This window comes from Methylopila henanensis, from assembly GCF_042681025.1.
Lineage (GTDB): Bacteria > Pseudomonadota > Alphaproteobacteria > Rhizobiales > Methylopilaceae > Methylopila > Methylopila henanensis.
Genome location: NZ_JBHUER010000013.1, coordinates 64,432 through 120,385 on the forward strand (window position 1 = coordinate 64,432; position 55,954 = coordinate 120,385).

Here is a 55,954-nt window from a genome sequence, read left to right on the forward strand (position 1 = left end):
CGGACGCCGCCTTTTTGTTTTGCGCGAGAGGGTCTGTCGCCACGCCTACCGTCTATGCGTCGCCCTATCCGCTCGTCGTCCTCCGGCTGGACCGGAGGACCCATCGCGGGCGCCGAACTCCGCGCCGGACATGGATGGTCCGGTCAAGCCGGACCATGACGGCGAAACCGTCGTCGCGACGCCGCCACGACGTTCGCTCGCTTACCGCCCCTCGCGACGCATCATGAAGGCGAGACGTTCGAAAAGCTGCACGTCCTGCTCGTTCTTCAGCAGCGCGCCGTGCAGCGGCGGCACGAGCTTGCGCGGGTTCTTCTCCCGCAGCGTCTCGGGCGCGATGTCCTCGACCAGCAGCAGCTTCAGCCAGTCCAGCAGCTCGCTGGTGGACGGCTTCTTGCGAAGGCCCGGCGCCTCGCGCACCTCGTAGAACAGCGTCAGCGCCTCGCTCAGCAGCCGCTTCTTGAGGCCCGGGAAATGGCTCTCGACGATCGCCGCCATGGTCTCGGGATCGGGGAAGCGGATGTAGTGGAAGAAGCAGCGCCGCAGGAAGGCGTCCGGCAGCTCCTTCTCGTTGTTCGAGGTGATGATCACCACCGGCCGCTCGCGCGCCTTCACGGTCTCGCCGGTCTCGTGGACGTGGAACTCCATCCGGTCGAGCTCCTGCAGCAGGTCGTTCGGGAACTCGATGTCGGCCTTGTCGATCTCGTCGATCAGCAGGACCGGCCGGACGTCGGCGGTGAACGCCCGCCACAGCGGCCCCTTGCGGATGTAGTTCGCGATGTCGGAGACGCGCGGGTCGCCGAGCTGGCCGTCGCGCAGCCGCGCCACTGCGTCGTATTCGTAGAGGCCCTGCACCGCCTTGGTGGTCGACTTCACGTGCCATTCGAGCAGGGGAGCGCCGAGCGCGCGGGCGACTTCCTGCGCCAGCACCGTCTTGCCGGTGCCGGGCTCGCCCTTCACCAGCAGCGGGCGTTCGAGCGTCACCGCGGCGTTGACCGCGATCTTCAGGTCGTCGGTCGCGACATATCCGCTGGTGCCTTCGAAGGTCATCGCCTGACGGATCTCCTCAAGGGGGGCGCTGACGCGCCGGAGCGATCAGCCATAAGGCGTCCGGCGCGCCGACAGAAGGCCGCCGATCGCCGCGCAGGCTTGCGGGCGCGCAGGACAGCGCGATCAGATTAGACGAATTCTATATTTCGCGACGTCGCGCCAAATCTGCGCAGGCGGGCGCAAAGGACTTACCAACCATGGCGCGATTGGTGTAGAGCGGCGCTCACGCGCCCAGCCTCATCTCACGAAGAGCGTTCAGTCATGGTTCCGTTCCGCGCCGCCGTCCTTCTCGCCGCCGCCGTGGCCTTCGCCGGGGGCGCGCTCGCCCAGCAGCCGACGGCCGAGGAGATGAAGGCCGCGACCGATCGGCTGCGCCAGAACGACAAGCCGCGCCCGTCCGCCCCCGCGGCGAACGGTCCGAAGGCCGAGACCCCGGCGCCCGCCGGCGCCGCCGCGACCCTGCCGAACGGCGCCGCCTCGATCAACGAGGTCTATGGCGACTGGACCGTGGACTGCCGGGTCGCGGAGAATCGCAAGACCTGCCTGCTGTCGCAGGCCCAGGGCGACAACCAGACCGGCCGGCGGACCTTCGCGATCGAGCTGCGCGCGCCCGCGAACGGCGCGTCCGAGGGCGCCGTGCTGATGCCGTTCGGCCTCCGGCTCGACAACGGCGCGGTGCTCACCCTCGACGACAAGGATTTCGGCGCCGGGCTGCGCTTCTCCACCTGCGTGCCGCAGGGCTGCATCCTGCCGGTGTCGTTCCCGACCGCCGCGACCGACGCTCTCAAGAAGGGCACGCGGCTCGTGGTCGCCTCGCTGAACCAGTCGGACGGTCGGGTGACGAGCTTCAACGTGTCGCTGAACGGCTTCGCCGCGGCGCTCGACCGCATGTCGCAGCTCGCGAACTGAACGCCTGACGCTCCGCTTCAGTCGCGAATCGGGATCTCGCGGTCGAGCGTGACGCCTTCCATGGTGACGACGCTCGTCCAGCAATGCGCCTCGACGCCGGCCGCGCGGGCGAGGTCGAAGGCCGCGCCGTAGGCCGGGTCGATGTCGCGCGCGATCGAGAAGGCCGCTCCCGGCCCCTGCACGATGAACAGCATCGCCGCACGGTCGCCGGCGCGGACCTGATCTGCGAGCTCCACGAGGTGTTTCGCGCCGCGGGCGGTCACCGCGTCCGGAAACTCGGCGCGGTCGCCGTCGCGCCAGAGATGGACGTTCTTGATCTCCACGAAGGCGCGCGGCCGGGACGCTGATTCCAGCAGCAGGTCGATGCGGCTGTTGCGGCCGTACTTCACCTCGCGCCGCACGCTGTCGTAGCCCGCGAAGGCCGGAAGCAGGCCGGCCGCGACCGCTTCGAGCCCGAGCACGTTCGGCACGCCGGTGTCGACGCCGACGAGCCGGGGTGCGCCCGCGATCTCGACCTCGACGACCGCCCAGGACCAGGCGAGCAGTCCGCTGGTCTTCGGCCGCAACCAGACCCGCGCGCCGGGCGTGGACAAGCCCAGCATGGAGCCGGAGTTCGCCACATGGGCGACCACCTCGCGGCCGTCGTCCAGCACGACGTCGGCGAGGAAGCGCTTGTAGCGGCGCACGAGGCGGCCGGGCGTGAGCGGCGCGGAAAACCGCATGGGTCGAGCTTCTCCGGGATGAGGCCGCCGGGCCGGCTTGCCCAGGCGCAGCGGCTCTTCTAAATCGGGCGGAGCCTTCATGTCCCCATCCCCTATGTTGTCCTTGGAGTTTCCGCCGTGCCGGAGTCCACGCCCCCGTCCACCGCCGCCGTGCTCGTGATCGGCGACGAGGTGCTGTCGGGGCGCACCAAGGACACCAACAGCGGCTACATCGCCGACTACCTGACCGAGATCGGGATCGACCTGAAGGAGATCCGCGTCGTCGCCGACGACGAGGACGCGATCGTGAGCGCGGTCAACGCGCTGCGCGCGTCCTGGACCTATGTCTTCACCACCGGGGGCATCGGCCCGACCCATGACGACATCACCGCCGATTCGATCGCGAAGGCGTTCGGCGTCGGGATCGATGTCGATCCGCGCGCGGTCGCCATGCTGCGCGAGCGGTTTCCGAACCCCGCCGATCTCAACGAGGGCCGGATGCGGATGACGCGCATCCCGTTCGGCGCCGACCTGATCGCGAACGTGGTCTCCAAAGCGCCCGGCTTCCGGCTCGGCAACGTGTTCGTCATGGCGGGCGTGCCCTCGATCATGCGCGCCATGATGGACGTGGTGGGGCCGCAGCTCGCGCCGGGCGTCCGCATGCTGAGCGAGAGCGTGCGCGCCGACGCCAAGGAAGGCGACATCGCGACCCCGCTCGCCGCCGTCCAGAAGGCGCATCCGGGCGTCGCGATCGGCAGCTACCCGTTCATGGACGACCAGGGCTTCAACACCAATGTGGTGCTGCGCTCGCGCGACTCGGAGGCGCTCGCCGCCGCGAAAGCCGCGGTCGAAGAGATGCTCGCGGGCCTGCGCTGATCGCGGCCCGACCGTTTTTTCCCCGGAGGTTCGAATGATGGCCGACGCCCGCGCCGACAAGGCGTTTCCCGTGTCGTGGGACCAGTTTCACCGCGACGCGCGGGCGCTCGCCTGGCGGCTCGCCGGCGAGGCGCGCGCGACCGGCGGCTTCGACGCCATCGTCGCCATCACCCGCGGCGGGCTGGTGCCGGCCGCGATCGTCGCCCGCGAGCTCGACATCCGCCTGATCGAGACGGTCTGCGTCGCGAGCTACCACGACTACAAGACGCAGGGCGGGCTGCAGGTGCTGAAGGGCGTCGAGGAGCGCGTCGCGAACATCCGCGGCGGAGAGGGCGCCGGCGTGCTGATCGTCGACGACCTCGTCGACACCGGCGGCACCGCCAAGGTGGTGCGCGCCATGCTGCCCAAGGCGCATTTCGCCACCGTCTACGCCAAGCCGATGGGGCGGCCGCTGGTCGACACCTTCGTCACCGAGGTGAGCCAGGACACCTGGATCTACTTCCCCTGGGACATGGGCCTGAGCTTCCAGCCGCCGATCCGCGACGGCGCGCCGGGCTGAGATCGCGACCGACGAGGATATCCGTCAATTGTGAAGGACTGGTTTCGGAGTTATGCGAAAGTCGCATGCCTCCGGCGACCAGATCGCGCATTGTGCAGCGCGGCATCGGGACTACATTCATCTCGTGAACCCAAGGGGTTCCAAACGAACTGGAGATGAACGTGGCTCGCAATCTGTCCGTCGCGATGGGCCGTCCCCTGCCGGCTTTTCGCATCCGCAACATCGTTCGCGACGTGGTCGAGACCATTGGTCTCGTGGTCGCCGCCGGACGCGTCGCCTCCGCCATGGAGTCGCGCCGCACCCCGGAGCAGAACGATCTCGAGCGGCTCGGCCTTGGCGACGTCGCCGAAATGAAGTCGCCCTACCGGGCCTGACGAAGCCACGAGGCTTCGCCGACCTGAACGAGACGAGCGCGTCGCTTGTGCGGCGCGCTTTTTTCGTGCCATGCCTCCGGCGCCGCGTGCGGACGTGGCGAAACCGGTAGACGCACGAGACTTAAAATCTTGCGCCGCAAGGCATGCGGGTTCGAGTCCCGCCGTCCGCACCAGCTGTTTTCCGATCGTCCCCGTCAGCGCGCTCCGGCGGCCGGATCGACCACGTCGCCGTCTTCCTTGACGAAGGCGCCGGGCAGGGGCGCCGGCAGGATCTCCAGCACGCGCTCCGACGGCCGGCACAGCCGCGCGCCCCGCGCGGTGAAGACGAAGGGGCGGTTGATCAGGATTGGGTGCGCCAGCATCGCGTCCAGCAACTCGGCGTCGGAGCGGTCGGGTGCGCCGAGGCCGAGCTCGTCGAAGATCCCCTGTTTCGAGCGGATCGCCTCGCGGACCGTCAGGCCGGCGTCGGCGATCGCGCGTTCGAGTTCGGACCGCGTCGGCGGCGTCCGAAGGTATTCCACGACGACCGGCTCGACGCCCGACGCCCGGATCATCGCGAGCGTGTTGCGCGAGGTCCCGCAGGCGGGATTATGCCAGATCGTGACGGTTTCGTTCATGGGCGCGTTCCCTTGGATGGGGCGCGACCTTACGCGGCCTGTCTCTGCGCGACGAGAGGAGTTGCGCCTGAGGTGACGCGGGCGCTTGTCATGGGTCGCGGGCGGGCCCAGCCTTTTCCGGCGCCGGGGAGGGCGGACGAATGAGCAAGGATGTGGGGGCCGTCTATGCCCTCGTCGTCGTCATGGCGTTGGCGATCGGTTTCATCGGCTTCATGGCGGTCTCGATGATCCGGCAGTTTCTGGGCACGGGGTCGATGATGCGGGGGCCGATCACGGAGCGGGGCGCCGGCGAGTCCGAGGATCCGATCGGCATGCGCGGCTATGACGCCGACGGCGAGGCAGGGCGCCACGACTGAACGGCGTGCACGAAGTTCTGTGCGGAAAATCGTCAGCGCCTCCCTATGTTGCCGTCGAGACCGTCGCTCACGCTGTCCCGGGCCCGTATGCCGAAATCTCTCCTCGCCCTCTTTCTTGGCCTTCTCGTCGCGTTGTCCGGCGTCGCCTCGGCACAGGAGCTGCCGGGCGGCGTGGTGGAGCGCAACCAGACCGCGCCGAGCCCCGCGCTCGGGCGCGACCTCGTCTACAATCTCTATCGCCCGGCGTTTCCGCCCCAGCACGGCGAGGCGTGGCCGACGCTCTACCTGCTCGAAGGGCGTCCGAGCGAGTCGGACTGGCTCGACATGGGCGGCATCGCGAGCCTGCTCGACCGCGCCATCGCCGAGGGGCGGATTCCCCCGATGCTCGTGGTGATGCCGGTCGCTCCCTACAGCTGGTATGTCGACAATCCCGACGCCGGCGGGCGCGGCCTGATGAAGACCGCGATCACGCGCGACCTGCGCGCGGCGCTGGAGGCGCGCTTCCCCGTGGCGGCCTGCCGCGAGGCGAGGGCGGTGGCGGGGCTCTCCATGGGCGGCTACGGCGCGCTGCTGTTCGGGCTCGACGAGCCGGACCTGTTCGCCTCCGCCATCAGCCTGTCCGGCGCCATAGCGCCGCCGATCGCGGAGAAGGACCGGGCGCGCGTGGTCCGCGCCGACCAGTTCTACGACGGCGCCTTCGGCGCGCCGCTCGAGCGCGAGCGCTTCAACGCGCTCACCGCGTTCGGCCGGCTCGACGCGCTGAAGGACCGGCTCGGGCCGAAGCCCGCGATCTATCTCGCCATCGGCGACCGCGACCGCGGCGGCCTGCTGCAGAGCACGACGCTGCTGCACAGCCGGCTGCTGCGCGCGGGCGTGGAGAGCACGCTCCGGATCGGCGCCGGCGCGCATGACTGGGAGACCTGGTCGCGCGACATGGACCAGGCGTTCGGGTGGCTCGGGCCCCGGCTCGACGCGAGCTGCGGCGCGGCCGTCGCAGCCCGCGAGGGCGTCTCGACGCGCTGACCCGCGGCGGTGCGCGCCGGCGCGGGGCATGCCGGAGCTGCGCGTCCGGGGCGCACCCCGCGCACAGGTTTTGGGCGTGACGCGCGAGGGGGCGCGGGCCTAATCTCCAGGCGAAAACGAAGGACGCCGCGCGCGGCGGCGTCGTCCCGGAGCGTCGCCATGGCGTCTTGGCGTGTCCTCTGCCTGATTGCGGCCGCGGCGTTCGCCGCCCCCGCCGCCGCCTCTCCCGCCGTCGGCGTCGTCGAACGCGACCTGACGGCGCCGAGTCCCGCGCTCGGCAAGCCGATCCGCTACAGCCTCTACCGCCCCGCGGCGCCGCCTGCGCGCGGCGAGCGCTGGCCGGTGCTCTATCTGCTCCATGGCGGCGGACCGGGCGAGGCGGACTGGCTCGACGCCGGCGGCCTCGCGGCGACCATGGACCGCGCCATCGCCGAGGGGCGGATGCCGCCGACCGTGGTGGTGATGCCCTACGCCGGCAACAGCTGGTACGTCGACAATCCCGACGCGCAGGGCGAAGGGACGATGGAGACCGCGCTGACGCGCGACCTCGTCGCCGCGGTCGACGCGCGGCTGCCCACCGCGAACTGCCGTCAGGCGCGGGCGGTGGCGGGGCTCTCCATGGGCGGCTACGGCGCGCTGCTGTTCGCCTTCGACAAGCCGACCCGCTACGGCTTCGCCATCAGCCTGTCCGGCTCGATCGCGCAGCCGCTCGGGCCGCAGATGACGACGCGGCTGAAGCGGGCCAGGACCTTCTACGACGGCGCCTTCGGAACGCCGTTCAAGCGCGCGCGGTTCAACGCCTGGAACCTGTTCCCGAAGGCGCAGAAGCTGGCGCTGAGGCGCTACAAGCCGGCGGTCTATCTCAACGCCGGCGACAAGGACCCCGGCGGGATCGTGCAGGGGACGACCGAGATGCATCTCGCGCTGCTGCGCTCGCAGGTGCCGAGCAAGCTGACGATCGTGTCGGGGGAGCACGACTGGGCGCTGTGGCGCCGGGAGCTCGGGCCGGCGCTCGACTGGCTCGGACCGCAGCTCGATCCGACCTGCGGCGCGGCGGTGGCCGGCGCGCCCTCCGCGCCCGCCCGTCACGCGGCCGTCGACGGGACGACGGACGGCGAGGCGGACGCGGCGTCGCGCTGAGCGCGCACCCACGAAAACGCCGGTGAAGCGGGGGCTTCACCGGCGGCGTTCACGCGGAACATGAGCTTCGGTCCCGCCGCGCGGCCTCAAGGGCCGTGAGCGGGACCGAAGGAGGCTTGGCTGTCGGATCAGCCCTGGCGGCGTTCGCCGCTGGGGGCTCCCCCGCCGCCGCGACGGCGGCGGTTGGGACGGCCGCCGGACGGCTTCATGAAGCCGACCGAGGCCATGTCGCCGCTGGGGCCGCCGCCCGAGCCCTGACGGGCGGAGTCCGCGCGGGCGCCGTGATGGCCCTGACCGTGGCCATGGCTGCGGCGGCCCTGCTCGGAGCGGCCGGCGTCGCCATGACCGCGGCCCGGCTGCTGGCGCTGGCCGGCGCCCTGCGCGGGACGCTGGCTCTGCGGACGGCCCTGGCGCGGCGGCCGCGCCTTCTGCGACGCGGCGCCGTCGCCCTCGGGCTCGGCCTTGCCGGCCTCGGAGCGGCGGTCGGTCGCCGGGATCGATTGCTTGATGAGACGCTCGATGTCGCGCAGGTACATGCGCTCGTCATTGGCGACGAGCGAGACCGCGAGCCCGGCGGCCCCGGCGCGCGCTGTGCGGCCGATGCGGTGGACGTAGGATTCCGGCACGTTCGGGATGTCGTGGTTCACCACATGCGTGACGCCGTCGACGTCGATGCCGCGTGCGGCGATGTCGGTCGCGATCAGCGTCTTGATGTGGCCGGTCTTGAACGAGCCGAGCGCCCGCTCGCGCTGGGCCTGGCTCTTGTTGCCGTGAATCGCCGCGGACGCGATGCCGGCTTCCTCGAGCTGGCGCACGACCTTGTCGGCGCCGTGCTTGGTGCGGGTGAACACCAGGGCGCGGCCGACGTCGGGGCTGCGCAGAACCTCGGCGAGGATAGCCTTCTTGCCGCTCTGCTCGACGAAGATGACCTTCTGCTCCACCCGGTCGGCGGTCTTGGCGACAGGCGTCACCTGAACCATGGCCGGATCGGTCAGCATGGCGTCGGCCAGATCCTTGATCGTCTTCGGCATGGTGGCCGAGAAGAACATCGTCTGCCGGCGATGCGGCAGCATCGGCAGGATGCGGCGGATCGAGTGGATGAAGCCGAGGTCCAGCATCTGGTCGGCCTCGTCGAGCACGAAGAACTCGACCTGGTCGAGCCGCAGCATCTTGCCGTCGATGTGGTCGAGCAGGCGGCCGGGGGTCGCGACCAGGATGTCGACGCCGTTTGAGAGCTTGCGCACCTGCGGGCCGGCGGCGACGCCGCCGAAGACGACGGCGATCGAGAGCTTCAGGTTCTTGGCGTAGGAGCGGAACGAATCCGCGATCTGGCTGGCGAGCTCGCGGGTCGGCGACAGCACCAGCACGCGGCAGCCGCGGCGCGGCGCCATGCGCGGGTTGGCGATCAGCTTCTCGATGATCGGCAGCGCGAAGGCCGCGGTCTTGCCGGTGCCGGTCTGGGCGATGCCCATGAGGTCGCGGCCGGCGAGCAGCGACGGGATCGCCTGCGCCTGGATGGGGGTGGGGGTTTCGTAGCCGTCGGCCGCGAGCGCCTTGAGGATGGGCTCCGAGAGGCCGAGGTCGGTGAATTTGGTCAAGTCTTGGATCTTCCGTGCAGCCGTGCGACCGCGCAGAGCCTGACGGCGCGCGGCGACGGCGGGTGCGTTGAGACGCGCCCCGCGTGATCTGGGCTGTCGATGGTGTTCGTGGGCGTCCGGCAGGTTCGGGCGAGGGGCCCGACTCACGCGGCCTGGACGCGAGGGATCGCATCGTGTGCGATGCGCCTTATGTGCATGTGCGAAGAGCGGAAGTCAAGTTTCGAACGAAAGCGCGGGCGAAAGCCGCGCGGGGCTGCTTCAGTCATCGCTTTCGAAATAGGAGAGCACATCGCGCTGCCCCTGCAGCACAGTGATCACACGTAATATGTCGCCCTCGTAACAAAAAAAGATGACGTAGCCTTTGAAGGCGTAGCTTCGTAAGTCGTCGGCCAGCTCCGGACGCGATGCGCCGATCGTGCCCGGCAACGCAGCGAGATCATCGCATTTCTCCTGCAGCCGGCGGACGAAACTACGCGCGGTGGTGGCGCTTCCGCTTTCGTTGGCGATGTATCCAAGGATGTTGCTTAAGTCCCGCCGAGCCGCAGCGCTAAAGCGGGCGCGCGCCACCCTAGAAGCCGGCTTTCGCCAGTTCCGCCGCTTTAGCGTCAAGCGCCGCCGCCACCTCGTTCGAGGAGAAGTCGCCGCCCTCGGCGATCGAGTCCTCGATCGTGGCTTTCAGCTTGGCGAGCTTCGCCTCCCGCTCCTCGACCAGCCGCAGACCCTCGCGCACCACCTCGCTCGCGGAGCCATAGCGGCCCTGCGCCACGACCGAGGCGACGAACTCTTCCCACCGGGCGCCTACAGAGACGTTCAAGGGCGATCTCCCGCTTTTGATCAACGGGCAGAATAACATGAATTGCGCCATTCATGTTATCGGCCGTCGTCCTCAGCCTCGCAGCTTCTGCAGATGGGCCACCAGCCCGCGGGTCGATGCGTCGAGGTTTTCGGCGCCGGCCTCGCCCTTGACGATCGGGATCAGCCGGTTCGCGAGCTCCTTGCCGAGCTCCACGCCCCACTGGTCGAACGAGTTGATCCCCCAGATCGCGCCTTGCGTGAACACCTTGTGCTCGTAGAGCGCGATCAGGCGGCCGAGCGTGCGCGGGTCGAGGGTGCGGTAGGCGAGCGTGCATGTGGGCCGCCCGCCGGGAAAGGTCTTGTGCGGGCTAAGCGCGGCGATCTCATCCTCGTTCCTGCCGGCTGTCCGGAGGATGGCGGCGGCCTCCTCGGTGGTGCGGCCGGTCATGAAGGCTTCGCCCTGGGCGAGCCCGTTCGCGATCAGCATGGCGTGCTGGTCGCCCACATGCTCGTGGGGAACGGCGCCGAGCAGGATGTCGGTCGGAACCACGTTCGTCCCCTGATGCAGGAGCTGGTAGAAGGCGTGCTGGCCGTTGGTGCCGGGTTCGCCCCACACGATCGGTCCGGTCTTGCGCTTAACCGGCGCTCCGTCGAGCGTCACCGACTTGCCGTTCGACTCCATGTCGAGCTGCTGGAGATAGGCCGGGAAGCGGGCGAGCCGCTGGTCGTAGGGCAGCACGGCGTGGGTGTCGTAGCCGCAGACGTTGCGGTGCCAGATCCCGATCAGGCCCATCAGCGCGGGGATGTTCTCCTCGAGCGGGGCGGTCCGGAAATGCTCGTCGATCTCGCGGGCGCCGCCGAGGAAGGCCTCGTAGTTCTTCGGGCCGATCAGGATCATCAGCGACAGGCCGATCGCGGACCAGATCGAGTACCGGCCGCCGACCCAGTCCCAGAAGCGGAACATGCGCTCCGCGCTCACGCCGAAGGCCTCGACCGCCTCCACATTGGTGGAGATGGCGGCGAAATGGGCTCCGACGGCGGCCTCGCCCAGCCCGCCGACCAGCCAGCGCCGGGCCGCGCCGGCGTTCGCCATGGTCTCTTGGGTGGTGAAGGTCTTGGAGGCGACGAGGAACAGCGTGCGGGTGGGGTCGAGCCCGCGCAGCGTATCGTTGATGTGCGCGCCGTCGACATTCGAGACGAAGTGGCCGCGCAGGCCCTTCTGGACGTAGGGCGCGAGCGCGAGCGCCGCCATCGCCGGGCCGAGGTCGGAGCCGCCGATGCCGATGTTCACGACGTCGGTGAAGCGTTCGCCGGTCGCCCCCAGCAGCGCGCCGGAGCGGACGCCGTCGGCGAAGCGGGCGGCCCTGGCGCGCTCGGCGCGCACCTCCGGCATAACGTCCTCACCGTCGACGCGGATGACGGCGTCGGCGTCCGCCCGGAGCGCCGTGTGCAGCACGGCGCGATCCTCGGTGACGTTGATCTTCTCGCCCGCGAACATGGCGTCGCGCCGGCCCTCGACGTCGGCCGCGCGCGCGAGCGCCGCCAGCAGCTCGATCGTCTCCGGCGTCACATGGGTCTTGGAGTAGTCGAACAGCAGGTCGTCGAGCGTGACGGAGAAGCGCGCGAACCGCTGGGGATCGTTCTCGAACAGCGTCCTCAGGGACATGGCCTCGGTCTCGCGCCGGTGCTCGGCGAGGCGTTCGAACAGGACGTCGGTCGAGGTCATGGCGACAAAATCTCCGGACGCTGCGCTCTGCGCGCAGGAACGCGGGCGGAAGATACCGTTCCGCGGCGGCTTGGCCATCGCGGAAACGCTCACGCTGCGGATCAGATCGCGCTGGCGCCCTGCTCGGCGGGGCCGACCGCGGCGCGGAAGGCGGCGAACAGGTTGCGGCCCATGCCGAACTGGGGCTCGGTCTCCTCGAAGGCGGGCTCGCGGCCCTCGAACTCGGCGGCGTCGACGAGCACCTCCAGCCGGCCGCTCTCGGCGTCGAGGCGCATCAGGTCGCCGTCGCGAATCTTGCCGATCGCCCCGCCATGGGCGGCCTCCGGCGTGACGTGGATCGCCGCCGGGACCTTGCCGGAGGCGCCCGACATCCGCCCGTCGGTCACGAGCGCGACCTTGTGGCCGCGTTTCTGCAGCACGCCGAGCGCGGGGGTGAGCCGGTGCAGCTCCGGCATGCCGTTAGCCTTCGGACCCTGGAAGCGGACGACCGCGATCACGTCGCGGTCGAGCTCGCCGGCGCGGAAGGCGGCTTCGAGGCCGTCCTGGGTCGAGAACACACGCGCCGGCGCCTCGATGACCCAGCGATCGCGGTCGACCGCGGAGACCTTGATCACCGCGCGCCCGATGTTGCCGTCGAGCACCCGGAGCCCGCCGTCCGACTGGAACGGGGCGGCGACCGGGCGCAGCACCGAGGCGTCGCCGCTCTCGGCCTCGCCGTCCCGCCACACGATCTCGTCGCCGACGAGCGCCGGCTCCTTTTCATATTCGGAGAGGCCCGGGCCCATCACGGTCAGCACGTCGTCGTGCAGCAGGCCGGCGCGACGGAGCTCGCGGATCAGGAAGCCCATGCCGCCGGCCGCGTGGAAGTGGTTCACGTCGGCGGAGCCGTTCGGGTAGATGCGGCAGAGCAGGGGCGTCGCGGCCGAGAGCCGGTCGAAATCGTCCCAGGTCAGCGTGATGCCCGCGGCCTTCGCCATCGCGACGAGGTGGATCGCGTGGTTGGTGGAGCCGCCGGTGGCGTTGAGGCCGACGATGCCGTTCACGAAGGCCTTCTCGTCGAGGATCTGGCCGATCGGCGCGTAGCCGTTGCCCGAGCGCGTGATCGCGAGCGCCTGGGAGACCGCGGCGCGGGTGAGGGCGTCGCGCAGGGGCGTGTTCGGCTGCACGAAGCTCGCGCCCGGCAGGTGCAGGCCCATGATCTCCATGAGCATCTGGTTCGAGTTCGCGGTGCCGTAGAAGGTGCAGGTGCCGGGCGAGTGGTAGCTCGCGCTCTCCGCCTCCAGCAGCTCGGCGCGGCCGATCTTGCCTTCGGCGTAGAGCCCGCGGATGCGGCCCTTCTCGTCGTTGGTCATGCCGGAGGGCATTGGCCCGGAGGGCACGAACACCGCCGGCAGATGCCCGAACGACAGCGCGCCGATGACGAGCCCCGGCACGATCTTGTCGCAGATGCCGAGATAGAGCGCGGCGTCGAACATGTCGTGGCTGAGCGCGACCGCGGTCGAGAGCGCGATGACGTCGCGCGAGAACAGCGACAGCTCCATGCCGAGCCGCCCTTGCGTGACGCCGTCGCACATGGCGGGCACGCCGCCGGCCACCTGCGCCACCGCGCCGGCGTCCCGGGCCGCGGCGCGGAGAATGTCGGGGAAACGCTCGTAGGGCTGATGCGCCGAAAGCATGTCGTTGTAGGCGGTGACGATGCCGATGTTCGGGACCGTCTGGCCCTTGAGCGCGGCCTTGTCGTTGCCGCCGCAGCCGGCGAAGCCGTGGGCGAGGTTGCCGCAGGACAGCGCCGCCCGGTGAGGGCCGTCCGCGGCCGCCTTCGCGATGCCGTCGAGGTAGCGCGCGCGGGTGTCGCGCGACCGCTTGACGATCGCTTCCGTGACGTCTGCGATGCGGGCGTCGAGGGTCATGAGGACCTCCTGAATTGAGCGCCGCCGGTTTATCGAGCGCCGGGATTCTGTCCAGGCCTTGAGCCGGACCCTCAGCCCGTCGCGTCCCGATAAGCCGTCGCTGTTGTCGAAAACCCTCTGCGTTTCCGGGTCCCGGCTCAAGGCCGGAACACGGCGCTTTCGTTCATTTCGCCCACACCACCTCGAGTGGCCGCGGGCTGTGGGCGATCACGGCGCGGATCGGCATCTCCAGCGCGTCCTCGCCCCGCAGCGCCTTATCGAGCACGCGCTTCTTGTCGTCGCCCTCGATGTGCAGCACCAGCATGCCGGCCGCGACCAGCGTCGGCAGCGTCAGCGTGATCCGCGGCTCGGGCGCAGCCGGCGCGCGCATCGGAACCACGAGCGCCTTGCCGGTCGGGTCGATCGCGTCCTCCAGCCGGTCGCCCTCGGGAAAAAACGAGGCGGTGTGGCCGTCGCCGCCCATGCCCAGGATCGCGACGGTCAGCGGGCCGGAGAGATCGGCCACCCGCTCCTGAACCTCCGGCAGCCCGCCTTCGGGGGATCCGGCGTCGGTCACCAGCGGCACGAAGATCGCGGCGGCGGCGTTGTTCTGGAGCAGGTTCTCCTTCACCAGCCGGGCGTTGGAGCGCTCCTCGGTTTCCGGCACCCAGCGCTCGTCAATGAGCGTGATGGTGACGGATTCCCAGTCCAGCTCGGCCTTCGACAGCTCCTGGAAGAACAGCTTCGGCGTGGAGCCGCCGGAGACCGCGAGGGTCGCGGCGCCGCCGTCGGCGATTTCGGAGCGCAGCGCGTCCGCCGTGCGCGCCGCGAGATCGGCGGCGAGCTCGGCGCGGCTCGGGAACTCCCGGAAGTCGATGTGGCGTTCCGTGGTCATGACGGGTCCTCGTGCCAGGTGCGGCCGTCGCGTTCGATCAGGGCGACCGCGGCGGAGGGGCCCCAGGTGCCGGCGGTGTAGGACGCCGGCGGCTGGCCTAGCCGCGACCACGCCTCGAGGATCGGATCGGCCCACATCCAGGCCGCCTCCACCTCGTCGCGCCGCATGAACAGCGCCTGGCTGCCGCGGATGACGTCCATCAGCAGCCGCTCATAGGCGTCCGGGTTGCGCACCTTGAAGGTGTCGGCGAAGGACAGGTTCAGGGGCACCTCGCGGAACCTCAGCCCGCCGGGGCCGGGGTCCTTGATCATGAGGTAGAGCTTCACGCCCTCGTCCGGCTGCAGGCGGATGACGAGGCGGTTCGGCGCCAGGAAACCGCCGGCGGCCCCGAAGATCGACAGCGGCACCTCGCGGAACTGGATGACGATCTCGGAGACCTGGGTCGGCAGCCGCTTGCCGGTGCGGAGGTAGAACGGCACGCCGGCCCAGCGCCAGGTCTGCACCTCCGCCTTCAGCGCCACGAAGGTCTCGGTGTTGCTCGCGGCGCCGTCGCCGAGCTCCTCAATGTAGCCGGGCACCGACTTGGCGTCGACGGCGCCGCCGCGGTACTGGCCGCGCACGGTCAGGGTCCGGACGGTCGCGTCGCCGATCGGCTTCAGCGCGCGCAGCACCTTCAGCTTCTCGTCGCGCAAGGAGTCCGCGTCGAGCTCGCCGGGCGGCTCCATCGCGACGAGGCAGAGAAGCTGCAGGATGTGGTTCTGCACCATGTCGCGCAGCGCGCCGGAAGTGTCGTAGTAGCCGCCGCGGGCGCCGACGCCGATCTTCTCCGCGACGGTGATCTGCACGTGGTCCACATGGGCGGAATCCCAGACCGGTTCGAACAGAACGTTGGCGAAGCGCAGCGCCAGCAGGTTCTGGACCGTCTCCTTCCCGAGATAATGGTCGATGCGGTAGATCTGGCTCTCGTCGAGCACGTCGCCGACGGCGGCGTTGATCTCCCGGGCCGACTCGAGGTCCTTGCCCAGCGGCTTCTCCAGCACGACGCGGGTCTTCGGCGTGATCAGGCTGTGGTCGCGCAGGTTGTGGACGATGGCGTCGAACAGGTCGGGCGAGGTCGCGAGGTAGAACGCCCGCACCCGGTCGAGTCCGTCCGCGAGCCTGTCCTTGAGGTCGCTCCAGCCCGCTTCGCCGGTCGCGTCGAGCGTGACGTAGTCGAGACGCGCGAGGAAGCGGGTCACCGCGGCCTTGTCGAGCTCCTCCGCCGACACGAAGGTCTCGAGCGCCTCCTTAACCTCGGCCTTGAACGCCTTCTTGTCCATCTCCTTGCGGGAGACGCCGATGATCCGGGTCGGCTCGGTCATCTGGCCGTCGTGGTCGCGACGGAACAGCGCCGGGAACAGCTTGCGGTGCGCGAGGTCGCCCGTTCCGCCGAACACGACGAGGTCGAAGGGATCGACGGCTACGATGCGGCTCGTCATCGGCGATGGGGCTCCTCGGGGAGGGGGCGGGACGCGTTTGTGCGGCTGCGAGATGATGGCGCGTCGGGGGGTGGTGTCAAATGCCCCGGCGTCATGCCGGCGGCGCGTGGGCCGCGAGGGTCGGGCCTCGAAGTCTCCTCACGGCCGCCAGGAGAACCGCGGCGCGCGCTTCTCGAGAAAGGCCGCGGCGCCCTCCTTGAGGTCCTCGCCCGAGAACCCGCCGCGCCACAGAAGGTCGAGCGCGTCGAGGTCGGGATCCGGCGCGGACAGGGCGTCGATGGCGCGCTTCGCGGCGACCAGCGAATAGCGCGAATTGGCGGCGAGGGGGGCTGCGAGCGCCGCGACCGCGCCGTCGAGTTCCGCCGGGGGCGTGACGCGGCCGATAAGCCCGATCGCCAGCGCCTCCTCCGCGCCGATCAGCTTGCCGGTGAAGATCAGCTCCTTGGCGCGCGCGGGCCCGACCGCGGCGACCAGCCGCCGGGTGCTCGCGACGGGATAGACGATGCCGAGCTTCGCGGGCGTCACGCCGAAGCGCGCCCCTTCCGCCGCGATCCGGATGTCGCAGGCGAGCGCGAGCTGGCAGCCGCCGCCGACGCAGGGGCCCTCGATTGCGGCGATGGTCGGCTGCGGGATCGCCGCCAGCGCCTCCTCGCCGTCGCGGACGGCGTCGGCGTAGGCGCGCCGCCGCGCCTCGTCGGCCGAGGCCAGCGCGACGAACTCCGCGATGTCGGCGCCGGCCGAGAACACGCCGCCCGCGCCGCGCACCACGACGACCGCGACGTCGGGATCGGCGGCGAGCGCGGCCGCCGCGCGCGGCAGCGCGCGCCACGTCGCCTCATCGATCGCGTTCTTCTTCGCCGGCCGGTTCACCGCGAGCGTCGCCACGGCGCCGGTCTTCGTCACGGTCACGGTTTCGGGCGGCGCGGCGTCGGTCATCGGGGGCTCCTCGAAGGCGAGGCCGACCCTTAGCACCGACGCGCGGCGCGATGTGACCCGGCCGATCGGCGCAGACGGGCGTTCCGTGCAATCATGCAAGCGAACAGTCGCGCGGCGTGCGCTTGTGCGAACGGCGCGGCGGCCGCACCTTCTGCCGCGACGAACACGGGCGCCCGATGCGCCCCCAGCGACAGGAGCGTTCGGTGACCAAGGTTCTCGTTCTCTACTACTCCACCTACGGCCATATCGAGACGATGGCGAACGCCGTCGCCGAGGGCGCGCGCGAAGCCGGCGCCGAGGCGGTGGTGAAGCGCGTGCCGGAGACCGTGCCGGAAGAGATCGCCAGGCAGAGCCACTTCAAGCTCGACCAAGCCGCGCCGGTCGCGACCGTCGACGAGCTTCCCGAATACGACGCCATCGTTTTCGGCGCGCCGACCCGCTTCGGCACCGTCGCCTCGCAGATGCGCAGCTTCATCGACCAGACCGGCGGCCTGTGGTTCGCCGGCAAGCTGGTCGGCAAGGTCGGTTCGGCCTTCACCTCGTCCGCGACCCAGCACGGCGGGCAGGAGAGCACGATCCTCGGCTTCCTTCCGACCCTGCTCCACCACGGAATGGTGGTCGTCGGGCTGCCCTACAGCTTCGCCGGCCAGATGAACATGGACGAGATCACCGGCGGCTCGCCCTACGGCGCGACGACGCTCGCCAAGGGCGACGGCTCCCGCCAGCCGAGCGAGAACGAACTCGCCGGCGCGCGCTTCCAGGGCAAGCACGTCGCCGAGATCGCCGCCAAGCTCGCGAAATGACCCTTTTGCGCGCAATGTAGAATTCACAACCTCATAGGTTGTACGCAATCCGGATTCATGCACCCTAGCGAGCATCGTGTCATGATGCGCGTTGGGGTTGCATGGCGTCGGACGAGGCCGTAGAGGCCTTCATCGAGCGGTGGCGGGGCCGCGTCGGCGGGCAGGAGCGGGCGAACTACGCCATGTTCCTGAGCGAGCTCGCCGACGCGCTCGGCGTGGCGCGGCCGGAGCCGGCCTCCGCCCACGCCGAAACCAACGACTACGTGTTCGAGCGGGTGGTGGAGGAGCGGGGCCGGGCGGGCGAGACCACGCGCCGCCGGATCGACCTCTACCGGCGTGGCTCTTTCGTGCTGGAGGCCAAGCAGTCGCGCTGGAGCGGCGGCGGCAAGGAGCTTTACGGGCGCGCCGACCTGCGCGGGCCGGAGCCCGCCGCGCGGGGCCGTCGCGGCGCCGAGCGCGCCTGGGACGTGCTGATGATGAACGCGCGCCGGCAGGCCGAGGACTATGTCCGGCTGCTGCCGGCGGGCCATGAGCCGCCGCCCTTCGTCATCGTCTGCGACGTCGGGCACTGCCTCGAGCTCTACGCCAACTTCCGCGGCGACGGCAAAGCCTACGACCAGTTTCCCGACCGGGCCGGCTTCCGGATCTATCTCGAGGACATCCGCCGGCCGGAAACCCGCGCTCTGCTCCGTGCGATCTGGGCCGACCCACGCGCGCTCGATCCCGCGCGCAAGGCGGCCCGCGTCACCCGCCGGATCGCCGAGCGGCTCGCCGCGGTCACGCGCGCCATGGAGCGGGCCGGGCGCGAGCCGGAAGAAGCGGCGCAGTTCCTGATGCGCCTGCTTCTCACCATGTTCGCCCAGAGCGTGGAGCTGCTCCCGCCGGGGTCGTTCAGCCGTCTGCTGGCGGAGTGCGAGGACGATCCCGCGAGCTTCCCGCCGCTCGTCGGGCAACTCTGGGAGGTGATGGACACCGGCGGCTTCGCCTTCGGGCTCAAGGTCTCCGTCCGCCGCTTCAACGGTTCGTTCTTCAAGGACCGCAGCGTGTTCGCGCTCGGCCGCGAGGAGATCGCCGAACTGCGCGCCGCCGCGGCGCATGACTGGCGCGACGTCGAGCCCGCGATCTTTGGCGCGCTGCTGGAGCGGGCGCTCGATCCGGACGAGCGCCGCAGGCTTGGCGCGCACTACACCCCGCGCGGCTATGTGGAGCGGCTGGTGACGGCGACCGTGATGGAGCCGCTGCGCGCGGACTGGTCGGCGGCGCTCGCGACCGCCGAGCGCCAGCGCGCCGAGGGCCGGGCGAAGGACGCGCTGAAGACGGTGCGCGGCTTCCACGACCGGCTCTGCGCCGTCCGCGTGCTCGACCCCGCCTGCGGCACCGGCAACTTCCTCTACGTCACGCTCGAACTGATGAAGCGGCTGGAAGGCGACGTGCTGGAGGGGCTCGCCGATCTCGGCGGCCAGGAGGCGCTGTCCGGCCTCGAAGGCCATACGGTGGACCCGCACCAGCTCATCGGGCTGGAGAAGAATCCGCGCGCGGCGGCGATCGCAGAGCTGGTGCTGTGGATCGGCTACCTGCAGTGGCACGCGCGCACCCGCGGCGGCCCGCCCAACGAGCCGATCCTGCGCGCCTTCCGCAACATCCGGGTGGCGGACGCCGTGCTCGCCGCGGAGACGTCGCTCGCCCGCGACGAGCACGGCCGGCCGCTGGCGGGCCCGGACGGCGGCGAGCGCCTGCGCTACGCCCGTCCGCGCCGGCCGGACTGGCCGGAGGCCGAGTTCATCGTCGGCAACCCGCCCTTTATCGGCGGCAAGGACCTGCGCGAGCGGCTCGGCTCATCTTACGCCGAGGCGCTGTGGGCCGCGCATCCGCACATGAACGAAAGCGCCGACTTCGTCATGTACTGGTGGGACCACGCCGCGGAGCTGCTGACGCGGGATGGCTCGCCGCTGCGCCGCTTCGGCCTCGTGACCACCAACTCGATCAGCCAGGTGTTCCAGCGCCGCGCAGTGGAGCGGCGGCTGGCGGGACGCCCGCCCGTGTCGCTGGTGATGGCGATCCCCGACCATCCCTGGACCAAGGCCGCCCCCGACAGCGCCGCCGTGCGCATCGCCATGACGGTGGTGGAGGCCGGGACGAGGGACGGGCTGCTGCGCGAGGTCGTGCGGGAGGAGGAGCTCGACACCGACACGCCCACGGTCGAGACGACCGAGCGGCGCGGCCGGATCAACGCCGACCTGACGGTGGGCGCCGACGTCACGACGGCGAAGGCGTTGCGCGCGAACGAGGGATTGGCCTCGCCGGGCGTGAAGCTGCATGGCCGCGGCTTCGTGCTTCGGCCGGACGAGGCGGAGTCCCTGGGCCTTGGGCGGCGCGAGGGCCTCGACCGTCATGTCCGGCCATACCGCAACGGCCGCGACCTGACGGGGCGGCCGCGTGGCGTGATGGTGGTCGATCTGTTCGGCCTAGACGACGCTGAGGTTCGGAGACGCTATCCTGAGCTGTATCAGCATCTGCTGCGGACGGTGCGACCCGAGCGGCAGCGCAACAACCGCGAAAGCTATCGGCGGAACTGGTGGACGTTCGGCGAACCCCGCGCCGATCTTCGCCCGGCGCTCGAAGGCCTCCCTCGCTACATCGCGACGGTCGAGACGTCGAAGCATCGGGCGTTCCAGTTCCTCGACGCGGACATCCTGCCCGACAACATGCTCGTCGCGATCGCGAGCGACGACGCCTTCCATCTCGGCGTGCTGTCGTCCCGCTTCCATGAGGCCTGGGCGCTGGCTTCCGGGGGATGGCTCGGAATCGGAAACGACCCGCGCTACTCCAAATCCCGCTGCTTCGATCCGTTTCCCTTCCCCGAGGCGTCCCGGGCGCTCGTGGCCGAGATCGCGGCGGTCGCGGAGGAGCTCGACGCCCACCGCAAGCGGGTGCTGGCGGAGCGCCCGCGGCTGACTCTCACCGGGCTCTACAACGTGTTGGAGCGCTTGAGGCAAGGCGTCCGCCCGGCCGAGCTCGCGCCGCCCGAGCGGCGGATCTTCGACGAAGGGCTCGTCCTGATCCTGCAGGAGTTGCACGACCGGCTCGACGTCGCGGTCGCCGCCGCCTACGGCTTCGCGGCCGATCTGCCCGCCGAGGAGGTCGTCGCGCGGCTCGCGGCCCTGAACGCCGCCCGCGCCGCGGAGGAGGCGCGGGGCGACGTGCGCTGGCTGCGGCCGGCCTATCAGGCCACGCGCTTCGGCCGGGCGCCGGACCGGCGGGCGTCGTCCGCGCCGGGGCTGGGGATCGACGCCCCGCTCGCGGCGGCGCGCGCCGCCAAGCCGTCCTTTCCCCGCGACGACGTCGCCCAGACCGCGACCGTCATGCTCGCGCTGCTGGAGGCCCCGGGCCCGATCGACGCGGAGGGGCTCGCGCTGAGGTTCCGCGAGGGCCGCCGCGCCGCGCCGCGCATCGAGGCGACCCTCGCGGCGCTGGCGCGCCTCGGCGCGATCTCCGCTCCGGCGGAGGCCGGGGGCTTCGCGCTCCGCCGCGGCGCGTGAGGCGGCCCGCCTATTTCCGGAGTCACGCACGGAAATACCGGCGGCGTCGCGTGTAATCTATGCGCCAACGTCCGATTGAGGCCGCCGAGCGCAAATGGCGTCGCCGACGAGCCGCGCGAAGAGCAATACGTCAAAAGACGTTTTTCACGGGAACCTTCGCAGGACACGTCCGTTATTGCGGCGAGGGGAATGATGGAGACGTACCGATGCGAAATCATCTCACTGCTCTTGCCGTCATCCTCGGCGCCGCCATGCCCGTCAGCGCCATGGCGCAGGAAGGCACGGTGTCGGGCGCCGCTGGCGGAGCCGCGACCGGCGCCGTGATCGGCGGCCCGGTCGGCGCAGCCGTCGGAGGCGTCGCAGGCGCCGTCGTCGGCACCGTGGTCGCGCCCCCCCGCGAGGTGCGCACCTATGTCGTGAAGGAGCAGCGCCCGTCCGTCGCCTATGAGGGCGAGGTCGTGGTCGGCAAGCCTCTGCCGGAGACTGTGGAAGTCTACAGGGTGCCGGACAGCGACTACAGCTACACCGTCGTCAACGAGAAGCGGTACATCGTCGACGACGAGCGCCGCGTGGTCGAAGTGGTCGAGTGATCTTTCGACGACCTCGGTTGACGAAAGCCCCGCGGCGAGGCCGCGGGGCTTTTCTTTTGCGCGCATGCGCCGAAACCGGACAGAAAAAGTCGCCCGGCCGCTCCCCATGCGGCCGGGCGTCCTCGTGCGTGTCGGAGCGGAGAGGGGCGGGAATCCGTTCCGTCGCCGTTTCTCGCGGCGGGGGTCAGCGCCCGAGGGGGCTTGTGTCGAGGGGAGCGGGACGTTCGCCGCGCGGCCAGCCGCGGTCGACGGGAGCGGCGGTGGCCAGCACAGCCAGGGCGGCTGCGGCGCACAGCACGGCGATGGCTGCGGCCATTGCCCGTCCGGCGGTGAAGCCCATCGTCGGTCCGGCGTTCATCACGTCCTCCTCGATGTTTCGAGGCGACCTTGGCGCCGGGCGACTGAACGGACTCTGGACCGGTCGTTCATCGGGCGTTCACGACCTCCCGCACTTGCGGGGCGGGGCGCGCGCGCGGTAGAGACGGCGGCCGAACGGTTCTGGAGCTCGTCGCCTCCGTCATGGGTGCAGACACCACGTCAAGCGCGAAGGCGCGCGCCGCCTTCTACGCAGGCTCGTTCGATCCCGTCACGAACGGTCATCTCGACGTCGTCCGCCGCGCCTGCGCGCTCGCGGACCGGCTGGTCGTCGGCGTCGGGGTCCATCCCGGCAAGACGCCGCTGTTCTCCGCCGAGGAGCGCATCGCGATGCTCGCCGAGACCTGCGCGCCGATCGCCGAGGCGCGCGGCGTCGCGTTCGAGGTCGTGACCTTCGACAGGCTGGTGGTGACGGCGGCGGCTTCGGCCGGCGCGACCATCCTCGTGCGAGGATTGCGCGACGCGACCGACTTCGACTACGAGATGCAGATGGCCGGCATGAACGGCGCGATGGCGCCCGAGATCGAGACCGTCTTCCTGCCGTCGAGCCCGGGCGTGCGCGCGCTGACCGCCACGCTCGTCCGCCAGATCGCCGCCATGGGCGGCGATGTCTCCTCTTTCGTGCCCGCGGCGGTCGCCGAACGGCTCGCGCGCCGTTTCCGCGGCTGACGCCGGCCCTCGCCCGATCCCGTCGCCAAAGGTCGCCCCATGAAGCTCCTGCTCGCGCTCTCCCTCGCTCTCGGCCTCGTGGCGGCGCCCGCGCTCGCGCAGTCTCCCGCCAAGACGCCCGCCGCCGGGCCGACGCTCGCGATCGAGACCACCAAGGGCCCGATCACCGTTCGCTTGCGGCCGGATCTCGCGCCGCGCCACGTGGAGCGCATCGTCCGGCTCGCGAACGAGAAGTTCTATGACGGCGTGCCGTTCCATCGGGTGATCGCGGGCTTCATGGCGCAGACGGGCGATCCGACCGGCACCGGGACCGGCGGCTCCAGCTATCCCGACGTGGCCGCCGAGTTCTCTAAGGAGAGCTTCAAGCGCGGCACGCTCGGCATGGCGCGCGCGGCCTCGCCCGACAGCGCCAACAGCCAGTTCTTCATCTGCTTCGGCGCCGCGCCCTGGCTCGACGGCAAGTACACCATCGTCGGCGAGGTGACGTCCGGCATGGAGGTCGTCGACAAGCTTGAGAAGGGCGAGGCCGGCAGCGGCATGGTCGCCAGCCCCGACAAGGTCCGGACGATCCGCGTGGTCGGCGCGAATTGAACGTCGCAATTGACGAAGACGCCCGCGACCGGCGGGCGCATAACGGACTAATCCCGAGGAGAGGATGACAATGAGCGATCCCGAGAACACGCTGGTGCTTGAGACGACCAAGGGGCGCGTCGTCGTCGAGCTGCGCCCGGACCTCGCGCCGGGCCACGTGGCCCGCGTGAAGGAGCTCGTGCGCCAGAAGTTCTACGACGGCGTCGTCTTCCACCGCGTGATCGACGGCTTCATGGCGCAGACGGGTGATCCCGAAGGCACCGGCCGCGGCGGCTCGGGCAAGAAGCTGAAGGCCGAGTTCTCGAAGGAGAAGCACGTCCGCGGCACCGTCTCCGCGGCGCGCGCCATGGACCCGGATTCCGCCGACAGCCAGTTCTTCATCTGCTTCGAGGACGCGCCGTGGCTCGACGGCCAGTACTCGGTGTGGGGCAAGGTCACCGAGGGCATGGACAACGTCGACAAGATCAAGCGCGGCGAGCCGGTGATCGATCCCGACAAGATCGTCTCGATCAAGGTCGCCGCCGACGCCTGAACGGCGAACTCCTGAACGTCGCGCCCGCGTCCGCGCGGGCGCGACCGCGAGGCCCCGGCGCGGCCGGGCCTCGCGAACGAACGGACCTTTTCAGCCTTGGACGTCTCGCTGTTCGACTTCGACCTGCCGGAAGACCGGATCGCGCTCCGGCCGGCGGTCCCGCGGGACAGCGCGCGCCTGCTGGTCGTGCGGCCGGGCGGGACGCCGGAGCTCGAGGACCGGCTGGTCTCGGACCTGCCCGGGTTGCTCGCGCCCGGCGACGCCATGGTCGTCAACGCGACGCGGGTGATCCCGGCGCGCCTTAGAGGGTACCGCCTGCGCGGCGACCAGGCCGCGAAGGTCGAGCTGCTGCTGCACCAGCGGCTCGACAGCCGGCGCTGGAAGGCCTTCGCCCGGCCGGCGAAGAAGCTCGGGCTTGGCGAGCGCGTCCGCGTCGGCTCCGGCGGCGACGCCGGTCTCGAGGCGACCGTCGAGGCGCGCGGGGAGGGCGGCGAGGTCACGCTCGCCTTCGATCTGGCCGGCCCCGACCTCGACGCCGCGATCGCGTCCTCAGGCGAGCTGCCGCTGCCGCCCTACATCGCGGCCAAGCGTCCGACCGACGCGCGCGACGCCGACGACTACCAGACCTTTTTCGCCCGCGAGCCGGGCGCGGTCGCCGCGCCCACCGCCGGCCTGCATTTCACGCCGGCGCTGCTCGACGCTATCGCCCGCCGCGGGGTCTCCCGCCACGAGACCGTGCTGCATGTGGGCGCCGGCACCTTTCTTCCGGTCAAGGTCGAGGACACCGACGACCATCGCATGCATTTCGAGAGCGGCGTCCTCACCGCGGAGACCGCCGAGGCGCTCAACGCCGCGCGGGCCGCGGGCGGACGGCTTCTCGCCGTCGGCACCACCTCGGCGCGGCTGCTGGAAAGCGCCGTCGGCGAGGACGGGCGGCTCGGCGCGTTCTCGGGCGAGACCGACATCTTCATCACGCCGGGGTTCCGCTACCGCGCCGTCGACGCGCTGCTGACGAACTTCCACCTGCCGCGCTCGACGCTGATGATGCTGGTGTCGGCCTTCGCCGGCCTCGACGTCGTACGCCGCGCTTACGCCCACGCCGTCGCCGAACGCTACCGCTTCTACTCCTACGGCGACGCCTGCCTGTTCCTGCCGGACGCGACCCGATGAGCGCCATTCCCTTCGACATCGCAGCGACGGACGGCGCCGCGCGCACCGGCGCGCTCGTCTTCCCGCGCGGCGAGGTGCGCACGCCGGCCTTCATGCCGGTCGGCACGGCGGCGACCGTCAAGGCGATGTACGCCTCCCAGGTGCGCGAGACCGGCGCGGACGTCGTGCTCGGCAACGTCTACCATCTGATGCTGCGCCCCGGCGCGGAGCGGGTGGCGGAGCTCGGCGGCCTGCATCGCTTCATGGGCTGGCCGCACCCGATCCTGACGGACTCCGGCGGCTTCCAGGTGATGTCGCTCGCGAGCCTGAGAAAGCTCGACAAGGACGGCGTGACCTTCCGCTCCCATGTGGACGGCTCGACCCACCGGCTCACCCCCGAGCGCTCGGTCGAGATCCAGCGCCTGCTCGGCTCCGACGTCACCATGCAGCTCGACGAGTGCGTGCGGCTGCCGGCGGAGCGCGCGGAGGTGGAGCGCGCCATGCGGCTCTCGATCGACTGGGCGGAGCGCTGCAAGGTCGCGTTCGGGACGCCGGAGGGTCGGGCGCTGTTCGGCATCGTGCAGGGCGGCGATCAGGCCGATCTCAGGCGCGCCTCCGCCCGGGGCCTCGTCGACATCGGCTTCGACGGCTACGCCGTCGGCGGCCTCGCCGTCGGCGAACCGCAGGATGTGATGCTCGCCATGCTCGAGGAGACCATCCCCGAGCTTCCCGCCGGGCGGCCACGCTACCTCATGGGGGTCGGCTCGCCCGACGACCTGCTGAAGTCGATCGCCCGCGGCGTCGACATGTTCGACTGCGTGATGCCGACCCGCGCCGGCCGCCACGGCCAGGTCTTCACCCGCTTCGGCCGGCTGAACCTGAAGAACGCGCGCCACGCCGACGACCCGCGCCCGATCGACGAGGAGAGCGCGTGCCCCGCGGCGCGCGACTACTCCCGCGCGTACCTCCACCACCTCGTCAAGACCGGCGAGATCCTCGGCATGATGCTGCTGACCTGGGTCAATCTCGACTACTACCAGCGGCTGATGGAGGGCGCGCGCGCGGCGATCCGGGCGGGGACGTTCGAGGCCTATGCGGCCGACACGACCGCCGGCTGGGCGCGCGGCGGCTGACGGCCGACCCAGGTCGTGGTTGTCACGCCCTTGTGGAGTCTGCTTCCCTAGCCCTATGAGCGTGTGATCGGGTTGCGCGCGTCAGCGTTTTCGCGCGCCGGGAGATCGATCGGGGAATGGCGCAGCAGGGGACATCGGGCGCTGGCGCGGTCGCGCTGGCGCGGGTGCGCAGGGAGATCCGCCCCGCCTTCTGGCTGCTCGCGGTTTTTTCCATCGCGATCAACCTGCTGCTGCTCGTCCCCTCGCTCTACATGATGCAGGTCTACGACCGCGTGCTGCGCAGCGCGGTGATCGAGACGCTGGTCTACATCACGCTGATCGCGGCGGCCGCGATCGCGGTATACGCCGCGCTGGAGGCGATCCGCCTGCGCGCGCTCGCCCGCATCGGCGAGTGGATCGAGGACACGCTGTTCGAGCCGGTGTTCGCCGCCGCCATGGGCGCGGAGCGGGGCCTCGTGCGCCAGAGCGGAGCCAACGAGGGCACGCCGTTCAACGATCTGCGCGCCGTCCGCAGCTTCCTGTCCGGGCCCACGCTGCCGGCGCTGTGCGACACGCCGTGGATGCCGCTGTTCCTGGTCTGCTGCGCGGTGATCCATCCCTATCTCGGGCTGCTCGGGCTCGTGTTCGCCGTGCTCATCGTGGCGCTCGCGCTGCTGAACGACCGGCTGACGCGGCCCGCCGCGGAGAAGGTCGCCGCCGGTCACCAGGAGGCGCAGCGCGTGCTGGCGGAGGCCGCGCGCAACGTCGACACCGTTGCGGCCATGGGCCTCGGCCGGCCGCTCGCCGAACGCGCGAGCCGCGCCAACGCCGCGTCGACCGCGGTGCTGGGCGAGGCGACCGACAAGGGCGCGCTCATGGTGGGCGCGGGCAAGTTCCTGCGCGTCGTGGCCCAGATCTGCACGCTGGCGCTCGGCGCCGCGCTCTCGCTCGAGGGCCACATCACGCCCGGCGGCATGATCGCGAGCTCCATCCTGCTGTCGCGCGCGCTCGCGCCGCTCGACCAGGCGATTGCGGCCTGGCGCGGCCTGCAGCAGACGCGCGCCTCCTGGCGGCGCATCACGGCCCTGCTCGGCGCCTCGGGCGCGATGGTCGAGGACCCGATCGCGCTTCCGGCGCCGGAAGGCCGGATCGCGCTCGAGGGCGTCGTGCTGATGGCGGCGGGCTCCGACAAGCCGATCCTCGCCGGCGTGTCGCTCGCCGTCGCGCCGGGCGAAAGCCTTGCGCTCATAGGTCCGTCCGGCTCGGGCAAGAGCACGCTCTGCCGGGTGATGGTGGGATCGCGCGCGCCGACCCGCGGCGTCGCCCGCCTCGACGGCGGCGACGTCATGCTGTGGCGGGACGACCAGCGCCGCCGCCATGTCGGCTATCTCGCGCAGGGGACAGAACTGTTTTCCGGCCGCGTGCGCGACGTGATCGCCCGTTTCGACGAACCGGACGACGCCAGGGTCGTCGAGGCGGCGAAGCTCGTGGGCTGCCACGAAATGGTGCTCGGCCTGCCGCAGGGTTACGACACCGAGCTCTCGAACGCCGGCGCCTTCCTCTCCGGCGGCCAGCGCCAGCGGATCGCGCTCGCCCGCGCCGTCTACGGCGACGTGCGCGTGGTGGTGATGGACGAGCCGAACGCCAGCCTCGACGGCGAGGGCGAGCGCGCGCTCGTCGGCGCCCTCGCGGCGCTCAAGCGGAAGGGCGTCACGGTGGTGCTGGTGACCCACAAGCCGGCGCTGGCGCAGCTTTGCGACCGGATCGGCGTCATGGCGGCGGGCCAACTCACCCGGCTCGGGCCCCCGACCGACATCCTGCGCGAGCTGGTCGCGCCGGTCGCCTCCGCCGACGTGCGGACCATGCCGGGAGCGGCCCGGTGACCGCGCCGCGGGACGCCTCGCTCGCGGCGCGGCTGCGCGGGATCGCGCTGGCGGGCTTCGTGGTGATCTTCGGCTTCATGGGCGGTTTCGCGGTCTGGGCGATGACCGCGCCGCTCGCGGCGGGCGCCGTGGTGCGCGGCGCGGTCGGCCCCGAGGGTAGCCGCAAGCTGGTGCAGCACCTCGAGGGCGGCATCGTGCGCGAGATCTTCGTCAAGGACGGCGATCTCGTCACCCGCGGCCAGCCGCTGGTGACGCTGGAGCGCGCCCAGGCGCAGGCGGCTTACGGCCTTCAGCGCAACACCCTGTCGCGCCGGCTGGCCGAGGCGGCGCGCCTGTCGGCCCAGCTTTCCGGCGCCGAGGCCGCGGATTTCGGACCCGCCGCCGCCGTCGCCAAGGACGATCCCACCTTCCCGGACTTCGCAGCCGGCCAGCGCGCGCTGTTCGAGACCACGCGCCGCGACCAGGACGAGCGCAAGGAGCTGCTGGAGACGCAGATCCGCCGGCTCGGCGCGCAGATCGAGGCGGCGCGCGCCCGCATCGCCGGCTCCGAGGCCCAGCGCGAGTTGGTCGACATCCAGATCGAAGACACCCGCGGGCTGATGGAGAAGGGTCTTGCGCGCAAGCCGCTGCTGCTCGACCTGCAGCGCCGCCGCTCGGAGCTCGACACCGACATCGCCGCGCTCCAGGCCGACATCCGTCGGGCTGAGATCGAGAGCGTCGAGAAGCGCATCGCGCTGCGCAACGGCGTCACCAGCTACCTCAACGACACCTCCGCCGAGCTCGCCAAGGCGCGCTCGGAGATCGCGGGGCTGGAGGCTCGGCTCTCCGCGAGCGAGGACGTGCTGACCCGCACCCAAGTGCTGGCGCCGGAAACCGGCTATGTGCTGAACCTGAAGACCAAGACCGTCGGCGGCGTGGTGCGGCCGGGCGACGAGATTCTCGAGATCGTGCCGACCGAGGGCGACCTGATCATCGAGGGCCGGGTCGCCGCCCACGACATCCGCAACATCGCCGCCGGCCAGCGCGCGCGGGTGTCGTTCCTCACCTTCGCGCAGCGCGACATGCCGATGATCGAGGGCCGGGTCATCAACGTCGCCGCTGACATCGTCACCGACCCGCAGACTCGCGAGAGCTTCTACACCGCCAAGGTCGCGGTCGACCGCGCCGAGTTCGCGACCTTCGCGACGCCGGCCGACATGAAGCCCGGCACGCCGGTCGAGGCCTATGTCGAGGCCCGCAAGCGCATGGCGATGGACTATCTGCTCGACCCGATCGTGCACTCCTTCCGCAAGAGTTTTCGCGAGGAGTAAGCGCCCGCCGGAGACGGCCGCTTCGGGGCTCCGCAGCGGCGGCTGACGGACGCCCGATCTTTCGGGAACGATCGCGCGCCCCATCGGTTGGTCTGACAGGACCCCCAGCCACAGGAGGCGCGCGCCATGGCGACCGCCGGCCCGAACATTCCGAACCCGCCGATGCCCGGCGAGCCGATCCGTCCCCCGATTCCCGAGGAGGCGCCGGTGCAGGACCCGGACATCGTCCCGAACCCGGATCCCGAGATCGATCCGTCCGTCATCGAGCCTGACCCGGTCCCGGAAGGGCCGGTGATCGAGCCGCCGATGTGACGAGGCGGAGGCGCTGCGGCGTTCGCGCCGCGGCGGGCGGCTTGAAAGCTCGGACCGCCCCAACTAGTGTCCGCGCCGCGCCCGCTTCGGCGGCCGCGAGCGCGTAGCTCAGCTGGTAGAGCAACGGACTTTTAATCTGTAGGTCCTGGGTTCGAGTCCCAGCGCGCTCACCACTTCCCTCCCGATCAGTCTGGTCCGGCCGTCGCCACCACGCGCACGACCGCGCCGTCGCACGTCAACTCCAGCACCGCGCCGCCGGCTTCGCGTACGGCGTTCGGCAGATCGAGGCCCGCGAGCGGATCGTCGGCCAGCACCTCGAGTCGGGCGCCGGCCGCGAGCGTCGCCAGCGTCTTGCGCGTCATGAGCGCGGGCAGGGGGCATTTGAGGCCCCGAAGGTCGAGCCGGCGCGACGCCCCGCTCATGGACGCCGCGCAAACAGGATCACGAGCCCGCGAGGCCCTGTGCGCTTGCGCGCAGGCAAGGCGCTAACTGCCGGAATGCACGTGGTTTTCGGCGGCCGTTGCATATTGGTCCAGTTTGACATGGCGATGACCCAAATTCTAAGATCGCTCGATCGCATTCGACGATCATGTCGTGATGCGCGCGCGGGCCGGTGGGCCGGCGCGGTACAGGAGGGAGGATGCTTCCCCAATGATCGGCCAAGTTTCGCGGCGCCAGTTCCTTCGGACGGCGGGCGCGGGCGTTGCCGGGACGACGCTTGGAGCGATGGGGTTCGGCGGCGCCGAACAGGCCATGGCGCAGGCGGTGCGGCCTTTCAAGCTGGCGCGCACGACCGAGACCCGCAACATCTGCACCTACTGTTCCGTCGCCTGCGGCGTCATCATGTACAGCCTCGGCGACCGCTCGAAGAACACCCATTCGGCGCTGATCCACGTCGAGGGCGATCCGGATCATCCGACCAACCGCGGCACGCTGTGCCCGAAGGGCGCCGCGCTGCTGGACTTCGTCCACTCGGAGACGCGCCTCAAGCACCCGATGCACCGGAAGCCCGGCTCCGACAAGTTCGAACGGGTGTCCTGGGATTTCGCGCTCGACCGCATCGCCCGGCTGATGAAGGACGACCGCGACGCGAACTTCCAGACGACCAACAAGGATGGCGTGACCGTCAACCGCTGGACGTCGGTGGGCTTCCTCGCGGCCTCGGCCACGACCAACGAGACCGGCGCGATGACCTACAAGGTCATACGGTCGATGGGGGTGCTGCCCTTCGACAACCAGGCGCGCGTCTGACACGGACCGACGGTGGCCAGTCTGGCCCCAACATTCGGTCGCGGCGCCATGACGAACGCATGGGGCGACATCAAGCACACCGACCTTGTCGTCGTCATGGGCGGCAACGCGGCGGAGGCGCATCCGTGCGGCTTCAAATGGGTCACTGAGGCCAAGGCCAACCGCGGCGCGAAGCTGATCGTCGTCGATCCGCGCTTCACGCGCACGGCGTCCGTCGCCGACTTCTATTGCCCGATCCGGCCCGGCACCGACATCGCCTTCCTCGGCGGCGTGATCAACTACCTGCTCTCGAACGACAAGATCCAGCACGACTACGTCAAGGCGTTCACCAACGCGTCCTATCTCGTGAAGCCCGAGTTCGGCTGGTCCGAAGGGCTGTTCACCGGCTACAACGAGGAAAAGCGCGACTACGACAAGTCGTCCTGGGACTACCAGCTCGACGAGCAGGGCTACGCCAAGGTCGACGACACGCTGCAGGACCCGCGCTGCGTCTTCCAGCTGATGAAGCAGCATTTCGCGGTCTACACGCCCGAGATGGTGGAGAAGATCTGCGGCTCCCCGAAGGACAAGTTCCTGAAGGTCGCCCAGATGATCTCCGAGTGCTCGACGCCGACCAAAACCATGACGTCGATGTACGCGCTCGGCTGGACCCAGCATTCGAAGGGCGCGCAGAACATCCGCGGCATGGCGATGATCCAGCTGCTGCTGGGCAACATCGGCGTGCGCGGCGGCGGCATGAACGCGCTCCGCGGCCACTCCAACATCCAGGGCCTGACGGACCTCGGCCTGCTGTCGAACATGCTCCCCGGCTACATGAACCTGCCGGTGGAGAAGGAAGTCGACTTCAACGCCTACATGTCGACCCGCGGGTTCAAGCCGCTGCGGCCTGGGCAGACCAGCTTCTGGCAGAACTACAAGAAGTTCTTCGTCTCGTTCCAGAAATCGATGTGGGGCGACAAGGCGACGGCCGAAAACAACTGGGCCTTCGACTGGCTGCCGAAGCTCGATGTCACCTACGACATCCTGCGCACGTTCGAGCTCATGAACCAGGGCAAGATCACGGGCTACTTCTGCCAGGGCTTCAACCCGCTGATGACCTTCCCCAACCGGGGCAAGATCACCTCGGGCCTGTCCAAGCTGAAGTTCCTCGTGACCATGGACCCGCTCGACACCGAGACGTCGCGCTTCTGGGAGAACCACGGCGAGTTCAACGACGTGAACTCGGCCGACATCCAGACCGAGGTGTTCCAGCTCCCGACGAGCTGCTTCGCCGAGGACGAGGGCTCGATCGTGAACTCGGGCCGCTGGCTGCAGTGGCACAACGCGGCGGTCTCGCCTCCCGGCGACGCGAAGTCCGACGTCTGGATCATGGCCGGGCTCCACCTGCGCATTAAGGAGCTCTACCTCAAGGAAGGCGGCGCCTTCCCCGATCCGATCGTCAACCTGCGCTGGCCCTACGCCATCCCGGAGGAGCCGTCGGCGGAGGAGCTCGCGCGCGAGAACAACGGCCAGGCGCTCGCCGACGTCACGGATCCCACCGATCCGACCAAGGTGCTGGTGCAGAAGGGCAAGCTGCTCGACAGCTTCGCCCAGATGAAGGACGACGGCTCGACCGCGGGGTTCTGCTGGATCTACGCCGGCAGCTACACCGAGGCCGGCAACCAGATGTCGCGGCGCGACACCTGGGATCCGGGCGACACCGGGCTCGCGCCGAAATGGGCGTGGGCCTGGCCGGCGAACCGGCGCATCCTCTACAACCGCGCTTCGTCGGACAAGAACGGCAAGCCGTGGGACCCCTCCCGCAAGCTGGTCTACTGGACCGGCGAGCGCTGGGGCGGCTACGACGTGCCGGACTACGGCCCGACGGTGAAGCCCGAGCAGTCGGTCGGCCCCTTCATCATGAACCCGGAAGGCGTGGCGCGGCTGTTCACCCGCGGCATGATGCGCGACGGGCCGTTCCCGACGCATTACGAGCCGTTCGAGGCGCCGGTGGCGAACGCCATCGCGCCGAAGATCAAGGGCAACCCCGCCGCGCGCATCTTCAAGGCCGACCTCGAGGCCCTGGGGGGCGCGGACAAGTTCCCCTACGTCGCGACCAGCTACCGCCTGACCGAGCACTTCCACCAGTGGACCAAGCACGTCTGGGTCAACGCGGCGCTGCAGCCCGAATTCTTCGTCGAGATCTCCGAGGAGCTCGCGAAGGAGAAGGGCATCGTCAAGGGCGGCTGGGTGCGGGTGTGGTCGAACCGCGGCTCCATCAAGGCCAAGGCCGTGGTCACCAAGCGCATCAGGCCGCTGATGGTCGACGGCAAGCCCACCCATGTGGTCGGCATTCCGCAGCACTGGGGCTTCATGGGCCGCGCCAAGAAGGGCCACAACCCGAACTCGCTGACCCCCTTCGTGGGCGATGCGAACATCGAGACGCCGGAATACAAGGCGTTCCTGGTCAACATCGAGCCGACCTCCGGGCCGGCGACGTCGTGAGGGAGGACTGAAACATGGCTTCGTATCAGTCTCTCGACATCAAGCGTCGCTCGGCCTCCACCTCGACCCCGCCGGTCGTCCGGTCGACGGGGCTCGAGGTGGCCAAGCTCATCGACGTCTCGAAGTGCATCGGCTGCAAGGCCTGCCAGGCGGCCTGCCTCGAATGGAACAACCTGAAGGAGGAGATCGGGGTCAACACGGGCGTCTACGACAACCCGCACGACCTCACGCCGAACAGCTGGACGCTGATGCGGTTCACCGAGTGGGACAACCCGGACACCGGCAATTTCGAGTGGCTGATCCGCAAGGACGGCTGCATGCATTGCGCCGATCCGGGCTGCCTGAAGGCCTGCCCCGCGCCCGGGGCGATCGTGCAGTACACCAACGGCATCGTCGACTTTGTGTCGGAGAACTGCATCGGCTGCGCCTATTGCGTGAAGGGCTGCCCCTTCAACATCCCGCGCATCAGCCAGGTCGACCGCAAGGCCTACAAGTGCACGCTGTGCTCCGACCGCGTCGCGGTCGGGCAGGGGCCGGCCTGCGCCAAGGCCTGCCCGACGGCGGCCATCATGTTCGGCACCAAGGACGACATGAAGGAGCAGGCGGACCGCCGCATCACGGACCTCAAGTCCCGCGGCTTCGCCAACGCCGGCCTCTACGACCCGCAGGGCGTCGGCGGCACGCATGTGATGTACGTGCTGCACCACCTCGACAAGCCGGAGATATACGCCGGCCTGCCGAAGGACCCGCAGATCAGCCCGCTGGTCGCCGCCTGGAAGGGCGGGGCGAAGCTGTTCGCGCTCGGCGCGATCGCCTTCGCGGCGGTGGGCGCGTTCTTCCACCACACCATCGTCGGCCCCAACAAGGTGACGGAGACGGATGAGGAGAACGCGGCCGATCTGGCGGAGGAGAGCGTCCGTGAGGCGCCCACTCCCGAGACGAGGACGGTCTGATGGCCATCGACATCGAACGCCGCCCGCTGATCGTCGAACGGACGGAAGTGCGCCGCTACGACGCGGCGGCGCGCGTCAACCATTGGATCACGGCGCTGTGCTTCGTGCTCCTGACGCTGAGCGGGCTGGCGCTGTTCCACCCCAGCCTGTTCTTCCTGACCGACCTGTTCGGCGGCGGCGCCAACACGCGCGCCTTCCATCCCTGGATCGGCGTCGTGCTGCTCGCGAGCTTCACCGTGCTGTTCGTGCGGTTCTGGAAGTACAACCTCTGGAACCGCGACGACACCCAGTGGACGAAGCAGATCGGCGACGTGATCAAGGGCGACGAGGAGCATCTGCCGGAGCTCGGAAAGTATAACGCCGGGCAGAAGTTCGTGTTTTGGGGAACGTCGCTGCTGATCGTGGCCCTGTTCGTGTCGGGGCTGGTGATCTGGGACCAGTACTTCCACGGCCTGGTGACGATCGAGGTCAACCGGCTCGCCGCTCTGGTTCACTCGCTCGCCGCGATCGGCGCGATCCTGATCATCATCGTGCACATCTACGCCGGCATCTGGGTCAAGGGCACCGTGCGCGCCATGACCCAGGGCAAGGTCACCGGCGGCTGGGCCTGGCGCCACCATCGCAAGTGGCTGCGGTCCGAGGTGAAGGGCGACGGCGACGGGCGCTGAGCGCGCCGCTGTCGGCCGGACATGGAAGCGCCCGCGTCCGGTTTCATCCGGGCGCGGGCGCCGACGTCAGTCAGGTCGGAAAACCGCGGCGCGTTGCCCGCCGCGGCTCCGAACGTCCGGATCAGAGACCGAACGGATAGTTCCGATGCGCGTTGTAGAGCGCGCGGCCCTGCTCCTCGAAGAACGCCTCGAACTCCTTGGCGAAGCGGGCGAAGACGTCGGAGAGGCTGAAGCCGGAGACGGCGTGGGCGAGAGCGGCCATGATGTGCACCTTTCGTCGTAATCTGCGGCTCGAGAGCCGCGTCGTTCGGTGAATGGTATTTGGCATACCAGAAGGCCTTATTGAACCTTCGTCTAGGCATGGCTGGCCTGTCTCCGCCGCAACGCAGCATGAAAGAGTTCTTAATCGCGCCGACCGAGGCGACGGCCGCGGACGGAAGCGCTACTCATGGGCGGGGAGGCGCGGCGTCCCGAGGCGGGCTGACCGGACCGGGACGCCACGGTCGGCGTAAGCCTTAAGCCCGGAAGAACCACAAAGGCCGGCGCCCGGACGCGCGGCGGAATGGAGCATACGCATGGCGGGCCCCGCCTCGATCGAGCCGACGCCCATCGACATCGGCGCCGTCGCCAAGCCGGACTTCGCCGCGCTTCCCGACGCCGGCCGGATGTTCGCGGCCCGGGCGGCGCGCTTCGCCGAACTCGCTCCGGGCCATCCGCTCGAAGCCTATCTGCGCTTTCTCGCGGAGCTGTCGGAGGCCCAGCACGCGGTGCAGGACGACCTCCCGGCGCCGGAGGGTCCGAGCGCGGACGCCCTGGAGCGCGCCTTCGAGTTCGGCATGCCGCCGCTCGACCGTTCGCGCTTCGACATCGGGGATGTGGCCCATCTCACCTTTGAGCGGCTGCTGGAGCGCGCGCGGGCCATCGCCATGCCGGAACCGGCCGCCGCCGCCCGCGATCGCCTGATCGCCGCCGGGCGGGAAGGGCGTGAGGCGCTGATGACCGACGCGCTCGAGACCTCGGCCGGGTTCGAGACGCTCGCCGAGCATGTCTTCGCCTCGGCCGCGCTTCAGGTGCATTTCGCGCGCCTCGCAGGCTCGCTCGACGCGGCGCGGCTCGCGAGCGTCGGCGTGGGCGCCTGCCCGTGCTGCGGCGGTCCCCCGGTGTCGAGCCTGGTGGTGAGCTGGTCCAAGGCCCACGGCTCGCGCTACGTCGCCTGCGGACTGTGCGGGACGCTGTGGAACCACGTGCGCATCAAATGCGTCGCCTGCGATTCGACCGAGAAGATCGCCTATCAGGCGCTCTCCGCCGACGGCGAGACGCTGACCGGGGAGACGGCGCTGGAGGCGCGGCGCGACGAGGCTCCCATCAAGGCCGAAACCTGCGACACGTGCGGGCTTTATGTGAAGATCCTGCATCAGCACCTTCAGCCTTCGCTCGATCCGGTGGCCGACGACGTCGCCTCGCTCGGGCTCGACCTCAAGGTGCGGGAGGCCGGCTGGGCGCGCGCGGCTTTCAATCCCTATCTTCTGGGCTATTGATCCCGGCGACGGGCTTTGCTCCGCTCGGAGCGAGCCCGCGCAGGAGCCCGGCCGCAAATGACCGACGACCAGCCCGCCCTTCCGCCGCTTCCCTCCGTCGACCGTGTGCTCGCCGCCGACGCCGCGCGGCTGGCCGCCGAGCGCTTCGGGCGGCGGGCCGCGACGCTCAGCGTCCGCGCGCGGCTCGACGAGTTGCGCGGGCCCTGGCGCGCCGGCGCGCCGGTCGACGTATCGACGGACCGGATCGCGGCCGCGGCGCTCGCCGCCCTCGAGGCGGCCGACATGCCGAGCCAGCGGCGCGTCATCAACCTCACCGGCACGGTGCTGCACACCAATCTCGGCCGCGCGCTGCTTGCGGAGGAGGCGGTCGCCGCCGTCGTCGCGGCCATGCGCAGCCCGACCGCGCTGGAGTTCAACGTCGGCGACGGCCGGCGCGGCGAGCGCGACGACCACGTCCGCGGCCTGCTGCGCGAGCTCACCGGCGCGGAGGACGCCGTCGCGGTCAACAACAACGCGGCCGCGGTGCTGTTGACGCTGAACTCGCTCGCCGAAGGCCGCGAAGCGGTCGTCTCGCGCGGCGAGCTGATCGAGATCGGCGGCGCGTTCCGCATGCCCGCCATCATGGCCCGCGCCGGCTGCCGGCTGGTCGAGGTCGGGACCACCAACCGCACCCATCTCGCGGACTACGCCGAGGCGATCAGCCCCGACGCGGCGCTGCTGATGAAGGTGCATCCCTCGAACTACCGCATCGAGGGCTTCGTGAAGGAGGTTCCGGCGAAGGCGCTCGCGCCGCTCGCGCGAGAGCGCGGCGTGGCGCTGGTCGACGATCTCGGCTCCGGCGTGCTGGTCGATCTCTCGGCCTACGGGCTTCAGCGTGAGCGCACGGTGCAGGAGGCGGTCTCCGACGGCGCCGACCTCGTCACCTTCTCCGGCGACAAGCTGCTCGGCGGCCCCCAGGCGGGGCTTGTGGTCGGCCGCGCGGATCTCGTGAAGCGGCTCGCGAAGAACCATCTCAAGCGCGCGCTGCGGCTCGACAAGCTGCGGCTCGCGGCGCTCGAGGCCACGCTGAAGCTCTACCGCGATCCCGACCGGCTCGCGGCGCGCCTGCCGACGCTGATGCTGCTGACGCGCCCGGCGCAAGCGCTGAAGGCGCAGGCCGCGCGGCTCCGGGACGCCGTCGCGCGCGCCGCCGGACCGGACTTCGTGGTCGAGGTGGTCGACGCGGCGAGCCAGATCGGCTCCGGCGCGCTGCCGCTCGCCACCATCCCGAGCGGCGGCCTCGGCGTCGCGGCCGTCGACCCGAAGCGTTCCGGCGCCGCGCTGACCGCGCTCGCCGCGGCGTTGCGCCAGGCGCCGACGCCGATCATCGGGCGCATCGCCGACGACCGGCTCGTGCTCGACCTGCGGGGCCTCGACGACGAGGCCGAACTCGCCGCGAGCCTCGCCGCGCTCGCCGGCGCCCAAGCGGAGGCCGCGGAATGACGAGCTGGTTCGAACGGCTGCTGTCGCGCTTCAGTCCTCCTGGCGGCCGGGAGCGGTCGGAGGACGACGACGTGGCCACGCAGATGGAGGACGCCTACGACGCTGCAGAGCTTGGCGACCACGCCACCGCGGTCGCGTTGTGGCGTCCGCTGGCGGAGGCCGGCGTCGCGCGCGCGCAGAGCAATCTCGGCGCCTGCTACGCCGAAGGGCTAGGCCTCGAGCGCGACCCCGAACTCGCGGCCGAATGGCTGATCCGGGCCGCCGAGGCCGGCGACGCCGTCGGCCAGCGCAACCTCGCGGCGCTGCATTTCAAGGGCGAGGGCGTGCCGCAGGACGACGTGGCCGCGCTCGAGCTCTATTCCGCCGCCGCCGAACAGGGCGACGCCGCGGCGCAGGACATGCTGAGCTGGATGCTGCTGGAGGGCCAGGGCGCGCCCGCCGATCCCGTCGCCGCGCGGCGCTGGGCGCTCGCCGCCGCCGAGGCCGACGTCGCGACCAGCATGACCCGGCTCGGACTGATCGCGCACAACGCGCTCGGCATGGAGCGCGACCCGATCGAGGCCGCGCGCTGGTGGTTCGAGGCCGCCCGTCGGGGCGACGCCGACGGCCAGGCCATGCTGGGCGCCGCCCTCCATCTCGGCCAGGGCGTCGAGCATGACGACCGCGCGGCGCTGGTCTGGCTGCTGCGCGCCGACGCCGGCGGCAGCGCGCTGGCGGCGCCTTTCCTCGGCCCCGTGCGCGCCGAGCTCTCCGCCGAAGACGCGGCCCGCGCGGAGGAGGCGGCGGCGCGGCCGATCGCGCCCGAGCCCGCGGCGTGATCGTCGGAACCGCCGGCCACATCGACCACGGCAAGACCGCGCTCGTGCGCGCGCTCACCGGCGTCGAGACCGACCGGCTGAAGGAGGAGAAGGCGCGCGGGATCTCGATCGATCTCGGCTTCGCCTATTCGCCGCGCGCCGACGGCGCGGTGCTTGGCTTCGTCGACGTGCCCGGCCACGAGCGCTTCGTACGCCACATGCTGGCCGGCGCAAGCGGGATCGACCTCGTCCTGCTGGTGATCGCGGCCGACGACGGCCCCATGCCCCAGACCCGCGAGCATCTGGCGATCGTCGATCTGCTGGGGGTCGGCCGCGGGATCGTGGCGCTGACTAAATGCGATCTCGTCGACGACGAGCGCCGCATGGCCGCGGAGATCGAGGCGGCGGCGCTTCTGTCCGGGACGGGGCTCGAGGGCGCGGAGATCGTCCCGGTGTCCGCGGTCACGGGCGAGGGCGTCGCCGACCTGTCGGCGAAGCTCGACGCGCTGCGCGCCGAAACGCCGGAACGCAAGGCCGAGGGGCGGTTCCGGCTTGCGGTCGACCGCTGCTTCACGCTCGCGGGCGCCGGCGTCGTGGTCACTGGCGCGGTGCGCGACGGGGTTGTGCGCGTGGGCGACGCCGTCGTGGTCTCGCCGTCGGGGCTCGAAGCGCGGGTGCGCGCGATCCACGCCCAGAACCGTCCGGCGGAGGAGGGCCGCCCCGGCGAACGCTGCGCGCTGAACCTGTCGGGCCCCGGCGTCAGCAAGGACGCCATCGTCCGGGGCGACGTCGTCGCGGCCGCCGAGCTGCACGCGCCGACCGACCGAATCGACGTCGAGCTCCGCCTGCTGCGCGACGAGCCGCGCCCGCTCGCCATGTGGACGCCGGTGAAGCTGCATCACGGCGCGGCCGAAGTCCCGGCGCGGGTGGTTCCGCTCGAAGGCGACGCGCTGGCGCCCGGCGCGACCGGCCTCGTCCAGCTCGTGCTGGAGCGCCCGATCGCGGCGGCCGCGCTCGACCGTTTCGTGCTGCGCGACACCAGCGGCGCCCGCACCATGGCGGGCGGCCGCATGCTCGACCTGCGCGCGCCCGCGCGCCGCCGCCGTTCGCCGGAACGGCTCGCGCAGCTTCGCGAACTCGGCCGGGAGGACCATGCGGAAGCGCTGCGCCGCCTGCTCGCCGCGCCGCCGCACGCGATCGACGCCGAGGCCGTGCTGCGCGACCGCAACGTCGCGCCCGACGAGGCGAAGCGCATCCTAGACGCGCTCGGCGTGACGCTGCTGCCCGCCGGCCGTTCCGGGACGATCGCCGTCGCGCCCGCCATCTGGTCGGCCTTCGTCGCGGACATCGAGGCGAAGCTCGGCGCCCACCACGCCGAGAATCCCGATCTGCAGGGCATGGGCGCCGAACGGCTGCGGCTGTCGGTCGAGCCGCGGCTGCCGGGGCCGGCCTTCCTCGCGGCGCTCCGCAACCTCCAGCGCGCCGGCGCGATCGTGGTCGAGGGCGCCTGGGCGCGGCTGCCGGGGCACGAGGCGCGGCTCGCGCCGGTCGACGAGGAGCTGTGGGAGGCGATCGCGCCGAAGCTCGGCGGGGAGGAGCGCTTCCGCCCGCCGCGCGTGCGCGATCTCGCGACCGAACTCGGCGAGGACGAAGCCGACGTGCGCCGGGTGCTGAAGCTGCTCGGGCGCTCAGGCCAGGTCGACGAGGTGGCCCACGATCACTTCTTCCTGCGCGAGACCGTGGCCGAGATCGTCGACGTCGCGGAATCCGTGGCGGTCGCGGAGCCGGCCGGCGTCGTCACCGCCGCGCGGCTGCGCGACAGGCTCGACAACGGCCGCAAGGTCGCCATACAGATCCTCGAGTTCCTCGACCGTCACGGCGTCACCATCCGCCGCGGCGACGAGCGGCGGATCAACAGTCGCCGCCGCGACCTTTTCCGCCGCACGGCGCTGACGGAGCGGGTCGAGGCATGAACGGTCCAATCGCAGGACCGCGCACGGAGGAGAAGCGTCCCCGGTGGGGCGGCCGGCCTTCAAAGCCGGAGGGGGCCGTTCGCCGGCCTTCGGTGGGTTCGACTCCCACTCTCTTCCACCAGCTTCTCCCCCTCGCCGTCGCGCATTCAAAGGACATGATCCGATGACCGGCCTCGCACGCCCCGCCGTCCTCGACACGCTGCAGAACGCGGCGCTTGCGGCCGACGCCGAGGAGAAGCGGTTTCGCGCCGAGGTCGCGGCCGGGATCGAGACGCGCGAGGCCGCGCGGCGACACGCCTTCCGCCGCTACGCCTTCCTGAAGGCGCTGGTCGCGGCCGACGCCGCGGCGCCGGACCGCGAGGCGTCGCGCGCGGCCCAAGCGTCCGCGGCGGCCGGCGAGTTCGAATGGGAGGAAATCGACGGCGCGCGCCGCACGGTGATCGACGCGCTCCGGCCTCTCGCCGACGCGGTGCACGACGCCCGGCTCGAGGGCCAGGGCGCCGAGGCCGGCGAGCGCGTGCTCGCGGCCTTCGCGGCTTTCGAGGCTTGGCACGAGGCCGAGCGCGGCCGGCCCTTCGCCGAGGTCTTCGACCGCTACGTCCAGGAGACCCCGCTTGTCGACTTTTGACGGCCTCGATTTCGACGACTGGGTGAAGGCCGCCTTCGCCGACACCGGCGGCTTCACCGCGCTGGTGGTGCTGGTGGAGATCACCGAACGCGACGCCTCGCCGGCCGCCTCGACCTTTTTCCACGTCATCGGCGACGAGGTCGAATGGAAGGCGGTGCGCCGCCTGTTCGCCTCGGCGCCGGGTTCCTGGGACGGCGCGGCCTTCTTCATCGCCACCTCCTCCGAAGGCGGGCCGATGGAGGAGCCGCTGGCGCGGATCGAGCTCCGGCGCGTCGAGCAGATGATCGACGACGACCGCCTGGCGCTGAACGAGGGCGCGTTCTTCGACCGGCGCGGGCGGCGCCTGCGGATCGACGAGGACGAGGGCGCGGCATGAGCCGCGCGGCGGACGCCTTCGATCTCTGCGCGGAGCCCGGCCTCGCGGCGCTCGAGACCGCGCGCGCGACGGCGGCGGCGCTGGCGCCGAGCCCGGTCGGCGTGGAGGAGCTGCGGTTCGCCGCCTTGCGGGGGCGCGTCACGGCGTCGACCGTGATCAGCCCCGCGCCGCTGCCGCCGTTCGATCATTCGGCCATGGACGGCTATGCGGTGGCCGATCCCGGCCGGCTGCGCCACCGCGTCCGCGGCCGGCTCACGGCGGGCGGGCAGGGCGCGCCCGAGCCGCTCGCCCCCGGCGAGGCCGCGCGCATCTTCACCGGCGCTCCCCTGCCGCCGGGCGCCCTTGCCGTGGTGATGCAGGAGCGCGTCGTCCGCGAGGGCGACGACATCGCGCTCACGGCGGCGCTTGAGGACGGCGCCAATGTCCGCCGCCGCGGCGAGGACGTGGCGGCCGGGGACGCGCTGGTTCCGGAGGGCGTCACGCTCGACGCCCGGCATCTCGCGATCCTCGCGGCCTCCGGCGTCGAACGCGCCGTCGTGCGGCGCAAGGTGGTGGTGGGGCTGCTCTCCACCGGCGACGAGCTGCTGGAGCACGGACGTCCGCTCGCGCCCGGCCGCATCCACGACGCCAACCGGCCGATGCTTGCCGCGATCCTCGATCGGCCGGCCTATGAGGTCGTCGATCTCGGCATCGCGCCGGACGATCCCGCGGCGCTCGCCCGGCTGCTGGAGGAGGCCGGCGCGCGATGCGACGCGCTGGTGACGAGCGGCGCGACCTCGGTCGGCGACGAGGACCATCTCGCCGCCGCGGTGGCCGCCGCCGGCGGCTCGCTCGGCCTCGCCAAGGTCGCGCTCAAGCCCGGCAAGCCGATCGTCGTCGGGCGGGTGGGGCGCGCCGTGCTGGTCGGCCTGCCCGGCAATCCGTTCGCGGCGCTGGTCGGGCACATGCTGATCGGGCGCGTGGCGCTGGAGCGGCTCGCGGGGCTGGACGTGAAGCCGCTGGCGCCCCTGACGGCGGTCGCGGCGTTCGAGCAGCGCGGGCCCGGCGGCCGCACCGAGTTCGCCCCGGCCCGTCTCGCGGGCCGCAACCCGTCCGGTTTGCCGATCGCCGAGAAGCTCGGCCGCGGCGGCTCGGCCCGGCTCGCGCCGCTGATCGCGGCCGACGGGCTCGCCGTGATCCCGGCGGGGCGCGAGGAGGTCCGGCGCGGCGACCTCGTCGGCTTCCTGTCGTTCGAGGCCGCGCTCGACGTGTGAAGCGGCGCCCCAGACCTCGGGCGCAAAAAGAAACGCCGCCCGGGGCGCGGGCGGCGTTGCGGAGGCGGTGAGGTTTGGAAAGTCGCCGTTAGAGGGGTTTTGCGCCTTCAGAACGGCGCTGGGCCGGAACCGGTTCCCGCGCCGCGCAACTTTTTCTCGGTTCAGGCGCCGGCGGTCGCCGCGTGTTGCGGAGAGGCCGGAAGTTTCGCGAGCATGGCGAGCAGCGCGCGGTCGTGCATCACCACGTTGCGCTCCTTGGCGGAGAGCCAGGCGCGGGCGTCCTCGAGCGTCTCGGCCTCCGACAGCTTGGCGGCGGCCATCACCCGGTCCGGCTCGATCTGGCCGCGCGGCCGCCGCTCGACCGCCGGCAGCATGCGCTCGTGCTCGCGCAGGAAGTTCGGGTCGTCGTGAAGCAGCGCGAGGCCGTCGACCTCGTCGGAGCCCGCCTCCGCGAGCCGCCGGCCGTTGGCGCGCGCCGCGGTCGCGATCTCGGGGATGTTGGTCTCCTCCGGGATCAGCAGCAGTCCGAGCCGCTTGAGCGCGAGGCCCGAGCCGAGATGGCCCGAGGCCCAGGACAGCGGGATCGCCATCAGCAGGCCCGCGATCGTGGGCGACATCCAGCCGGCGAGCGAGGGCGCGATCAGCAGCGCGGTGACGAGCGTCACGACGCCGAGGACCGTGTGCCAGCGGTGGCGGCGCACGATGTCGGCGAAGGGGATCGAGCCGTCGTCGCGGCGCTGCGGGTTCCAGCCCGTGGCCTTGCCGGCGAGGATCTGGAACACCGAGCCGGACTGCACCAGCATCATCACCGGCGCGATCAGCGACGACATCACGATCTCGATCGCCGACGAGATCACGATGCGGAAGAAGCCACCGCCAGCGCGCCGCGAGGGGCCGTGCAGCAGGTGCACGATCAGGCCGAAGATCTTCGGCGCGATCAGGATCGCCATCGTGGCGCCGAAGAGCTGGAGCGCGCGCTCGGCGTCGAACCGCGGCCAGGCCGGGAACAGCGAGAACTCGTCGGTGAAATACTCCGGGCGGATGAAGTTCGCCTGCAGGGCCAGCGCGAGGCCGCAGAGAAGCATGAACATCCAGAACGGCGAGGCGAGGTAGGAGAAGATGCCGTTCAGGAAGTGGTGGCGGCTCAAGGGGTGAAGCCCCCTGGTTCCAAGCAGGGCGGCGTGCTGCAGGTTGCCCTGGCACCAGCGCCGGTCGCGCTGGCCGACGTCGATCAGCGAGGGCGGGCTTTCTTCGTAGGAGCCCTCGATCCGCGGCAGCATGTAGACCGCCCAGCCCTTGCGCCGGATCAGCGCCGCCTCGACGAAGTCGTGGCTGAGGATCAGCCCGCCGAAGGGCGGCTTGCCCGGCAGGTCCGGCAGGCCGGCGCCTTCGGCGAAGGCCTCCATGCGGATGATGGCGTTGTGGCCCCAGTAGTTGCCGTCGCGGCCGTACCAGACCGCGATGCCGGCTGCGATCACCGGCCCGTAGACGCGGCTCGCGAACTGCTGCAGGCGGGCGAACAGGGTGTTGCGGTTTATGACGAGCGGCAGCGTCTGGATGATGCCGGCGTCCGGGTCGGCCTCCATCGCCGCGGCGAGCGCGATCACCGCATGGCCCGTCATCAGGCTGTCGGCGTCGAAGATCAGCATGTGCTCGTAGGCCCCGCCCCAGCGGGTCACGAAATCCTCGATGTTGCCGGCCTTGCGGCGATGGTTCTTGGCCCGGTGGCGGTAATAGATCCGCGCGTCCGGCCCCATCTGCTCGCGCAGCAGCAGGAACGCCTTCTCCTCGGCGATCCAGACGTCCGGGTCGGTGGTGTCCGACAGCAGGAAGTAGTCGAAATGGGCGCTGAAGCCGAGGCGCTCGATGTCCTGGGCCACCGCCTGCACGGCTCCGAACACGCGGCTCGGCTGCTCGTTATAGATCGGCATCACGACCGCGGTCCGACTCGCGAGCGTCTCGGGCAGGTCGGGCGTCCGCAGCGCGGGGCGACCGACCAGCGCGGCGAATCCGATGATCGAGCTCGCGAAGGCGAGCGCGATCCAGGCGAAGTTGATGACGAACAGGCCGAGCAGCGCGCCCTTGAGCAGGGTGACGCCGCCGACCTCGACGACCCCGTACATCTGGATCGCGCCGGCCGCCGTCACGGAGACCGCGACCGCGAAAACGATCAGGCGGCTGAGATAGGGCGTGCGCCAGCCGCCGGGGTTCCTCAGCGGCCGGACGTCGGCTTTCGACCAAGCCTTGAGCGGCTGGGTCGGCATCGCGATCGGGCTTTCCGGCGGCAGCGCCGCGGGCGTGTTCGCGGCGTTCGGGTCGAAGGCGGGCTCGCGCTCGCTCATGCGGTCCATCGGTAGAGCCAGGTTTCGGAAATCGGCTTGCCGTCGGCTTCGAGCACCATCCTGAGTTCGCACAGGTCCTCGTTGCCGGGGTCGAGGTCGAAGGTGACGCGGTAGCCCTTGATCTCCGGATTGGGACGGCCGACCACGTCGCGGATCTGCCCGACCGATGTGGCGGTCATGGGGCGGATCGCGCCGGCGCGGTTCGGGTCCGCGACCGCCTCGCCCGTGAAGTCCACGACGAAGCGCCGCCGTCGGCCGCCGGCCGAGCCGGTCACGGTCGCGGCCGCCACCGCGCCGCCGGGCCGGTCCGGCGGGCTCCAGCACCAGTGCAGGCGGTAGGCGCGCGAGAACTGCTCGCCGGGCTTCAGCGGCGCCTTCGGCCGCCAGTAGGCGACGATGTTCTCGTTGACGTCGGCGTCGGTCGGGATCTCCAGGAGCTGGAACTGGCCGTCGTCCCAGTCGCCGATCGGCTCGACCCAGACGCTCGGCATGCGGTCGTACCGGCGGTTGAGGTCGTTGTAGGCGGGGAAGGCGCGCTGGCGCTGCAGCAGGCCGAAGCCGCGCGGGTTGCGGTCGCCGAACACGCTGATCTGGAGCTCCGACGGATTCGTCAGCGGACGCCAGACCCATTCGCCGCCGCCGTTCCAGATCTGCAGCCCGTCGGCGCGGTGCGCCTCGCCGCGCACGTCGTCGACGCCGACGCGGTCGTTCGGGCCGAAGAAGTACATCGACGTCATCGGCGCGACGCCGACGTGGCGCAGCTCCTCGCGCGGGAACAGCGTGAACTCGACGTCGATCACGGTGATCTCGCCGGGGCGCAGCGTGAAGCGGTAGGAGCCGGTGACCCGGCGGCTGTCGAGCAGCGCGTGGACCACGACGCTGCCGGCGCCGGGGTTCGGCCGCTCGACCCAGAGCGAGCGGAACAGCGGGAACTCCTCGCCGTCCGCCTCGCCGGTGTCGATCGCGAGCCCGCGCGCGGAGGTGCCGAGGATCTGGCCGCGCGCGAGCGCGCGGAAGATCGTCGCGCCCTGGAACAGCGCGAACTCGCGCAGCTCGTCGGCTCTATCGCCAGCCGCCTTGACGCTGGCGCCCGAGAATGGAAACGGCTTGTCGGCGGGCGGGGTCGGCGCGCGCCCGAAGTCGAACCAGGACGGATCGTTGGCGAGCGGCCGGACCTTGCCGTCCTCGACAAGGCTGATGCGCACGGGCTGGCGGTAGATGAAGCCGCCCGGCAGCAGGTCGAGCGCGAAGCCGCGGTTCTCGCCGCGCCAGAGCGTGCGGTCCTCGCGCATGCGGATCGAGCGGAACACGTCCTGCGGCAGCTCGGCGAAGCCGCTCGGCAATATGTTGCCCGGCGCCTCGAAACCGCGCGTCGCGAGCTGACGCGCGGCCTCGTCCACGGCCTCGCGCGAAAACGGCGCGCCCTCGGCGTAGAGGTCCGGGGGCGGCGGCGGAGGCGCGTCCGGGCGCGGCGCGTCCTGCGCGCGCGCGGCCGCTGAGATCAGGGGCGCGACCAGCGCGCCGGTGACGAAGCTGCGGCGGTTCATGAACGGTGCGCAAGGCGGGCGATGCGGCCCGCCGGATGTCCGGAAGTCACAATGACGAGGGTGGTATAATGCGTCACTCGGCTGCGATTTCCAATGCGGTGGGGCTGAATCTTCACGGCGCGTCGAAACCGCGCGCCCGTCAGGAGCGGCCGATCGGCTCGCCCGTGTAAGCGGTTGTGTCGCACGGGACGCCGTCGGCCAGCAAATCGGCGCAGGCGCGGGCGGCGTCGGCCGCGGTCGCGAACGGCCCGGCGATCAGCTCGACCGCGCCGGACGTGGAGCCGCGCTTCACCGTGCGCGCGGCGAGCGCGGAAAGGGCGCGCGGATAGCGGCCGGCCAGCGCGTTCCAGCGTCGCCGCGCGGCCTCGACGGTCGCCTCCGGGCCGAAGGCGATGGCGAAGGCCGCGGGCCGGCCGGACGCCGCCTGAGGCGTGGGCGCGCCGATCGAGCCGGTGGTCTCCGGCGCCGCCGCCATGGCGATGCGCATCTCGCCGACGCCGCGTTCGAGCCGCGCGAGCCGCTGGGCGAGTTCGTCGCGCTCGGCGCCGATGCGCTTCACCTCGCGGCCGAGCGCGTCGACCGCCGCGCCGTCGAGCGTCGCGACCAGCCGGGTCTGCGATCCCGCCGGCGCGCGCCAGACCGTCACCGCCGCGCAGACGACCGCCGCCGCCATGACGAAGCCCCACGCCGTGGCGGGCGCCACGCGCCCGAGCGAACGGATGGAGATGTCCTGATCGTCGTAGAGGTCCTGGCGCACGTCCCATCCCGCAGCGGGCCGGCGAAACGGCCGGCTCCCGGCGACGATAGCTGAGTCGCGCGGCGCGCCCTCCCGCAAAAGGCGCGGCGGTTGCAGGCTTTGCCGCTTGCGGCCATCGTGTCGCAGCGGTCCGGCGACTCGTCGCGAGGCCCGCCACGCATCCCGCCCCGGCGCGCTTCCGCCGCGCCGCAGCCGACCGAGCCGCTCCCATGACCGCTACGCCCGCGCCCCGCCGTTTGCTGACGATCGTGCTCGCGGCGGGCGAGGGGACGCGCATGCGCTCCGGCGTCCCTAAGGTTCTGCACAAGGCCGCGGGGCGCTCGCTGGTCGGCCATGTGCTGGCGACCGCGCTCGTCGCCGGCTCCGACGCGCTTGCGGTCGTGGTCGGCCCTGGCCGCGAGGACGTGGCCGAGGAGGTCGCGGCGCTCGCGCCGGAGGCGCGGGTGTTCGTGCAGACGGAGCGCCTCGGCACCGCCCACGCCGTGCTCGCCGCCCGCGAGGCGCTGGCGGGGGGCTTCGACGACGTGCTGGTGGTCTATGGCGACACGCCGCTGGTGCGCTCCGAGACGCTGTCCCGGCTGCGCGCCCCGCTCGCCCGCGGGGCGGGCGTCGTGGTGCTGGGCTTCGAGGCGGGCGACCCGACCGGCTACGGGCGGCTGATCTCGCAGGGGACGAGCCTTGTCGCGATCCGCGAGGAGAAGGACGCGAGCGACGAGGAGCGGGCGATCAAGCTCTCCAACGCCGGCCTGATGGCGATCTCCGGCGCTCATGCGATCGCGCTGCTGGAGGGCGTCGGCAACGCCAACGCCAAGGGCGAATTCTACCTCACCGACGTGGTCGAACGGGCCGTGCTCGCAGGCCTCGCGGTCGCGGCGGAGGCGGCGCCCGAGGCCGAGGTGCAGGGCGTCAACGACCGCGCGCAGCTCGCCGCCGTCGAGGCCGAGCTGCAGCGCAGGCTGAGGGCCGCGGCGCTGAAGGAGGGCGCGACCCTGATCGCGCCGGAGACGGTGTTCTTCTCCCACGACACGAAGCTCGGGCGCGACGTGACGGTGGAGCCGAACGTGGTGTTTGGTCCGGGCGTCACGGTCGAGGACGGCGCGGTGATCCACGCCTTCAGCCATCTCGAAGGCGCGCATGTGGGCCGGGGCGTCTCGGTCGGCCCGTTCGCGCGGCTCAGGCCGGGCGCCACGCTCGGCGCCAAGGCGCGGGTCGGCAACTTCGTCGAGGTGAAGAACGCCGCGGTCGGCGAGGGCGCCAAGCTCAACCACCTCACCTATGTCGGCGACGCCGAGGTCGGGCCGCGCGCGAATCTCGGCGCCGGCACGATCACCTGCAATTACGACGGCGTGTCCAAGTTCCGCACCGCGATCGGCGCCGACGCCTTCGTCGGCTCGAACTCCACCCTGGTCGCGCCCGTCGCGATCGGCGAGGGCGCCTATGTCGGCGCCGGCAGCGTGATCGTGGAGGACGTGCCCGCCGACGCCCTCGCCATCGGCCGCGGCCGCCAGGTCACCAAGGAGGGCCGCGCGGCGAAGCTCAGGGCGATGCAGAAGGCGAAGAAGGCGGGCGCGTAAAACCGCGTCGTCCCGGCCGAAGAGCCGAGATCGTCGACCGAGGCGCCGCTCTGTGGCCGCCTGAGGAACGATCCCGGCCCGGCCTGCGGCCGTCCGGGATGACGCGCCCGTCACATCCCGTAACACGCCTTGACTTGGTCCGCCCTTCAGTCGCCGCTAACGACCCGCTGGTAGGATCGTGACGCGGGACGGGTAAGGAGCGAACCAGCCTCATGTGCGGCATCGTTGGAATTCTCGGCAGGGCGCCGGTCGCGCCGCAGCTCGTCGACAGCCTGAAGCGGCTCGAATACCGCGGCTACGACAGCGCGGGCGTCGCGACGCTGGACGACGGACGGATCGTCCGGCGCCGCGCCGAGGGCAAGCTGCGCAACCTCGAGGCCTCGCTCGACGCCTCTCCGCTCGACGGCGCCGTCGGCATCGGCCACACCCGCTGGGCGACGCACGGCGCGCCGACGGAGGCCAACGCGCATCCGCACGCGACCGACCGGGTGGCGGTGGTCCACAACGGCATCATCGAGAATTTTCGCGAGCTGCGCGCCGAGCTTGAGGCCGACGGCGCGACGTTCCAGAGCCAGACCGACACCGAGGTCGTCGCCCATCTCGCCTCGCGCGAGCTCGTCGGCGGCGCCTCCCCGCGCGAGGCGGTGCAGGCCACGCTGAAGCGGCTGCGCGGCGCCTTCGCGCTCGCCTTTCTGTTCGCCGGCGAGGACGACCTGATCATCGGCGCCCGCCGCGGCAGCCCGCTCGCCATCGGCCATGGCGATGGCGAGAACTATCTCGGCTCCGACGCCATCGCGCTCGCGCCCTTCACCGACAGCGTCACCTATCTCGAGGACGGCGACTGGGTCGCGCTGACGCGCAACGCCGTCGAGATCTTCGACGAGAGCGGCGCCACGGTCGTCCGCGCCGGCGTCCGCGCCTCGGCCGCGGCCATCGTGGTCGACAAGGGCAACCACCGGCACTTCATGGCGAAGGAGATCGCCGAGCAGCCGGAGGTGGTGGGCCACACGCTCGCGCGCTTCATCGACATGAGCGCCGGGCGCATCCGCCTGCCGGAGGGCGCCGACGTCGATTTCGCCAAGCTTGACCGGCTGGCGATCTCCGCCTGCGGCACCGCCTTCTACGCCGGCCTCGTGGCGCGCTACTGGTTCGAGAAGTTCGCGCGGCTGCCGGTCGACATCGACATCGCGTCGGAGTTCCGCTACCGCGAGCCGCCGCTGTCGCCGGGCGGGCTCGCCCTCGTCATCTCCCAGTCCGGCGAGACCGCCGACACGCTCGCGACGCTGCGCCATTGCCGGGCGCAGGGCATGCGCATCGGGGCCGTGGTGAACGTGCCGACCTCGACCATCGCGCGCGAGGCGGACCTCGTGTTTCCGACCGTCGCCGGCGTCGAGGTCGGCGTCGCCTCGACGAAGGCCTTCACCTGCCAGCTCGCGGTGCTGGCGGCGCTCGCCATCAAGGCCGGGCGCGACCGCGGCGTGCTTTCGGTCGAGGACGAGACCAAACTCGTCTCCGCGCTGGTGGAGCTGCCGCGCCTGATGGCCGAGGCGCTCCGGCTGGAGCCGGAGATCGAGAAGCTCGCCACCACCTTCGCCAAGGCGCAGGACGTGCTCTATCTGGGGCGCGGCACCAGCTTCCCGATCGCGCTCGAAGGCGCGCTGAAGCTGAAGGAGATCTCCTACATCCACGCCGAGGGCTACGCCGCCGGCGAGCTCAAGCACGGGCCGATCGCGCTCGTGGACGAGAGCGTGCCGGTCGTGGTGCTGGCGCCGTTCGATCCGCTGTTCGAGAAGACCGCGTCGAACATGCAGGAGGTCGCGGCCCGCGGCGGCAAGATCGTGCTGTTCACCGACGCCGAGGGGGCATCCCACGCCGGCGACGCCTTCGCTGTGCTGACCCTGCCGACGGCCTACGCCTTCGTCAGCCCGATGCTCTACGCGCTGCCGATCCAGCTGCTCGCCTACCACACGGCGACCTTCATGGGCACCGACGTCGACCAGCCGCGCAATCTCGCGAAGTCCGTGACGGTGGAGTGAGGCCTCAGCGCTCGTTCTTCAGCCGCCGCCGCGCGGCCTCGCCGCTCTCAAGGCGCAGGAACGCCTCCTCCGCCGGCGCAGGGTGGCCGAAGTAATAGCCCTGCATCGCCGGGCAGCCGAGCGCCTTCAAGGTGGCGAAGTCCTCCGCCCGCTCGATGCCCTCCGCGACGACCTCGAAGCCGAACGCCTCGCCGAGCCGCAGAATGGCCTGCACCAGCATGCGGTTCTCGCTCGAGGCGGCGATGCCGTCGACGAAGCAGCGGTCGATCTTCACCCGGTCGACGCGCAGGCGGCGCAGCGCGCCGAGCGACGAGTAGCCGACGCCGAAATCGTCGATCGCGATCCGGACGCCGGCCTCCGCGAGCGCGGTGAGCTTGCCCTGCACCGCCTGGATGTCGAGCGCCGTCTCCTCCGTGATCTCGATTTCGAGCATCGCGGGCGGGGCGCCCTGCCGCCGAAGCTCCCTCAGCACGAGCTCGTCCACCGCGATCTGGGACATCTCGCGCGGCGAGACGTTCATCGCCACCCGCACGTTCGCGTGCCCGGCCGACCGGAGCGCGCGGATCATCGCGCAGACCTCGCCGAGGATGAAGCGCATCAGCGGCTCGGCGAGGCCGGCGAGAGAGGCCGTCGCCACCAGTTCGTGCGGCGCGATCCATCCGTGCTTCCGGTGGCGCCAGCGCACCAGCGCCTCGAAGCCGCCGAAGCGCGACCCACGGTCCGCCATGACGGGCTGGAACCAGACCTCCACCTCCCTGTGCGCGAGCGCGCGGGCGAGGTCGCGCTCGACGTCGCGGCGCATGTCGAGCCGGGCGCTGAGGTCGTCGTCGAAGAGGTAGAAGCGGTTCCGTCCCGACAGCTTGGCGGCGTAGAGGGCGGCGTCGGCCGCGCTCAGCATCGCGTCGATCGAGGGTGTCTCGCTGACATGGACGCCGATGCTGACCCCGATGCGGCCGGAATCGAACGCGGCGAAGGGAATCGAGACGGCGGCGATGAGCTGCTGCGCCACGATCGCCGGCGGATTTCCGCCCGCCTCCGGCTCGTAGAGCACGGCGAACTCGTCGCCGCCGAGCCGTGCGAGCGCGACGTCGGACGGCAGCGTCATCTGAAGCCGGCGGGCGACCTCGATCAGGACGTTGTCGCCGGCCTTGTGGCCGTAGGTGTCGTTGACGGCCTTGAAGCCGTCGAGGTCCAGCAGCATCAGGCAGAGCGGCGTCCGCGCGAGAGCCGTCCGGCGCTCGGCCTCCTCCAGAAAGCCGCTGCGGTTCAGCAGCCCGGTCAGCCCGTCATGCGACGCCCTGCGGCGCATCTCGCCCGCGACCGTTGTGGCCTGGTCGCGCGCGACCTCGAGCGAGTGCGCGAGCGACGTCGCCTCGTTCTTGAGCCGGCTGGATTCCCGGACCTGCTGCTCGCTCTCGCGGCAGGAGCGGATCAGCGCCGCGAGATAGAGCACCACGGTCGCGGCGAGGCAGTTGCGGTCGAAGCCGCCGGCGGCGACGAGGCAGGCGACCGTCGAAAGCAGCGGCGGCGTGATGAAGCAGATCGGAATGCGCGCATAGGCGAAGCCGTGGGTCACGGCGCCCGCGGTGATGCCGCAGACGATCGTGAGGTAAAACAGCGTCTGCGGCGAGGTGAAGCCGTCGCTGAGCGTCGGGATGCAGGCCCAGACCAGCCCCGAGCACAGCGCCAGGATCCAGTGAAACCGCAGCCGCTGATCCACGTCGGGCAGGCGGAGCAGGCGGGCGTCGCCGTCGCTCCGCTCCGGCAGACGGCACAGGACGATCCGAAGCGCGTTGACGACGCTGGAGGCCGCGAACCAGATCAGGCCCGCGCCGGCATGGCCGGAGCGCCACGCCACCAGGGCGGCGGTGGCGCCAAGCGCGACGTTCACCGGAATCGAGATCAGGACGCTGCGGCGCACCGCCGCCAACTGGTCGGCGCGAATGAGCCGCGGCAGCGGCTCGACGGCGGGAGCGGCCTCCTGGACGTTCCGTTCCAACCAGGGCATGCAGTCGTTTCCACCACGCTGGAGCGCCGTCCACAGCCTAGCGGCGTTCGCGCCGATACAATCACGACTTTAGGTTAACATCCGACGAATTGCACGCGTGGAGCCCGTGCGATCCCACGGATCGCGGAGGTGACGGCGGCCATGGTCATCGCCGCGGCGTCGATGGTCGCGTTCCGACGTAAAGCGCGCCCGCCGCGACCAGCGCCGCGGCCGAGGCGAGCGCGATCGGCGGCGCGCTCGACAGGGCGACGATCACGACCGACAGCGCCATGCCGGCGAAGGCGAGCATCTTCGCGCGGAGCGGGATCACGCCGTCGCGTCGCCAGGCGACCACGGTCGGCCCGAACCGGGGATGCGTCAGCAGCCAGCGCTCCAGCCGCGGAGAGCCGCGCGCGAAGCAGGCGGCCGCGGCGATCAGGAAGACGGTTCCGGGCATCACCGGCAGGACGAGGCCGACGATCCCGAGCCCGACCAGGACGAGGCCCGCCGCGATCCACGCGCCGCGGGCGACGCGCCCGGCGGCCGCGCGGCTTGCGCCCGGCGGCGTGGGCTCACCGTCCGCTCCCTCGTTTCGCCGCATCGCCGCTCCACATGCTATGAGCTGATTTGTGCGCCGCGGCACGGAGTTGTTCAAGCCGCCCCGCCGCACGGCACGGAGCTCCGACGCGCATGACGGAACCGCTCGACAAGACGCTCGCCGCGCTGGGCGAGCCAGCGCCCGCGCCGAAGCCGAGCGGCGGGGCGCGCATCCGCACCTACTTCCTCACCGGCCTCGTGGTCGCGGGTCCGGTCGCGATCACGATCTGGATCACGCTCTGGCTGATCGGCCTGATCGACGGCTGGGTGAAGCCGCTGATTCCGCCGGCCTGGAACCCGGACAGCTACCTGCCCGTGGCGGTGCCCGGCTTCGGCGTGCTCGCGGCCTTCATCGGGCTCACCGTGCTTGGCTTCTTCGCCGCCAACCTCGTCGGCCGCACCGTCGTGCAGTCCGGGGAGCAGGTGCTCAACCGGATGCCGGTCGTGCGTTCGCTCTACAAGGGCGTGAAGCAGATCTTCGAGACAGTGTTCAAGCAGGACGGCACCAGCTTCCGCCGCGTCGGCCTGATCGAATGGCCGGGGCCGGGGCTGTGGTCGCTGTGCTTCATCACCGAGCCGGCGCGCGGCGCGCTCGCCGCGGGCCTGCCCGGCGCGGACCATGTCTGCGTGTTCGTGCCTTGCACGCCGAACCCCACCACCGGCTATCTCGTGATGATGGAGGCCTCGAAGGTGACGGAGATCGACGTCACCACCGACGACGCCTTCAAGCTGATCATGTCGATGGGCATCATCCAGCCGCAGGAGCCCGCGCCGCCCGTGGCGCCGCCGCCGGCGCCCAACCTCGCGGCCGGCGCCAAGCCGGAGATCGTCGCGGCGCAGGGCTGACGCCGCGGCGTTGCGGGCGTTCGCGCGGCCGTGGTAGAGCCCGACGCGGTCCGGCGCCTGGGCGCCGCGGCCGCCGCACGTCTCGCTTGGATCAAGGCCGCAATGTCCGTCGACGAAAGCACTGTCCGCCGCGTGGCGAAGCTCGCCCGCATCGCGGTCGAGGATCACGAGGTCCCGAAGCTCAAGACCGAGCTCGACGCCATCCTCGCCTTCGTCGAGGAGCTGTCGGAGCTCGACGTCGACGGCGTCGAGCCGATGACGAGCGTGACGCCAATGCGGCTCAGGCTGCGCGAGGACGTCGTCAACGACGGCGAGAACGCCGAACGGGTGCTGGCGAACGCGCCCGCCCGCGAGGGCGATTTCTTCGTCGTGCCGAAGGTCGTCGAGTGACGCCCGCTTCTCGTCCCGCGCCCCGACCTGCCGACTGACGGTTTATCGATGTCCGATCTCCTCGATTTCACTTTCGCCCAGGCGCGCACCAAGCTGGCGGCCAAGGATTTTTCGGCCGTCGAGCTGACCCGCGCCTATCTCGATGCGATCGAGGCCGCCCGTCCGCTCAACGCCTATGTGCTGGAGACGCCGGAGGTCGCGCTCGCCCGCGCGGCGGAGTCCGACGCCCGCATCGCGAAGGGAGAGGCCGGCGCGCTCGAGGGCCTGCCTCTCGGCGTCAAGGACCTGTTCTGCACCTCGGGCGTCCGCACCACCGCCTGCTCCCGGATCCTCGGCGACTTCACGCCGCCCTACGAATCCTTCGTCACGCAGAAGATGCGCGACGCCGGCGCCGTGATGCTGGGCAAGCTCAACAACGACGAGTTCGCCATGGGCTCGTCGAACGAGACCTCGGCCTTCGGCGCGCCGGTGAACCCGTGGCGCCGGTCCGGATCGGACGCGCCGCTCGTCGCCGGCGGCTCGTCCGGCGGTTCGTCGGCCGCCGTCGCCGCCCGCATCGCGCTCGGCGCGACCGCGACCGACACCGGCGGCTCCATCCGCCAGCCGGCGGCCTTCACCGGCACGGTCGGGATCAAGCCGACCTACGGGCGCTGCTCTCGCTGGGGCATCGTCGCCTTCGCCTCCTCGCTCG

Annotated in this window: 52 protein-coding genes and 3 tRNA genes (1 of these 55 cut by a window edge); 36 read left to right on the forward strand and 19 right to left on the reverse strand. The window is 71.1% G+C overall.

From position 1 onward, the window contains the following. Positions 1-201: 201 nt before the first annotated feature. The gene (locus ACFSCV_RS18225) at positions 202-1,047 is read right to left on the reverse strand and encodes an AAA family ATPase (protein ID WP_378800998.1); all 846 of its coding nucleotides are present in this window, start codon (positions 1,045-1,047) and stop codon (positions 202-204) included. A 261-nt stretch (positions 1,048-1,308) separates the two neighbouring features. Here ACFSCV_RS18225 and ACFSCV_RS18230 point away from each other — a divergent pair, with 261 nt between their 5' ends. Next, positions 1,309-1,956, forward strand: coding sequence for an invasion associated locus B family protein (locus tag ACFSCV_RS18230; RefSeq protein ID WP_378800999.1), 648 nt, complete (start codon positions 1,309-1,311; stop codon positions 1,954-1,956). A 17-nt stretch (positions 1,957-1,973) separates the two neighbouring features. On the opposite strand, the gene sfsA is transcribed toward ACFSCV_RS18230, so the two are convergent. Beyond that, entirely contained in the window at positions 1,974-2,678 is a 705-nt protein-coding gene (gene sfsA / locus ACFSCV_RS18235) for a DNA/RNA nuclease SfsA (protein ID WP_378801000.1), read from the reverse strand. A 117-nt stretch (positions 2,679-2,795) separates the two neighbouring features. Between sfsA and ACFSCV_RS18240 the strand changes: the two genes are divergently transcribed. The 4 genes from ACFSCV_RS18240 (at position 2,796) to ACFSCV_RS18255 (ending at position 4,639) form a co-directional block, all read left to right on the forward strand. After that, positions 2,796-3,533 (forward strand): competence/damage-inducible protein A, encoded by a 738-nt coding sequence (locus tag ACFSCV_RS18240; protein WP_378801001.1) that lies wholly within the window; start codon positions 2,796-2,798, stop codon positions 3,531-3,533. 37 nt (positions 3,534-3,570) lie between these two features. Then, a complete protein-coding gene (gpt, locus tag ACFSCV_RS18245) occupies positions 3,571-4,092 on the forward strand; it encodes a xanthine phosphoribosyltransferase (RefSeq protein WP_378801002.1) in 522 nt (173 codons plus the stop codon). 161 nt (positions 4,093-4,253) lie between these two features. Beyond that, entirely contained in the window at positions 4,254-4,466 is a 213-nt protein-coding gene (locus ACFSCV_RS18250) for a hypothetical protein (RefSeq protein WP_378801003.1), read from the forward strand. 88 nt (positions 4,467-4,554) lie between these two features. Beyond that, positions 4,555-4,639: transfer RNA gene (locus tag ACFSCV_RS18255), tRNA-Leu, on the forward strand. A gap of 21 nt (positions 4,640-4,660) precedes the next feature. Here the strand turns inward: ACFSCV_RS18255 and arsC are convergent. After that, complete coding sequence (arsC, locus tag ACFSCV_RS18260) at positions 4,661-5,083, reverse strand: arsenate reductase (glutaredoxin) (protein ID WP_378801004.1); 423 nt, start codon at positions 5,081-5,083, stop codon at positions 4,661-4,663. Positions 5,084-5,223: 140 nt separating this feature from the next. On the opposite strand from arsC, the gene ACFSCV_RS18265 reads away from it, so the two are divergent. The 3 genes from ACFSCV_RS18265 to ACFSCV_RS18275 all read left to right on the forward strand — a co-directional run bounded on the left by ACFSCV_RS18265 (position 5,224) and on the right by ACFSCV_RS18275 (position 7,602). Beyond that, a complete protein-coding gene (locus ACFSCV_RS18265; RefSeq protein WP_378801005.1) occupies positions 5,224-5,439 on the forward strand; it encodes a hypothetical protein in 216 nt (71 codons plus the stop codon). An 87-nt stretch (positions 5,440-5,526) separates the two neighbouring features. After that, positions 5,527-6,462, forward strand: coding sequence for an alpha/beta hydrolase (locus tag ACFSCV_RS18270; protein ID WP_378801006.1), 936 nt, complete (start codon positions 5,527-5,529; stop codon positions 6,460-6,462). A gap of 159 nt (positions 6,463-6,621) precedes the next feature. Continuing rightward, positions 6,622-7,602, forward strand: a complete 981-nt coding sequence (locus ACFSCV_RS18275; protein ID WP_378801007.1) for an alpha/beta hydrolase — start codon at positions 6,622-6,624, stop codon at positions 7,600-7,602. A gap of 128 nt (positions 7,603-7,730) precedes the next feature. Here ACFSCV_RS18275 and ACFSCV_RS18280 read toward each other — a convergent pair whose 3' ends face one another. From ACFSCV_RS18280 to ACFSCV_RS18315, 8 genes are all read right to left on the reverse strand, one after another. Then, on the reverse strand, positions 7,731-9,200 hold the full coding sequence (locus ACFSCV_RS18280; protein WP_378801008.1) for a DEAD/DEAH box helicase: 1,470 nt from the start codon (positions 9,198-9,200) through the stop codon (positions 7,731-7,733). A 258-nt stretch (positions 9,201-9,458) separates the two neighbouring features. Further along, on the reverse strand, positions 9,459-9,767 hold the full coding sequence (locus tag ACFSCV_RS18285; RefSeq protein ID WP_378801009.1) for a type II toxin-antitoxin system RelE/ParE family toxin: 309 nt from the start codon (positions 9,765-9,767) through the stop codon (positions 9,459-9,461). Between the two features lies 1 nt (position 9,768). Beyond that, complete coding sequence (locus ACFSCV_RS18290; RefSeq protein WP_378801010.1) at positions 9,769-10,014, reverse strand: type II toxin-antitoxin system ParD family antitoxin; 246 nt, start codon at positions 10,012-10,014, stop codon at positions 9,769-9,771. A 72-nt stretch (positions 10,015-10,086) separates the two neighbouring features. Further along, positions 10,087-11,721, reverse strand: coding sequence for a glucose-6-phosphate isomerase (gene pgi, locus ACFSCV_RS18295; RefSeq protein WP_378801011.1), 1,635 nt, complete (start codon positions 11,719-11,721; stop codon positions 10,087-10,089). Between the two features lie 101 nt (positions 11,722-11,822). Beyond that, complete coding sequence (gene edd / locus ACFSCV_RS18300) at positions 11,823-13,631, reverse strand: phosphogluconate dehydratase (RefSeq protein ID WP_378801012.1); 1,809 nt, start codon at positions 13,629-13,631, stop codon at positions 11,823-11,825. Positions 13,632-13,794: 163 nt separating this feature from the next. Further along, positions 13,795-14,505 (reverse strand): 6-phosphogluconolactonase, encoded by a 711-nt coding sequence (gene pgl, locus ACFSCV_RS18305; RefSeq protein ID WP_378801013.1) that lies wholly within the window; start codon positions 14,503-14,505, stop codon positions 13,795-13,797. Continuing rightward, complete coding sequence (gene zwf, locus ACFSCV_RS18310; RefSeq protein WP_378801014.1) at positions 14,502-15,983, reverse strand: glucose-6-phosphate dehydrogenase; 1,482 nt, start codon at positions 15,981-15,983, stop codon at positions 14,502-14,504. Before zwf ends, pgl begins: the two co-directional genes overlap by 4 nt. 138 nt (positions 15,984-16,121) lie before the next feature. Then, positions 16,122-16,919 (reverse strand): enoyl-CoA hydratase/isomerase family protein, encoded by a 798-nt coding sequence (locus tag ACFSCV_RS18315; RefSeq protein WP_378801015.1) that lies wholly within the window; start codon positions 16,917-16,919, stop codon positions 16,122-16,124. A gap of 203 nt (positions 16,920-17,122) precedes the next feature. Here ACFSCV_RS18315 and wrbA point away from each other — a divergent pair, with 203 nt between their 5' ends. The 3 genes from wrbA to ACFSCV_RS18330 all read left to right on the forward strand — a co-directional run bounded on the left by wrbA (position 17,123) and on the right by ACFSCV_RS18330 (position 21,851). After that, on the forward strand, positions 17,123-17,722 hold the full coding sequence (gene wrbA / locus ACFSCV_RS18320) for an NAD(P)H:quinone oxidoreductase (protein WP_378801016.1): 600 nt from the start codon (positions 17,123-17,125) through the stop codon (positions 17,720-17,722). A gap of 101 nt (positions 17,723-17,823) precedes the next feature. Continuing rightward, positions 17,824-21,261, forward strand: coding sequence for a class I SAM-dependent DNA methyltransferase (locus ACFSCV_RS18325; RefSeq protein WP_378801017.1), 3,438 nt, complete (start codon positions 17,824-17,826; stop codon positions 21,259-21,261). 206 nt (positions 21,262-21,467) lie between these two features. Next, positions 21,468-21,851, forward strand: a complete 384-nt coding sequence (locus ACFSCV_RS18330; RefSeq protein ID WP_378801018.1) for a DUF1236 domain-containing protein — start codon at positions 21,468-21,470, stop codon at positions 21,849-21,851. Between the two features lie 184 nt (positions 21,852-22,035). Here the strand turns inward: ACFSCV_RS18330 and ACFSCV_RS18335 are convergent, their stop codons facing one another. Further along, positions 22,036-22,209 (reverse strand): hypothetical protein, encoded by a 174-nt coding sequence (locus ACFSCV_RS18335; RefSeq protein WP_378801019.1) that lies wholly within the window; start codon positions 22,207-22,209, stop codon positions 22,036-22,038. Between the two features lie 161 nt (positions 22,210-22,370). Between ACFSCV_RS18335 and coaD the strand changes: the two genes are divergently transcribed. From coaD to ACFSCV_RS18380, 9 genes are all read left to right on the forward strand, one after another. Next, positions 22,371-22,895, forward strand: a complete 525-nt coding sequence (gene coaD / locus ACFSCV_RS18340; protein ID WP_378801020.1) for a pantetheine-phosphate adenylyltransferase — start codon at positions 22,371-22,373, stop codon at positions 22,893-22,895. Positions 22,896-22,934: 39 nt separating this feature from the next. Further along, positions 22,935-23,486, forward strand: a complete 552-nt coding sequence (locus tag ACFSCV_RS18345; RefSeq protein WP_378801022.1) for a peptidylprolyl isomerase — start codon at positions 22,935-22,937, stop codon at positions 23,484-23,486. Positions 23,487-23,556: 70 nt separating this feature from the next. Further along, positions 23,557-24,018: a peptidylprolyl isomerase gene (locus ACFSCV_RS18350; RefSeq protein WP_378801023.1), complete on the forward strand. Its 462-nt coding sequence runs from the start codon at positions 23,557-23,559 to the stop codon at positions 24,016-24,018. A 96-nt stretch (positions 24,019-24,114) separates the two neighbouring features. After that, a complete protein-coding gene (gene queA, locus ACFSCV_RS18355; RefSeq protein WP_378801024.1) occupies positions 24,115-25,188 on the forward strand; it encodes a tRNA preQ1(34) S-adenosylmethionine ribosyltransferase-isomerase QueA in 1,074 nt (357 codons plus the stop codon). Further along, entirely contained in the window at positions 25,185-26,300 is a 1,116-nt protein-coding gene (gene tgt / locus ACFSCV_RS18360) for a tRNA guanosine(34) transglycosylase Tgt (protein WP_378801025.1), read from the forward strand. The genes queA and tgt overlap by 4 nt, the downstream gene beginning before the upstream one ends. A 116-nt stretch (positions 26,301-26,416) precedes the next feature. After that, a complete protein-coding gene (locus ACFSCV_RS18365; RefSeq protein ID WP_378801026.1) occupies positions 26,417-28,162 on the forward strand; it encodes a type I secretion system permease/ATPase in 1,746 nt (581 codons plus the stop codon). Next, entirely contained in the window at positions 28,159-29,472 is a 1,314-nt protein-coding gene (locus tag ACFSCV_RS18370; RefSeq protein WP_378801027.1) for an HlyD family type I secretion periplasmic adaptor subunit, read from the forward strand. Before ACFSCV_RS18365 ends, ACFSCV_RS18370 begins: the two co-directional genes overlap by 4 nt. 126 nt (positions 29,473-29,598) lie before the next feature. After that, on the forward strand, positions 29,599-29,784 hold the full coding sequence (locus ACFSCV_RS18375; RefSeq protein ID WP_378801028.1) for a hypothetical protein: 186 nt from the start codon (positions 29,599-29,601) through the stop codon (positions 29,782-29,784). A gap of 97 nt (positions 29,785-29,881) precedes the next feature. After that, a tRNA-Lys gene (locus ACFSCV_RS18380) sits at positions 29,882-29,957 on the forward strand. Positions 29,958-29,969: 12 nt separating this feature from the next. Here ACFSCV_RS18380 and ACFSCV_RS18385 read toward each other — a convergent pair. Continuing rightward, a complete protein-coding gene (locus ACFSCV_RS18385) occupies positions 29,970-30,206 on the reverse strand; it encodes a sulfurtransferase TusA family protein (protein ID WP_378801029.1) in 237 nt (78 codons plus the stop codon). 229 nt (positions 30,207-30,435) lie between these two features. On the opposite strand from ACFSCV_RS18385, the gene fdnG reads away from it, so the two are divergent. From fdnG to ACFSCV_RS18400, 3 genes are read left to right on the forward strand one after another with little or no spacing between them, the layout of a single operon-like run. Beyond that, positions 30,436-33,519 (forward strand): formate dehydrogenase-N subunit alpha, encoded by a 3,084-nt coding sequence (fdnG, locus tag ACFSCV_RS18390; protein ID WP_378801030.1) that lies wholly within the window; start codon positions 30,436-30,438, stop codon positions 33,517-33,519. 14 nt (positions 33,520-33,533) lie between these two features. Further along, positions 33,534-34,472 carry a formate dehydrogenase subunit beta gene (fdxH, locus tag ACFSCV_RS18395; RefSeq protein WP_378801031.1) on the forward strand — a complete coding sequence of 313 codons (939 nt, stop codon included), beginning with the start codon at positions 33,534-33,536 and terminating at the stop codon, positions 34,470-34,472. Next, positions 34,472-35,140 (forward strand): formate dehydrogenase subunit gamma, encoded by a 669-nt coding sequence (locus tag ACFSCV_RS18400; protein WP_378801032.1) that lies wholly within the window; start codon positions 34,472-34,474, stop codon positions 35,138-35,140. Before fdxH ends, ACFSCV_RS18400 begins: the two co-directional genes overlap by 1 nt. Positions 35,141-35,261: 121 nt before the next feature. On the opposite strand, the gene ACFSCV_RS18405 is transcribed toward ACFSCV_RS18400, so the two are convergent. Beyond that, the gene (locus tag ACFSCV_RS18405) at positions 35,262-35,402 is read right to left on the reverse strand and encodes a hypothetical protein (protein ID WP_378801033.1); all 141 of its coding nucleotides are present in this window, start codon (positions 35,400-35,402) and stop codon (positions 35,262-35,264) included. Between the two features lie 313 nt (positions 35,403-35,715). Here ACFSCV_RS18405 and fdhE point away from each other — a divergent pair, with 313 nt between their 5' ends. The 8 genes from fdhE to ACFSCV_RS18445 all read left to right on the forward strand — a co-directional run bounded on the left by fdhE (position 35,716) and on the right by ACFSCV_RS18445 (position 43,187). Next, the gene (fdhE, locus tag ACFSCV_RS18410; RefSeq protein ID WP_378801034.1) at positions 35,716-36,678 is read left to right on the forward strand and encodes a formate dehydrogenase accessory protein FdhE; all 963 of its coding nucleotides are present in this window, start codon (positions 35,716-35,718) and stop codon (positions 36,676-36,678) included. A gap of 57 nt (positions 36,679-36,735) precedes the next feature. Next, entirely contained in the window at positions 36,736-38,160 is a 1,425-nt protein-coding gene (gene selA / locus ACFSCV_RS18415; protein WP_378801035.1) for an L-seryl-tRNA(Sec) selenium transferase, read from the forward strand. Next, positions 38,157-38,978 (forward strand): tetratricopeptide repeat protein, encoded by an 822-nt coding sequence (locus tag ACFSCV_RS18420; RefSeq protein ID WP_378801036.1) that lies wholly within the window; start codon positions 38,157-38,159, stop codon positions 38,976-38,978. Before selA ends, ACFSCV_RS18420 begins: the two co-directional genes overlap by 4 nt. Continuing rightward, a complete protein-coding gene (selB, locus tag ACFSCV_RS18425; RefSeq protein ID WP_378801037.1) occupies positions 38,975-40,930 on the forward strand; it encodes a selenocysteine-specific translation elongation factor in 1,956 nt (651 codons plus the stop codon). Before ACFSCV_RS18420 ends, selB begins: the two co-directional genes overlap by 4 nt. 25 nt (positions 40,931-40,955) lie before the next feature. Continuing rightward, a tRNA-Sec gene (locus ACFSCV_RS18430) sits at positions 40,956-41,051 on the forward strand. A 42-nt stretch (positions 41,052-41,093) separates the two neighbouring features. Continuing rightward, entirely contained in the window at positions 41,094-41,558 is a 465-nt protein-coding gene (locus ACFSCV_RS18435; protein WP_378801038.1) for a hypothetical protein, read from the forward strand. Next, a complete protein-coding gene (locus tag ACFSCV_RS18440) occupies positions 41,545-41,934 on the forward strand; it encodes a hypothetical protein (RefSeq protein ID WP_271201087.1) in 390 nt (129 codons plus the stop codon). The genes ACFSCV_RS18435 and ACFSCV_RS18440 overlap by 14 nt, the downstream gene beginning before the upstream one ends. Then, a complete protein-coding gene (locus ACFSCV_RS18445) occupies positions 41,931-43,187 on the forward strand; it encodes a molybdopterin molybdotransferase MoeA (RefSeq protein ID WP_378801039.1) in 1,257 nt (418 codons plus the stop codon). The genes ACFSCV_RS18440 and ACFSCV_RS18445 overlap by 4 nt, the downstream gene beginning before the upstream one ends. A gap of 161 nt (positions 43,188-43,348) precedes the next feature. On the opposite strand, the gene mdoH is transcribed toward ACFSCV_RS18445, so the two are convergent. The 3 genes from mdoH to ACFSCV_RS18460 form a co-directional block, all read right to left on the reverse strand. Next, positions 43,349-45,538, reverse strand: coding sequence for a glucans biosynthesis glucosyltransferase MdoH (gene mdoH / locus ACFSCV_RS18450; RefSeq protein ID WP_378801040.1), 2,190 nt, complete (start codon positions 45,536-45,538; stop codon positions 43,349-43,351). Next, positions 45,526-47,076, reverse strand: coding sequence for an OpgD/OpgG family glucan biosynthesis protein (locus tag ACFSCV_RS18455; RefSeq protein WP_378801041.1), 1,551 nt, complete (start codon positions 47,074-47,076; stop codon positions 45,526-45,528). The genes mdoH and ACFSCV_RS18455 overlap by 13 nt, the downstream gene beginning before the upstream one ends. A gap of 139 nt (positions 47,077-47,215) precedes the next feature. Beyond that, entirely contained in the window at positions 47,216-47,833 is a 618-nt protein-coding gene (locus ACFSCV_RS18460) for an SPOR domain-containing protein (RefSeq protein WP_378801042.1), read from the reverse strand. A 209-nt stretch (positions 47,834-48,042) separates the two neighbouring features. On the opposite strand from ACFSCV_RS18460, the gene glmU reads away from it, so the two are divergent. Further along, the gene (glmU, locus tag ACFSCV_RS18465) at positions 48,043-49,407 is read left to right on the forward strand and encodes a bifunctional UDP-N-acetylglucosamine diphosphorylase/glucosamine-1-phosphate N-acetyltransferase GlmU (protein ID WP_378801043.1); all 1,365 of its coding nucleotides are present in this window, start codon (positions 48,043-48,045) and stop codon (positions 49,405-49,407) included. 212 nt (positions 49,408-49,619) lie between these two features. Beyond that, the gene (gene glmS, locus ACFSCV_RS18470) at positions 49,620-51,443 is read left to right on the forward strand and encodes a glutamine--fructose-6-phosphate transaminase (isomerizing) (protein ID WP_378801044.1); all 1,824 of its coding nucleotides are present in this window, start codon (positions 49,620-49,622) and stop codon (positions 51,441-51,443) included. 4 nt (positions 51,444-51,447) lie between these two features. On the opposite strand, the gene ACFSCV_RS18475 is transcribed toward glmS, so the two are convergent. Continuing rightward, positions 51,448-53,451 carry a putative bifunctional diguanylate cyclase/phosphodiesterase gene (locus ACFSCV_RS18475; RefSeq protein WP_378801045.1) on the reverse strand — a complete coding sequence of 668 codons (2,004 nt, stop codon included), beginning with the start codon at positions 53,449-53,451 and terminating at the stop codon, positions 51,448-51,450. A gap of 145 nt (positions 53,452-53,596) precedes the next feature. After that, positions 53,597-54,031 (reverse strand): YbaN family protein, encoded by a 435-nt coding sequence (locus ACFSCV_RS18480; RefSeq protein ID WP_378801046.1) that lies wholly within the window; start codon positions 54,029-54,031, stop codon positions 53,597-53,599. A gap of 89 nt (positions 54,032-54,120) precedes the next feature. Here ACFSCV_RS18480 and ACFSCV_RS18485 point away from each other — a divergent pair, with 89 nt between their 5' ends. The 3 genes from ACFSCV_RS18485 to gatA all read left to right on the forward strand — a co-directional run. Next, positions 54,121-54,873, forward strand: a complete 753-nt coding sequence (locus tag ACFSCV_RS18485; protein WP_378801048.1) for a DUF502 domain-containing protein — start codon at positions 54,121-54,123, stop codon at positions 54,871-54,873. Between the two features lie 102 nt (positions 54,874-54,975). Next, positions 54,976-55,263 (forward strand): Asp-tRNA(Asn)/Glu-tRNA(Gln) amidotransferase subunit GatC, encoded by a 288-nt coding sequence (gene gatC / locus ACFSCV_RS18490; RefSeq protein WP_378801049.1) that lies wholly within the window; start codon positions 54,976-54,978, stop codon positions 55,261-55,263. A gap of 48 nt (positions 55,264-55,311) precedes the next feature. Beyond that, positions 55,312-55,954, forward strand: partial view of an Asp-tRNA(Asn)/Glu-tRNA(Gln) amidotransferase subunit GatA gene (gene gatA, locus ACFSCV_RS18495; protein WP_378801050.1) — the start only. 836 nt of this gene lie beyond the right edge of the window; only the first 643 of its 1,479 coding nucleotides appear in the window; the start codon lies at positions 55,312-55,314; the stop codon falls past the right edge of the window.

Coding starts and splice junctions, on each gene's coding strand:
- ACFSCV_RS18335 (WP_378801019.1), bottom strand. CDS start 22,209: ATGAACGCCGGACCGACGATGGGCTTCACCGCCGGACGGGCAATGGCC.
- ACFSCV_RS18400 (WP_378801032.1), top strand. CDS start 34,472: ATGGCCATCGACATCGAACGCCGCCCGCTGATCGTCGAACGGACGGAA.
- pgi (WP_378801011.1), bottom strand. CDS start 11,721: ATGACCTCGACCGACGTCCTGTTCGAACGCCTCGCCGAGCACCGGCGC.
- ACFSCV_RS18420 (WP_378801036.1), top strand. CDS start 38,157: ATGACGAGCTGGTTCGAACGGCTGCTGTCGCGCTTCAGTCCTCCTGGC.
- selA (WP_378801035.1), top strand. CDS start 36,736: ATGACCGACGACCAGCCCGCCCTTCCGCCGCTTCCCTCCGTCGACCGT.
- ACFSCV_RS18315 (WP_378801015.1), bottom strand. CDS start 16,919: ATGACCGACGCCGCGCCGCCCGAAACCGTGACCGTGACGAAGACCGGC.
- edd (WP_378801012.1), bottom strand. CDS start 13,631: ATGACCCTCGACGCCCGCATCGCAGACGTCACGGAAGCGATCGTCAAG.
- ACFSCV_RS18485 (WP_378801048.1), top strand. CDS start 54,121: ATGACGGAACCGCTCGACAAGACGCTCGCCGCGCTGGGCGAGCCAGCG.
- ACFSCV_RS18265 (WP_378801005.1), top strand. CDS start 5,224: ATGAGCAAGGATGTGGGGGCCGTCTATGCCCTCGTCGTCGTCATGGCG.
- ACFSCV_RS18330 (WP_378801018.1), top strand. CDS start 21,468: ATGCGAAATCATCTCACTGCTCTTGCCGTCATCCTCGGCGCCGCCATG.
- ACFSCV_RS18275 (WP_378801007.1), top strand. CDS start 6,622: ATGGCGTCTTGGCGTGTCCTCTGCCTGATTGCGGCCGCGGCGTTCGCC.
- coaD (WP_378801020.1), top strand. CDS start 22,371: ATGGGTGCAGACACCACGTCAAGCGCGAAGGCGCGCGCCGCCTTCTAC.
- ACFSCV_RS18445 (WP_378801039.1), top strand. CDS start 41,931: ATGAGCCGCGCGGCGGACGCCTTCGATCTCTGCGCGGAGCCCGGCCTC.
- ACFSCV_RS18345 (WP_378801022.1), top strand. CDS start 22,935: ATGAAGCTCCTGCTCGCGCTCTCCCTCGCTCTCGGCCTCGTGGCGGCG.
- ACFSCV_RS18475 (WP_378801045.1), bottom strand. CDS start 53,451: ATGCCCTGGTTGGAACGGAACGTCCAGGAGGCCGCTCCCGCCGTCGAG.
- fdxH (WP_378801031.1), top strand. CDS start 33,534: ATGGCTTCGTATCAGTCTCTCGACATCAAGCGTCGCTCGGCCTCCACC.
- pgl (WP_378801013.1), bottom strand. CDS start 14,505: ATGACCACGGAACGCCACATCGACTTCCGGGAGTTCCCGAGCCGCGCC.
- glmU (WP_378801043.1), top strand. CDS start 48,043: ATGACCGCTACGCCCGCGCCCCGCCGTTTGCTGACGATCGTGCTCGCG.
- tgt (WP_378801025.1), top strand. CDS start 25,185: ATGAGCGCCATTCCCTTCGACATCGCAGCGACGGACGGCGCCGCGCGC.
- ACFSCV_RS18385 (WP_378801029.1), bottom strand. CDS start 30,206: ATGAGCGGGGCGTCGCGCCGGCTCGACCTTCGGGGCCTCAAATGCCCC.
- gpt (WP_378801002.1), top strand. CDS start 3,571: ATGGCCGACGCCCGCGCCGACAAGGCGTTTCCCGTGTCGTGGGACCAG.
- ACFSCV_RS18270 (WP_378801006.1), top strand. CDS start 5,527: ATGCCGAAATCTCTCCTCGCCCTCTTTCTTGGCCTTCTCGTCGCGTTG.
- ACFSCV_RS18455 (WP_378801041.1), bottom strand. CDS start 47,076: ATGAACCGCCGCAGCTTCGTCACCGGCGCGCTGGTCGCGCCCCTGATC.
- mdoH (WP_378801040.1), bottom strand. CDS start 45,538: ATGGACCGCATGAGCGAGCGCGAGCCCGCCTTCGACCCGAACGCCGCG.
- gatC (WP_378801049.1), top strand. CDS start 54,976: ATGTCCGTCGACGAAAGCACTGTCCGCCGCGTGGCGAAGCTCGCCCGC.
- ACFSCV_RS18435 (WP_378801038.1), top strand. CDS start 41,094: ATGACCGGCCTCGCACGCCCCGCCGTCCTCGACACGCTGCAGAACGCG.
- ACFSCV_RS18405 (WP_378801033.1), bottom strand. CDS start 35,402: ATGGCCGCTCTCGCCCACGCCGTCTCCGGCTTCAGCCTCTCCGACGTC.
- ACFSCV_RS18375 (WP_378801028.1), top strand. CDS start 29,599: ATGGCGACCGCCGGCCCGAACATTCCGAACCCGCCGATGCCCGGCGAG.
- zwf (WP_378801014.1), bottom strand. CDS start 15,983: ATGACGAGCCGCATCGTAGCCGTCGATCCCTTCGACCTCGTCGTGTTC.
- fdhE (WP_378801034.1), top strand. CDS start 35,716: ATGGCGGGCCCCGCCTCGATCGAGCCGACGCCCATCGACATCGGCGCC.
- ACFSCV_RS18365 (WP_378801026.1), top strand. CDS start 26,417: ATGGCGCAGCAGGGGACATCGGGCGCTGGCGCGGTCGCGCTGGCGCGG.
- glmS (WP_378801044.1), top strand. CDS start 49,620: ATGTGCGGCATCGTTGGAATTCTCGGCAGGGCGCCGGTCGCGCCGCAG.
- arsC (WP_378801004.1), bottom strand. CDS start 5,083: ATGAACGAAACCGTCACGATCTGGCATAATCCCGCCTGCGGGACCTCG.
- ACFSCV_RS18325 (WP_378801017.1), top strand. CDS start 17,824: ATGGCGTCGGACGAGGCCGTAGAGGCCTTCATCGAGCGGTGGCGGGGC.
- ACFSCV_RS18480 (WP_378801046.1), bottom strand. CDS start 54,031: ATGCGGCGAAACGAGGGAGCGGACGGTGAGCCCACGCCGCCGGGCGCA.
- ACFSCV_RS18350 (WP_378801023.1), top strand. CDS start 23,557: ATGAGCGATCCCGAGAACACGCTGGTGCTTGAGACGACCAAGGGGCGC.
- ACFSCV_RS18230 (WP_378800999.1), top strand. CDS start 1,309: ATGGTTCCGTTCCGCGCCGCCGTCCTTCTCGCCGCCGCCGTGGCCTTC.
- sfsA (WP_378801000.1), bottom strand. CDS start 2,678: ATGCGGTTTTCCGCGCCGCTCACGCCCGGCCGCCTCGTGCGCCGCTAC.
- ACFSCV_RS18225 (WP_378800998.1), bottom strand. CDS start 1,047: ATGACCTTCGAAGGCACCAGCGGATATGTCGCGACCGACGACCTGAAG.